We start from the raw sequence: 55722 nt of genomic DNA on the forward strand, positions 1-55722 counted from the left end.
AACGGGGATCGTTGCCTCGTTCAAGTTTGCCGCTTCGCCGATCACCACAACTCGAAAACGTGCCGCGGACTTCAGCGCTTCGAGCCAAAACAAGACTTTTTCAACACAATCCTTTAAAAGCGGATGTTAATCTGAGGTTGCGTCAACTGACTGCAATGGGTCGAACGGGGACGTTCAAAGTTGCTTTGACGCCTCCTCCTTCGCGTCGGCGATGGTTCAGGGGGTGGAATGACAGGCGTAAAGCCTGTCAGATATGGTTTGCTACCGCTGCTGTAGCAAACCTGTAGCACACAAAAATCTCGTCCTAGCATCTCAGCCGACTGTTCGCAGCCCCCGGCTCGGCGGGCCCGTCTGGCAATAACCGGGCCAGTTCCAGTCATTCGGCAGTTCCGCAAAGCCGTCACTCGGAAGGCCGCTCCCTATCCGAGACCAGTCGGGCACCCCACGACCGGTGATCGGCGTCATTACACGGCGCCTCAAGCGACGGCGCGATCGGTCAGCGATGTCCATTCGGCGCAATGATCGATGCTTGCGAGGAAGGTTTCAAATGCTTCTTTTGAAAGCGAAACGGTTGCGTTGTTCTCCAAGGGATGAAAAAGGAACTGTGGTTCTGCGTTCAAGTCGGCATCGACGATTATGTCCGGCAGGAACAGAATTCAGCGATCAGCGATCGCGCCGATGGATGAGATACGGGCAAGGTGCGTGGATTCTCACCGGAGCGTTCAGTCATGGAGTGCGTACGAATGGGCGACAGAGTAACGGGCGAATCGGACGGGCGCTGGACGGGGTCGGTCCGGTTCGTCGCTGACGCTGGTATCTCGGCACTGGTCTTCGCCGTACGCGCAGGGGTTCTCGCCACAGCCGACGAAGGCGTCCATGTTTAAAGGCGGAGCCGCTGCTCGCATTTTTCCCTAGAACCCAGAGGGCACTTATACTGGGACTGCGGTGTCGTGACTGGACAGGGGGAGCAAAGCGCATGGACCAGCCGAATACTAAGAATGCCCTGAGCGACCTCCAGACAGCTCTCGAAGAGACAGTTATCTTTACTATCCCTCCCCACTATGAGCGATGGCAAGATGGTTTCAAATCGCTGGACAAAGCGCGGACAAAAGTTGCCGAGATTAAGGTTAAGTTAGAGCACGCGGAAAGCGCGCCACTTTGGCTCATGAGCGATTTGGCTCGAGTCCAGGGCCGCTTGAACGATTTTGTGCGCCTTCGCGACGATTTCTACAACCAGTACCCGAACGGAGGCGACAGCGATAATTGGAGATCGTTGCATGAAGCAGAACGCAGTCTCACGGAATTGCAGAGGGATGTCGACAGGCTAAAGAACGACATACGCGCATACATGTCTGGCTCGCGAACAGCGCCTCCGACAAATCGTGAAAAACAAGACTCCAACAATATCGGGTTGCTCGACAGCTTGATCATCTTGTTCGCATCTACCGCTTGCACCTTACTTTTATTTTGGATGGCGGCAAACGTTGTTCACGTTCCCTTATTTGAAACGCTGCCGACTTGGGTTTCTGGTGGATTTACATCGATTTGGGCCACTGTTTCGGCGAGCGCTGCAGGCATCGGTGCCGCGGTGATAAGGGCATTCGACAAAACTGCCCCTCGGCCGAATTATCTTGTGTGGATACTTGGCACTACCATTTTGCTCGTGTTATTGATCGTCGGCCTAGGGAAACTAATACCTCCATCGCCGCCGACGAGCAAAACCGGCATTGATAGCCCACCCCCACTTACAGCACCGACTCCGACTCAATCCCTAGCTTCGACATCGAACGTTGGCGAATCGGTCGGAGTTTCACCTGCTTCCAGCAGCCCCGCGATTCCCGAGACGCATTCGTTCACCCAGACCGAATTGCGCGCTCCTGTCGGGAATGATTCTGCGCACCAAGCACAAATGGACATTTGTTTTCGGGCCAACCCGGACCGCCAGTCACTGCCTGACCATTGCGACGAAAGCGGCCAGCGACACGCTCAAAACACCTTTTGCAACGCAAAGGGCTATCGCGAATCGACGGGCGAAATCCTCACAATGTTCTTCGACGGTCCAACTATGACGATCGGTAGTGGCGACAGATGTGCTGCCGGCGGTTGCAAGACATTTCAGCAAATCACTTGCATAAAATAAGGGCAATCGGAACAAAACGCGAGGGCAAGCCCCCAATATCGGATAAGAATTTGGGGACATGGGTCCTGGTGACCTTTTCTACGATCCTGAAAAGTGCTAACGCAGGCGGCCTTGATCGCCTGCTGGACAGACCAGAGCGCGCTCCGTTATGACCGACGTCGCCGGCGGGGACTGCTGGTTGGCATCGGCGGATTCAGTCGTCGCGCGTTGACCTAGAGTTATTCCGACGCTTCGACGGCTGCGGCTTCGAGGCTCCGCCTCGAGGCTTTGACCTTTGCCCGTCGCTTCCACGTGCCTAGGCGGGGCGCAACGAGCCCCATTCCTGAACCTGTTCCAACGTTGAATTCACCGGTTTCTGAATAACGACGACGAACCCCAATCTCCCGTTCCGTCGATACCAGCATGCTATGTGAACATACATTAGTTAACAACAGAACGGAACACTAGGCGACCGGGATCATCGACGCCACCATGCCTATAATGAGCAGGACAGGTAAGGCGAGCAAGGCCACCGCCTGCATCACTCTATACCATCCGCGCACACCTGCCTTTTTACTGAGGCCAACAGCCCAAGTTAGCAATGTGAGCCCGCCGATGGCCCAGAGCAGATACGCTGCCTCCCCATCGGCCAAGGCGGCCGCATAGCCAAGGAACTGGGAATGCGCTATCAATTATTGAACTCCAAGAAGTTCCAACGGAAAAGCTCAAAATATCGCAGATAGTCCTCCGCCTCGTTTCCGCTGACGTCGTTTCTGTAGTTCCACCGACCGTCGCTCGTCCGCGTGAATTGCCCGGTTTCCGGCGTCGTGCCAGCGTAGGCATGCTGATCAGGATCCGCTGAGTTTCTGTTGAGAACCCTATTGATCCAGGTGATGGGCTTATGAATCGTCCAATCGGAATTGCCCTGAAAGATAGCAATGCGCGAGTCAGTTCGTTGCACGATCACCTGAATATGGTGAGCACGATTCCCGGATGCCCGCCCTTTAGCATCCAACGCGAGGGCCAACAGGTCGCCCGGTAACAAGTCTGCCGGACCACCGACCCGCACGGTGTTGGTGCCGTTTCGCTGTATGTCCGGAGCGCCGAAGCTGACCATTACCATGGAAACGAAGCCCATTGCCGTCTGTGGGTAGTTTTCGTGGTAGTCAGGATTATAAATGTCCATGTTGCGATATTCGCGGACGCCGTCCGTGAGCTTGACCGGGAGGCCGCGATCCGCCGCAAACTGGCAAAGCAGTTTCAGCGCGAAGTCCTCGCAGGTGAACCGTCGGCCGGAAACGCGAGCAGCTTCCGCCAATCCGTAAATTGAAGATCTATATTCCTGTATGTCGCCTGGCGCCCAATCCTTCGTCGTCTTCCAGTAGACTTTCAGCTTGCACGTGTGTGGCGATTCATCCGCACTACGAGTGAGGGGTGCCCAAACAACCTTACTCATTGCAACTGACCTCCTGAAATGCGCACGCCTATTCGTTGCCCGTCCCTTCCCGAGACCTTGGGCGTGCGACCGTTGCTGTCAGTCCTCACATAGCTGACTTTGCCAGTTGCGTCGATTAAATGAACACCAATTTCCGAAACTGGGTTGCCGTACTCGTCGACGAAACGAAAGTGACGATCAAAGCCAGTATTCGCGCCAGATATTGGTTGTTCTAGTTGCCGACCGACCGGTCCGCGCCCCATCGCGGCCAACTCCTCAGCGTCGAACGACATCGACGCGTTATTCTGTGACGGAATCAGCCGAGGTGGCGGACTGCATTTGCAGATGCAGATGTCGTTTTCGAGCGCGACCTGCTTGCCCATCAGCACCATCGGACGATAGGGTGGGATGTTGCAGATATAGCCGGTTGTCTTGCAGGCGTGGCAATACACCTGCGCGCCGTGGTAAGCCAATGGTTTTCCATGATTTGTGCAGGACTCTTCTCCCTGAATTACTACGCCACCGGCAGTTGTCTTGTCGCCCAGCACAATGAAATAGCGCTTCATGCGTCCTCCTTAAATGTCTACGAACGTCCACTCGCCCGACTCCGGGTCGTATACGGCGCATTGGTCCATCGATGTCTTGCCGACGTCATCGACGTGAACCGTCTTCGGCATCCTGGCCAGCGCCTGATCTTCGGCGTCAGCGATCTGTGCGGCCGACCAGTGATCCATTTCAGCGAGCGTCTCCGCGAAATTCGACAGGCCGGCTCTCAAATAGACATCCATGATCCGCTCGGGCACGTGTTCGGAAAACCGGATGCGGAAGTGGTCGCGCTGGTCCTCTGGCACCTCGAATGTGTCGCCGGTATAGACCATCATCGGATGACCGTGCCGGTCCACGAGCAGGCGTTTGCGGTCGGCCGCGTAAGCGTAGTTCACGGAGATCGACAGGCCACCGTTCTGTTCGATGAATTGACGGGTGTCGACGCACCGCAGATCAATCGGCCAGAAATGATCGTCGCCGCTCAGGCCCCGCGATCCCATGACCGCGTCAAGCGGGCTCAGGTAGGTGCAGATGAGTCGTTCGCCATCCGCCCGCTGGCAGAGCATCTGCATGTGGCCGCAGTAGGTCTCGCGGGCTGGCATTGCTGGTGCGTTGAGCGGCTTGTGCACCATCGCATGCAGGCGAAGCGACGAGTGAAGAAAGTACGGACAGTCGTCACGCGATCCGTGATGCATATCGGTTTGCCGGGATGTTAAAAAATGCATCGTAACGGCCCATTGGCAGCCCAGCGACGGCCTGACAAAATTTGACGATTCTGATTCTTCTCGACTTGCGCGACCAGCGTGGCGCGTGTAGCGGTCGACTAGAAAAGGCCGCCGGTCCGCCTACCAGGCCCCCAGTTCGTGATCACCAGCTCGCGGCTGGAGGGCGGGCCACCGTTCGTGTTGTTCACGCTGTACTTGACATTCAGCCGGAGCATGGGAAAGCCCTCGAATGCTCGCCGGATGTCCGGTGATCGCTGATGCTCACCATCATCTTTCCCTTGCAGGAATGCATCAACGACGGCATCCGTTCGTAGTTCTCAAACGGGAAGTCAACGCCGTAGCCTTCGGTCCGCCAGTACGGCGGATCGCAATAGAAGAAGCTGTGTGGGCGGTCGTACCGCTCGACGCAGGTGTGCCACGGCTGGTTTTCGATATGCACGCCTGCGAGCCGCAGATGCGCGGCCGACAGATTCTCCTCGATACGAAGGAGGTTCACCGAGGGTGCGGTCATCGCCGTGCGGAACGTCTGGCCGTCAACCTTGCCGCCGAAAGCACGCTGCTGCAGGTAGTAGAAGAAGCGCGCGGCGCGCTGGATATCGGTGAGGGTTTCGGGGAGCGTCTGCTGGTGCCGTTTGAATACCCTGCCGGCTCGAAATGGCGTACTTGAACTGACGCAGAAATTCTTCGAGATGGTTCTGCACGACACGGTACAGATTCACCAGCTCGCCGTTGATCTCGTTGATCACCTCGACGGGGGCTGACATTGGCCGCAGGAAGTACAGCGCAGCACTGCTGCAGAATACTTCCACATAGCACTCGTGCTGCGGAAATAGTGGATTGAGTTGATCGGCCGGACGGCGTCGATGAGTCGCAAATGGTGGAGAGTGTTCCGCGCCGCGCCGATGGCATCCGGCAACGTGAGGCCGAGCAGTGATGCCATGTGGCGCAGGACCGTCCCGAGCTTCGAAATATCCATGTCCACCGTGTAGCCGCCGGCGGGCGCCTTGCGACGGTCCTGTGCAAATTTCGCTATCTGCTACGTCGTGAGCTTCGATGCAAAGTGACTTTCGAACGCGTCCTCGAGGCGCTGGAGGATTTAGTGCTCATTCGATTTTGGCGCGACCGCACGTCCCGAGTCGGCCCGCGCGTCGCGGTACTTCCGGACGAGCTCGCCGACGGCCACAGTCGCCGCGTCGACGGCATTCAACCCCCGATCGATCTCGACCTCCTTCTCCCGTGCCCATGCCTCGGCACCGCCTTTCGTCCTGAACGTTTTTGCTATACTCTGCCCTCGCTGGCGTTCCTAGGCACGCCAGCGACTGCCTACTTGCAGGATTGAAGCCACGTTTTCCCCGTCTCAGAAACTGTAGCAGTGCCGGATCTTTTCGGTGCTACAGGGTCAATTTGTAGCAAAAGTGTAGAGGAGACAGGGATAAACTAGGGGCAGAGGCTGTCACGGCGCTTCATTTAGGGTGAAGCAGAAATGCCGGAAACACCCACGGGACAAGGCGAAAGCCAGTAGCAGCAAGGCTCGGGTCGTCCCATTGCAAAGGTCCATCTCCCTGTAGTTCAATGGATAGAACAAGTGCCTCCTAAGCGCTAGATACAGGTTCGATTCCTGTCAGGGGGACCAGATACCTTCCCAGCATCACCCAAGTTTCCCCAGAAAAGCCCCGCATGCCTTGCGCTGCGGGGCTTTTTGCTGCCATCATTACCCACGTTTGCCCAACTTGAACCAAACGTGGTGGGGGTATCGAAGGGATACATCCACTGTCCCCCAAAAATCGATACCCCCAACTCTCAAATGCCCAAGCAGATTGTCCCGCTGACCGACCTGCAAGTCAGACGAGCCAAGGGAAAAGACAAACCGTACAAGCTCTCCGATGGCAAAGGGCTCTATCTCCAGGTGATGCCCAACGGCTCGCGCTACTGGCGGATGAAGTATCGATTCGATGGCAAGGAGAAGGTCGCGTCGTTCGGCGTATATCCCGAAGTCACGCTTGCCGAGGCTCGCGACGCCTGTCTCGCGGCGCGAAAGCGGCTCAACACGGGCATCGATCCTTCTGCGCACAAGCACGAAGTCAAGCGCATACGCGCGCTCGAGGCAGCCTCAACATTCGAGATCGTCGCCCGCGAGTGGTTCGAGTCGCAGAAAGATGGCTGGACCGAAGTCTATGCCGGCAAGGTGATCAATTCGCTGGAGGTCGACGCGTTCCCGAAAATCGGCTCCAAGCCGATCGCAGACATCGAGGCGCCTCACATGCTGGAAATCCTCCGCGCGATCGAGGCCCGCGGCGTGCGGGAGACAGCCAAGCGGGTGATGCAACGCTCCAGAGCCGTTTTCCAGTACGGCATCATGACCGGTCGCTGTTCCCGCAACCCCGCCGCCGACATCGATGTCGAGACCGTCCTGAAGAAGGGGCCAGGTGTTCAGCACATGGCGCGAGTCAAGCCGGTGGAGATCCCGCAACTGATGCGTGACATTGCCGGATATCCGGGCGACGTCGTGACGCGGCTCGCATTGCGCTTCATGGCACTCACGTTCGTGCGGACGACGGAAATGATCAATGCTGAGTGGACCGAGTTCGACGAGAAAACAGCCGAGTGGCGCATCCCCGCTGAGCGGATGAAGATGCGCGACCCGCACATCGTGCCATTGTCAAAACAGGCTCTCGAAGTGCTCGGCGAGTTGAGGAAGCTGAACGGCGCCGAGAAGTTTGTGTTCTACAGCGTGCAGGGACGTAGTCGCGGGCCGATTTCGAACAACACAATGCTCTTTGCGCTCTACAGGATGGGCTATAAGTCCCGAATGACCGGCCACGGCTTCCGAGGGCTCGCCGCGACAGTATTGCGCGAGCTCGGCTATAGTCGTGACGTCGTAGACCGGCAACTCGCACACGCAGAGCGCAATCAGGTGACGGCGGCATATGTTCACGCGGAGTATCTCCCGGAGCGGTGTGCGATGATGCAGCGATGGGGAGACTATTTGGACGCTGCGGCTGCAGCAATACCGCGAGTCGCATTCACTGCCGCATAGGTTATTGCTCGCAAGAACAACGTTATCCGTGGTGGGCCGCGCGATGGCAATTCGGGCAAAGCGCGACGGCGTTGCTGATCGTGTCCTCACCGCCCATTGCAAGAGGAAGGCGATGATGCACTTCCAAATAGGGGGAGCCGTCCGCTCTGCGGATGAACGGCGCTACGCTGCCGCATCCTTCACATGTGCCAGCTGCCCTAAACAACGCCTCGGCAACTACATCAGGGTTCCTCCGGAATGCCGTCGTGGTCACAACCACTCTTTCCGGAAACCTTGGAGCAAGAGCCAGTCTGGCCAATCGTTGCTCTTGGGTGAGCTTCTACGACATCCGAATGTCCGATTCGAAAGCGGAAGATGCTTTGCGAACGGTCAGCACGTCGCCAAAATCGCTAACAAGCGCCCTAATGTCGATCTGCCGCGTCTCACACCAAGCTTCATGCCGTGGCACAAGCTGAAGCCATAGCGCCTTCTCGTCCAATGAAGGAACCGCCTTTACGCAATCGAATACGTGGTCAAGCGAGCAACGACCCGACTGAACGTCCTTCAGCACGCCGACAATAGGTACGTTGTGCTCCAGCGCCAGATCAAGGCGCCGGCAATGCGCGATCCAAGTGGTTCGTGTCGTATTGGGCTCTGGCCTCTCCGACCTGTACCACAACGTGCCGTCGACATGGTCCTCGCAGACGGCTACTACGGTCGGCTTCCGTTTGCCATGCTCATCTCGCACGCTGTGGAAATTCCAAATGGTTGTGACCAGAATTCCAGCATTGCCCTGACGAGCCTCTTCGAGAGTGACATCGAACGCCGACCATTGCTGTCCGGCCGCTCTCGCCCCAAGTTGCACGAACGCCTTATCGTGCGCCGTCTTAAATTCCACGGTCATGTTTCTCCGTTATGCAGCGCGCTCACGTACCTCCACCTTTTTATCGGCCGATTTCGGAGTTCCTTGAGCTTGAAACATCAATGGACCGCGAAGGTACGCATGAATCTCGCTGTTACTCCACACCGTGCAGCGTGGAGATAGCTGGATCGGCTGTCTGCCCGACCGTTGCGGCAGAGCTTACGCCACGTCTCACGGCAAACTCCGACGAACGGTTCGATTTGCTTTAGTCGCGCTGCCCCATCAAGGGCAGTGTGTCAGCATGCTTGTGCATGTCGCGCCCCCGCCGATGAAAGTTTCTCCGCCGTAGACTCGCTCGACCGGACGTACCGCGTCCGCGGGCATATCGGACCCATGCGGCACCACCGCGCCTTGCCGCCGTTGAAGCGGGGGGCCGGCACCGCCACTGTTCGCACGGCATATTCAGCGAGCTACACCCAGCGGTCGTAAGCCGATCAGGATTCTTGCATCGAGTTTCCCGATCTCGCCATATGAGGTCGTGATTGGAATGTGAGCGCTCTCGAACGCTGACTTGATCGCCGCCGACCTTGGATTGCCTTTCTGCAAAGTGAGCTGCACTCCGTAAGGCGGCGGCGACATGATCCCCGCCATCTCCGCGGCCACTTGCACTTTCGCAGCATTGAGCGTCCCCCAAATGGCTTTCTCATAACCACCTGCCTCCTCGTCGCCCAACAAAGTAATTTGCGCCGCGAGCGGTTGGGGAGCAGATTGAAGCGACGACACGAGGGACCAGCGTTGCTGTTCGGAAAGGCGACGGGGGGCAATGCTTGCCTCAAGTCGAAGTCGCTCCAACCGCTCCTTTTCCAACTGGCGCTGAACCTCCAGATTAGATTGCCGAAGCAGTTCTGTTCGCTCGTTTGCCTTAGCCACATTTTCACTGGCCTTGGCGGCGCTTTCGTTTGCAACTGCTGCGGTCTTTCGCGCCGAGGCCGTATCCGCTTCATTTTTGGAGATTCGCTCATCACTGTAACGGTCCCGAATGTTGCCCGTCCAGAATGAGCCATAGGCTCCAATTGCTGCCAAAACTGCCCCTACGATAGCCACGACATTCGACCACTTGAATAGTGCGTCTGCAGCAGATTGAGAGAGGTCAAACATACTCATGAAACTTCCCCGGATTCTAGTAATTTTTCTTCGGCCACCCAGCATGGCCAACCACTGCCACTCAACAAATGAGGCAGTTCAACGATGAGCGCTCAGCGCCTCAATCAACTCGAGCGCGAACTCCACCTCTCGTTTTAGATCGGTAGCGGAGTCGTCCGGAGGCACCCGCGCCATGCTTCGGCCACCATCTTTAACCCTCTGACCGCCTCGTCCGGTTGCAGAAGCGCCACGTCCCAACGACAGCGTAATACCCCACATCGTAACGCTTCCTGCCGCCGTCGAGCTCCCTGATCGCGGCGCGGACATTTTAGCCCCGACGGGGTTGCTCAGCTTCCACGGTAAATATCACCCTGCGCGCCAGGTGAGGGCACATAGTCTTGCTCGTCAGCCAGCGGGGCTGAGGTGATATTTTGCGGCACCGGTACAGCGCTCGACATGCCACTTGGTGAAATCGACAGCACTGGCGCAGCGGCGGCCGGACTCCATGGTGTGTTGTTGCCCACCGCAAGAGCCTGCGTCGACGTGCGCACACTGTCGGCGAGCGCCGCCGAGTTCTTCTCGTTGCCCATCGAACCGCCGAACAGGAAGTTGATCACGGTCTGAGCGTTCGCCGCGACATACCCCACGATCGATCCGACGAGGCCTGAGATAGCCGCAACGACTGACACGTCCTTGATCGTGATCCCGCCTTCGAGCAGCCTCCACGATCCGACGAGGACCGCCGTCATGATGATGGCGAAGGTCACCAGCACCAGTGCAGCAATCCACCAGAGCGCGCCGTTCGCGGCCAGCTTCGACCGGGCATCCTGTCGATCGCTGACTTCCGCCTGAAACTGTGCCGTCTGCGCATCCATCGTGATCCGCAGCATCGTCTCCTGATGCGTCAGTTCGAACTGTTTCGCCTGCGCGAGCGCCTGGGCGTTGCCGGTCAGCGTCGCGAGGATGTCTTCGGGCTGCGCCGACGGCGAGCCGATGGTCGACGCGAGCGCGGCGCCGAGTGCCATGCCGCCGGGGATCGGCAGCGCCGCGCCGAGCAGCGGAAGGCCGATCTTTGCGACTTCGGCACCGAGTGTTTTCAGATCCATGTCAGGCGGCTCCCTTTTGCATGTTGGATGCGATACGGTTGCTCCAACCGCGGCCGAAGATCGGCCACGTCTTCAGGCCGGCGAGATACTTCAGGCGCAGCGCGAGGAAAGTCAGGCAGAACGCGTGCGGGTCGGCCGCCTTGATCGCACCGATCGTGTTCGGACCTAGGACTCCGTCCACTACCGTGCCGGCAGCCTGCTGCGCCCAGCGAACCGTCTGCCCCCCGTTGAAATTGGCATCGACTAGCTGGAAGCCAACGCGGGGATCGTACTCATCGCAATGCAGCGGGTCCCAATAGACCGTCTTGGCGATAGCCTTAGCAGTCTCTTTCGGGAGCGTCTGCATCGGCCCTGTGTATCCATGGGCACGCGCGACACGCTCGGTGACACCCCAACAGGTCGCGCCTCCCGGATCCGCCGGATTGTTCACGTAACCGCCCTCGTTGCCGATGAGCGCGTCGAATGCCTCGTCAAAGCTCGACATCACTTGCTCCCCTTGCTGTCTACATTGTTGGCACGGAATTCGAGAACTGTGAGCCGGTTGTCGGTCTTCCGCATTTCCGCGCCGACATCAGCCTGATAGTGGCTCAGCGACTCGTCACGAACGGCCTTCGCACGGTTGATGTCGTCCATCCATGGGTGCCACTGCGAATAGACGCCACCGACCGCGGCGAATCCGACCATGCTGAGCCCACCCATCCACTTCCACGCCTTCTTCGTGCCGTTGACGTCCTCTCTGATCTTGGAAATGGCATCAGCAGCAGAATCGGTCTTTGACAAGGCCACTTCTGCCTTACGATCGACGCTCACCACATCACGCTCGACACCCGCGAGTCGGATGCTGACGACATGCATCGCATCGACCTTTCCCTTCATTTCCTTGATGTCATCGAGAACTGCTGTCACGCGCTCCGAGAGCACCTGGACGGATACGTCCGAGACCATGTTTTCACCCATCCTTCCCCCGGTTTCATTGGCAGCGCACATCGTGGCGCGCGGTCCATTTATGACGGTTGTCCGGCCTCAAACACATTGACGGCTCCAGCGAAATCCAGCAGCGTCTTCAGATAGGCATAGGCCTGACTGAACGGGTTTTCGCCGGCTATTGCATACGGCACGCCAGAGTAAAACTCCGCAAGCTCGCCCAGCGCGTTCTCCTGATCCATCGCGCCTGCTTCCGAGGAAAACACCCAGACACTGAAAGACATCGTTGTTTTGGAGGTGTCGATCTGCGGCAGCACGACGCGGTAATACGCGTCGGTGAGCTGAATAGATTTGAAGGTGGTTGCTTTCTTGAGGCCCATGTTCACTTCACTCCTTGACGACGGTGCACGATGCTTTGCAGATCCTCATACGACAGGTCGACACTGAGACCGTCGACCGTCAGCCGAAAAACTGTGAAATTCTTGATCCCTTGCGCCTCCACCTCTTTCGCTACAGTTTCGACGCCCTCGTGGTCTAAAGAGACGTGGATATGGGTGTAAGTGGCGGGCACTATATTGACCGGCGTAGCGTGCTGCTCTGTGGTCGACTGTTGCTTCATCTGGGGTTTCTCCGAGATGTTTTTAGTGAGTGATGGTTTCGACGCGCCAGCTACCATCCGGCACTGTGACGGCGCTGTTGGTGAGGTTGGCGAAACGGATGCGTACAGTATTTGTCGCGCTGGCCCATGCCTGCCACGTGATGCCGGTGGGCGGTACGGCACTTGACGGAGGATATGCATTGGCCGGCTGCCCGTTGACCGCACCCGTGACGGTAACAAGCACGTCCGCTGTGCTGTTGGCCGGGATCGAGCCAGGGCTGATCGCAAAGCTTCCAGCTACCCACTTCGACACTTCTGTGCCACCGGGGCCAATCTTGATACCGCCTCGTTTGCTAATCGAGAAGTTGACCGTTGCGCCGGTTGAATCGGTCAGGAACGCGGCCGCGGACAACGGATTCAGGTCATCCGATGGTTTCATGCGCAGAAGATTCGAGGACATCCCCTCGATCCGCGCGCCATACTGGGGTGCTGCGGAGGTGCTCGCATCAATCAAAAGGCCGGTGACGAAGTTTTGGATCAGCGCGCCTGTCGTCCAGTCAGAACCAGTGTTAGCGCGCCGAACAGAGATGCCGTTATTAGGGCTGAACTCGCCCACCCCTGTCACACGAAGACCGTCGCCCACGCCCGCCTGATAGTGGTTGTCCAGATCGATCTCGACACCTAGCGCGTTGTATACGCCAGTGCTTGGCCACATCTTGGCAAGGAAATTTGCACCCCAAAGAAAGCCCGTGAAGTTCGGATTGCCCAGTGGGCTCACGCTGCCGCCGTAGATCGGCACTGCGTTGCCGACGAACGTAGCATCGGGCAGGCTCTCGACCTGAAGCGTGGTGCTGCCGTACTTCACCGTTCCGCCGACAGGGACTCGAGTCAGATAGTCGCCGACGTTCAATTGGAACGAATTCGTCGAAGCGGGCGGCAACTTGCCCGCCCCGCTGAACGTGACACCTCCGTCGACAATGAAAGAAGCGGGCGGGGATGCCTGCGTAATATTCGAGTTCAGGAGATAAGGGTTTCCCGTATAAGGGAACAGAATTTTCTTTCCGGGATTGTCGGTTACCGCAGCCTGAATAGCACTGCTGTCATCCGTTGTTCCATCGCCCGCCGCCCCATAATCCTTGACGCTGACCGTGTCACGCAGACGGTCTTGAACCGTGCGCAGAACTGCTCCGGCCCCCGCTTGCAGGAAGCCGATCAGAGACGATCCAGTTGCCGAAGCGAGGAATGTATCGACATAGTTTTTCGTGACCGCATCGCTTGTACCTACCGGCGTACCGAGGTTGGTCAAGCGCCAGCCGCCCATCGTGAGATTGGCGATCGGTGTTTGCTGCCCGTCCTTGGTCAGGCAGAGCGACAGGCCGGCCGCCATATCATCATCCTGGCCTTGCATCCGCGATGAGCTAATATTCAGGCCAAGCGCGGCATCGTTCTGCCAGTTGTATTTCGGGGAAAACGAACCGCTTCCGTTAAATGGCAAGGTGACCTCCGATGCTAGTTCTCTTCATCTGGGACCATTGGGTCCTCGCTGTGGTGGTGGTTTCCATCTGCGGTCTCCTAGTTGGAATTTATGAGGCCGCTACGCGCCACCGCTCCGGCGGCGGCTGGGTAGATGTTCCTCAGCAAGGCTTGCCCGAGCGCCTGATTTCTGACCTGAGCGGGAAGGGTCGAACCAGCGTGCAGATACGGGAGCAGCGCGTGGGGATTAAGAAGCAACTCCCCTAGATGTCGGTTGAGACGCGAGTTCACCCGGGCGCCATTGAACAGCGAACCAATACCACTGCCGATCGCTGAACCCACACCCGCGCCGGTAGGCCCGAAGAGCGCGGCACCGCCAGCAGCGCCTCCAGCCTGGACCGCTGTCCCCAATAGCTTTCCGACTGTGCCGCCTTGAAAATCTGCGCCATACAGTTTCCTGGCGAGCCAGCCATTGGCCTGCAGGTTGTAGGCCGTGTCGCTGCCCGAGCCGGCGCGGATCGAGTTCGAAACCGTCGAGCGTTGCAGATCGCGGCCGATGTTCTCGAGCGTCTGCTGCGCACCTGACTCGATGCCGAACTCCTGATTGCGCAGCGCCTGACTGAGCGCCACCGCATAGCCCGGTGCGGTCATGAGCGGCGTGCCTGACGAGTTCAGCGGGCGGCCCGCGCCCCCCAGCCGACCCGCAATCTCCTGTCCGGCCTGCATCGAGTTGATCGGGGGCGACATGCCGGCATACGTCGCGCGCGCGACCGCATAGTCGGGCGATGCGTTGTCGAGCCAGTCGAGAAAATCGCCCTGCGCCTGGTTAATCGCGCGCCGCTCCTGAGGGCCGAGCCGCGTGTTTTCGCGCGCGCTCGCCTGCAGATCATCCATTCCGAGTTTCAGGTAATGGAGCACATCGCCAGTGATGCGCGCCGGCTGGCCCCGCGTGCCTGGACTCGTCCGGATCTGCTGCATGAGCGGTGCGCCGTTGAAGCCCACGCCGCCCGTTGGCACGTTGGCCGTCGTCGGCGCAATTGGCGTGATCGCGTTCAGGAAGCCGGCATTGCCTTCGTTCGAGGCGATGGACGTACCGCGCTGCAGCGCCTGCTGCATGGCCGGTCGCCGCATCAGCGCCTCCAGATCCGGATCGACGTCGTACATGCCGAAGCGTGCAGCGTCATAGAGCGGGCCGGCCGCCTGATCGCGTGCCTGCACCGCGGCGCGGAGTGCCTGCGGCGTCTGTGCAACACCGCCTAGCGCATCCCAGCGCGCCTGATTGTTCGCGTTCGCGCGCTCTTCCATCGCGATCTTGAAGCCCGGAACGCCATTCGCCGACGCCTTCTCAGTCGCAACGAGCGTGGGATTCGGCGCGGCCTGAGCAGTGGTCGGCATCGATCCGGGCAGATAGATCGGTGCGGTGCGGATCTGCGCCGCAACCGTGGCCGCATCATCACCCAATGAGGCCGCGAGTCCTTTGCCGACGTATGCAGCCGGATTGAATATCGGTCGTGCGGCGTCGTATAGATTGGTGCCGACGCTCTTCGTCCCGCTGAACACCGCCGGCAAAGCAGCGCCGACCACACCGCCCGCGAGCAGATTCCTGCCTATCTGCGACCAGTAAGGCTGATTCGCATCAACGTCTGCGCCTGCGGTCGATACTGCTCCGGTCGCGGCATTGCCTAATCCGGTTCCGACTACGCGGCCGACTGCGCCGCTCATCATTGGGAGCGCGGAAACACCGCCTTTGACCGCGCTCCCAACTTTGGCAACGCTGCCCATGGGCATTAATAGAGGCGCAACGATCGCGGACGCTTGTTCGCCCGGGGACGCGGTTTGCTTGAACCGTTGATCCGCAGCAGATTGCGCAGCAACGTCATCGTTCGCCGTATTCGTGAGCCAGTTACCGATCGCAGAGCCATTCATGCCCGGAATGAAATTCGCGCCGCCGGCGACACCTTTTTCGACGAGATTCGCGGCGTTGTTCACGAGACTGCTGACACCGTGCCATGCGCCAGAACCGATCTGCCTCATCTCGTCCCACGCGTAAGGCGATGCACCGCCAGCAGTCAAATCTTGGGCAAGCGCATCATCCGGCGACACTGCAACGGTGGCAATGGACGCGGCCGCTGGCGCGGTCACTTTCGGCGAAGCTGCGGCCTGGGAGGACAGAGCGGACACTGCATTCTGACGATGAGCATCGCGAGCAATGATCGCGTCGAGCTGTGAGAGTCCTTGGGGCGCCGAGTCGCGCGCGATGATGTCGTCGAGCGCGCTCATCGCAGAACTCCATGCTCCGCTGCCCACTCAAGACGCGCGCGTATCTGGGGATCTTTTGCAGCTTGCTGAAGAGCTTGCGCGCGCTGCTGCCCTGCGGGCATCGTGACGATATTTGCTATCGCCGGCGTAATGTTCTGATCGAACTGGTTATCTCGCTGGTTGTAAGTTTTCGCATCGCCGGCCGCATAGGCATCCGACAGATAGTCGGACTTCAGCAGTCGCGTCTGAATCTGTCCGCGCAGGGCAGCAAGGCCGTTTTGCACCGCCTGCTTGGGAGCGCCATACGACGGAATCGATCCATACACAAGATCACGCGCGGCGTCGGAATTGATGCCGAGCTGAGAGCCAAGATTCGTCACGAGGTTGTCGCGCGATTTCTCATATTCAGCAGCATTGGCGCTGAACAGACCCGCGAACTTGGCTGCGGCCGGCCCAATGGTCGCCGGCGAAGCACCCTGCGCCAACTTTGCCATGTTGTCGACGTCTTGCAGCGCGGCCGGCGCACCCGAACGCACCGTTTGCAGGTTCTGATACGACTTCTGCATCGTATCGATCTGGCCGCGCGCCTGCGCATCGGCTGCAGCGGTCGCACCCATCGGAGGCGCGGCATACATCGCACCACCACTAGGCAGCGGTCCGCCGGGCAACGGCACATTCGAACTGCCAGAAAGAGCTCCACTTTGTCCGGTGAGACCGGGAAGCGTCGGAATGGGGGGCTGCTGACTCGCATTGGCGGAACCCGTCGCAGCCGCAGTGCGGTTCGTAAGCGGCTGTGGATTTCCGCCTGCATCGACGGTTGCATAGGGCAACTGGCTACCTTCGCCACCAGCTTGCGCGGCCGCAGCCTGCCCGATCAGTTGCAGCGATCCATCGAGCTGCTTGACGCCGACGACCTGGCCGCCGGCATTGAAAACTGGCTCGCCGCCCTTTGGAATGTCGGGCGAGTAGTACAGCAGTTGGCCGGTGCGTGCATCACGTGCGATCGTGCCGGGCGCACCTTGATTGGGCGGGACATAATTCGCCTTGAACAGCGCGTCCCCGTTTGCCTGTGCCGGACTAATACCCGCTGCAATTGCCATCCGCGTGGCATCGGTCGGCGCACCCCACGAGGTCAGAAGTTTCGCGTAATTGTCGGGGCCGATCGTCGCGAAGATCTGCATCGATTCCTGAGGCGTCTTGCCGGGCAGCGTAAGCGGACCACCGCGCGCAACAGGAGCCGCTCCAGTGAGCTGCGCGCCGAGCTGCGCCGGGCTCGGCTGACCTTGCGCCGCCACAGGATAGGACTGCACGCCAGCACCCGAACCACCACCGACGATTCCACCAGCATCAGGCGTCTGCGCGGGATCGACCGGCGCGGCCGCCGCGGCCGCCGGCTGGTTCGTGCCGAAGGAGTTCCCATACATCTGCCCCATCAACTGCGCCTGCTGCCCCATCGACTGCGTGGCGAGCTTGTTGCCGACGGCAGCCTGTACGATCTTCGCCAGCCCTTCGAGCGGGCTCACGCGATAGCCAACACCGCCCACCTGACGATTGGAGGTGTCGACCGGCGTCAGCCCTTGACTAAGGAGCGCCTGGCCGATGGCCTGCTGTTGCTGCAGTTGCGCGAGCGACTGTTGCTGATCGGGAGACAGGTTTGCAATCAGCGGATTGCCGAGCATCCCTTGTGCGCTTGTTGGCATATCAGGCACCTCCCCACGAAGCCGCGGTGCGATTCATCAAAAGTTGTCCGAGCAGTTGCGAATTGGTCGTTGGCGAGGCCACTTTCGGGCTTAGCAGGATTGCCTGCGGATCGGCATAGCTGCCGGATTGCTGTTGCCGTCCATAGGCCTGATTTGCGTTCTGCTGATTCACCTGACTCTGCTGCTTAAGCGCCTGTTGGGCGAGATTCGTCCAATCGATGCCTCCGCCTAGGCCTCCCATCGAAGCGCCACCGATCCCCGAAGCGCCGGCCGTCTCGCCAGAGATGCCACCGCCGAGCGCGCCGCTCGCCGTGCCAGTCATTCCGCCGCCCGGCAACAGGCCGCTGAATAGCCCTGTGGGCGAAGCACCCAGGGAGCCGCCAAGATCGCCACCGAGCGCCGAGCCAAGGCCGGAGCCGCCCGCGGATACCGTTCCCGTCAGGCCGGCATCGCCGAACGCCGCGGGGCCGCTGAAGAAGCCAGTCAGGCCGCCAGCGCCAGCACCACCGCCGACATCTGCACCGAGCCCACCGCCGAGCCCGAAAAGGCTGGAGAGCCCACCGCCAGATGCGCCGGCGCCTGCGCCCGCACCGGCAGCTGCACCAGTCCCAGCGCCCGCTCCTCCACCCTCCCCCGCACCAAGTGCGCCCCCAAGTGCGCCACCGGTGAAGACGGAGCCAATGGCGAGGCCGATCGAGTCGCCGGGCTTCGCATAGCCGAGATTCGCCACGTTGTTGACCATGGGAATCTTGCGCAGCGGATTGACCGTCTGATCGAATTCGTTAACGGGCTTTGCGATCGGCTCAAGGATGCGATTCGTTGCGTTGGGAATGGTCTTCGACGTCAGGTCGGCCCACTTCCCGCCAGTGATCCACGACAGCGGATCGGTCCAGCGCTGAAACTTCTCGCCGGCATAGCCAATAGGCGAGTCCTGGTTGTCAGCGGAAAGCGTGTTACCGAATAGCCAGGACATGGCGCCCTCCGATCGCGTCGTAATCGACCTTGTCGAAGCCGCTCGAGTCGGTGTGCACCGCATGCGGGAACACATGTTTCACCTCGTCGGCCATGACGCCGGCGCGGCGCACGCCGGGCGCGTCCCATACATAGCGATATCGATAGATCGGAAGACCTGAATCGAGCCGCGCGTCCGTCGCTTCGACGTCGGTTTTCAGGCGACGATCGGAGAATGCGCCGATAGCCGAGCTACCCAGACCGAACAGGCCGCTCATTATCGAATTGGACGAACCCGTCGCCGCGTTGTATGCATTCAACTGGCCGTTGTACTGGTTCTGGAATGCCTGCGCGATGTTTGCCGGCTGTGCCGCGGATTGCGAGGTCCCTGTATTGCCAGGGATCAGACCGGCCAGCGATGAGAGTTGCGAATACGGCAGCTGCGACAGCGAAGCCTGCTGGCCGTAAAGATTCGCCTGCGTGCCGACACTCGCGAGCTGGTTGTTCAGCAATTGCGAGCCGATCTGTGAACCCGTCAGGACCGACTGATTCGCCGCATTGCTATAGGCCTGCTGCTTCGCATTGTTGAAGTTGGTCATCGCGTTCGTGTACGCCTGCGAACCGGGCGTGAGGCCCTGATTGGCAAGCTGCGATTCCATGCTCGACTGCCCCTGCGCGAACTGCGGATCGAGGTATTGAGTCTGTGCTGCGTAGGCCGCCTGCTGGCCTTGCTGATTGGCCTGTTGCGCAGCCTGAGGACTGATCTGCGACCCAAGCGAGCTCAATCCGAACAGCGAATTGTTGAGCGTGGTATTTGAATTGCCGGCCTGCGACAGCGAACCATTGATCAGGTTCTGAAGCGGCTGGCTGGCACTGATGCTCGTGTTATAGATGGGTGCGCCGGTCTTGGGATCGGTGCCGGTCTGCGTCGACTGCTGAGAGCCGAACGGATTCGAATAATTGTTGAGGTTCAGCGCCTTGTTATAGGCCGCCGTGTCGGTGTTCGTCTGCGTCGTCGCATTCGCTACCGTGTATGGATCGGGCGCGCTTGGCGCCGAGCCGCCGCCCTTGCCGCCGCCTTCCAGTGTCGAAGCACGATTTTTGCCGAACGCCTTGCGAAAGGCGAGCGCCGGCAGATCAGGCTGCTCGAAGCAATGCCGCATGATGTTTTCCTTCGAGAAAGCGGCATTCGCTTTGGAGCATGCCGTACAGGATGAGATCGACGCCGTCATTGGCGCCCTGGCGTATCAGGCCTTCACGTCTGAACCCAAGGTGTTCGTCAAAGCGTTGCGCCGCGGTGTTGTCGGCGCGCACGAGTCCCGTCACGCGGCGGCAATGCAGCATCAGAAATGGGTATTTGAAGCACGCGGCGAGATAGGCTGGCGTCATCCACTGACGCGAGCCGTCGGAGGCGACATGCATCATCAGCGAGCCATCGCGACCGGTGTACATGTTGAAAACGACGCCTGCGACGAGATCACCGCCGCGCTCAAGACCGATCGCGGTGTAATCGCGATAGCAATCCTCGCCGGTGCGCGCGGCGACGAATTGCATCACTCGTTCAGGTTGGTCCCAGACAATGCGTTTCATCAGGTCGTTTCCTGATGCGCAAAGCGGGAATGCACGAAGGGCGCAAGACCTGCTCTGCGCACCTTTTACCGGGCCCGAAGGCCGCGTGCATGAAGATGGAAAATCTAAGCGCTGATTCTAGGCAGCGGGAATTTCAGAAGGAAGGCGTCTGTTTCGCCTCGAACATGAAATCGACCGACTGGATGGAGAACTGGATGCCTGTCGTCTGCGCGCGCATCCTGAAGGTCGCGGCATAGCCGAGCCCGTCGATGCTCTCCCATGCCGTCTGGACAATCTGGGCATCTGCCCACGGCACCTGATCCCAGGGCGTCAGATCCCATGGATTCACATAGCCGCGCGAGAACGTCGGAGCAGAGGTCGGCAGGATCGTGTCGAAGTCGACGGACAGATCAATCAGCGGCTGGAAACCGGTACTGGTGATGAACACCGGCCGGATCATGCGGAAGTACTTTTCCTGGCCGCGTTGGCCGAAATAGTTGTATGCCGGCTTGATGTCGCTATTGATCGCGAGACCACCGTCGTCGCTTCCAATATCCGCCTGCGCAACGAAATTCTTTCCGCCCATATAGAGCGCGCCATTGAAATAGGCGAAACAGAAGGCGTTCCAGCCGGTAAAGCGGCACCATGCTTTCGTGATCGTGTTCATCACATACTGGTAGCTCGCCACATCCTCGGCAGTCGGCACATTAATGACCAGCTTATTGCCGTCTGGATAGAGCACAACTTGCCAGCCGAAATTCCTGCCGTATGTCGCAACGTCGACATTTACCGACGGACTGATCTTCTCAGTCAACGTAATGTCGCGCTGCGCGCGGTCGGTCAGCAAAGCCTTGCTCAGCGGTGTCAAGCCGTCTGCGCCGATGAAGACGATGTCAGAGCCGTACTTCTCGAAGAAGCGGCGCCCCACCGGCGCACCAATGCGGAACCGGGCCGAAATGCTGAAGCTTGTCGCTTGAGACGGGTCCGAGCCCTGATAGACGACCGCTTCGCCCTTCGAGGTGACGAAGATGATGTAGGGATTCAGGCCCGCTGAGTTATCGATGTTCCAGGTCGCAATACCCATCAGGAAGCCACCGAGAACCGTCTGCGGCCCAACATCGAAGAGAACGGCCGCGCCCGCCACCTGTCCGACTGGCAGATACCACGACTGCATGCTGATGTTTTGCGTGAACCACAGGCGTGACGCGAATACCTGCACGTGCACGAATTGCGTCGGGTCAGTGCCGGTGATGCTCCACATCACGATATAGGTACCGACGACCGTCGCGTTGCCGCCGGGTGCCGTCGCCATCGTGTAAGTGAAGGTGGTTGCGTCGACAACCGTCACGGTGAAAGTTCCGTTGAAAGCATCCGGCGTTGCACCGGTGATCGTGATCTGATCGCCGGTCGTCAAGCCATGCGGTGCAGCGGTGATGAGCGTCGCGGTCGTACCGCTCGCAGTGATCGACGTAATTGTCTTCGCTGTTGCAGTGCGTACCGTATGCCAATCCGTTCCGTCATAGATCAGTGGCGCATCAACGCCATTGACCATCACCAGAAACGTCTTGCCGGCGTTCGTAAAGTCAACCCACTGCCAGCGTGAATTCGTCAGGCCGCTTATCAGCGGCGCGCCTACGGCGGCGTTGGCCGAGACGTCATATAAAGCGCCCCCGTAGATCGCGAACAGCTTCTCTTCTGTGCCAGAACTGTAGACGGCGAGCGTTTCGACGTTCCCGGCGATTCCCGATCCCCAGTTCTGGTAGCCGTTGCGTAGCGGCACATCAGCCGTACTCGGGAAATAGTTGTCGAGGATGATGGCATCGGTCGGCGGCATGTTCGCCACCGCGTCGAGAGTATTGAGACCTCCAACGCTTGGCGGAATGGACTGAATCTGGACGCGCGCAGCGCGATTGACGGGAGCGCGCATGTCAGCTGCCAAAACCTGTGTCAGGCACGTTATTCGAGCCGAGCAGCACCGGCGGATTCATCCGCGCATTCAGCGGCAGCGAACGCGCGCCGGCATTGCGCGACAGCGCACGCTCAACTGCATCGTCATACTCGCGTTGCGCCGACGTCGAATCGAGGCCCTTCCGGTTCAAGAAGCGCGCGAGAATGCCAAGGATGAAAAGACGGTCCTGCAACACACAGGTGTCCGAGTCGGCGAGCCATGCCGCCTGCGGAGTGCCAGTGGACGATTGACACCAGCCCGTCGAATAATATTCGAGCACGAGATTATCCCGCGATGCCGGTACCGGGTTCACATAGATCTGGCTGTCCATGATCCGGTAACGCAGGCGCGGCCCGGTCGGGCTGATGCCGGACTTCAAGACCTGCCATTCCTGCGGATTCAGAGGGCCGACGAGCTGCCAGCGAAACGAGCGGTCCCAGCCAGTTTCGGTGATGAAGTGCGCGACGTCTGCCGGAATCGGGTAGCTCTCATTGCCGAAGGAAAACTGCTCACCGGTGAGCGTCGTCGGAGCGTCCGAATCGAGGGTCACGCTATCGGCACCGACAGCTGTCACCGTCGCACCATAGGGAATCGCCGTGCTTGTCGCGATCATGCCGACGGCGATATTCCCGACCGATGGCATGTTCGAGATGATGTTGGAACCGGCAGTCACATCGCCGGTATAGCCGCCAAAGCCGATCAGCGAGAACTTGTATTCCTTACGCAGCACCTGCCAGCCGTCATTCGGCGCGGCGCGCGATGCCAGATCCTCGCCCACTCGCGTGGCATGCACCAGCATCTGCTGGACAGTCTTGTCAGTGTTGCCGATGACTAGCTGCGGTTGCGGCAGACCGAGGTCGCCCATCACCTCCTGGACGACCTTCAGGAGCGTTTTCTGGTTCGATGAGGTGATGGGCTGTGTCATGACTTACTCGCCTGCGATTTTCTTCGGCGCCGCGGCCTTCTTGCCGCCGTCGGCCTGCGTCGTTGCGTCCATGCGCTCGGCCATCTCGCGCATCTGCTCGCGCAAGTTGGCGATATCGAGGTCACGTTTTTCGAGTTCGCCTTGCAGCCGCACCGCTTCCTTGCCGCCGTCGGCCTGCTTCAGCCACGCGACCGCCTTGTCGCGCAACTCACGCGCGCCGAGCCACGTCAGGTTGCTGTCAGCGATGCCGGCGAGTTGCTCGACCGTGTGGATATGCAGCCCCTTCAATTCCATCGCCTGGGACTTCGTCAGCGGACCCCACTCGAGCAGCGGCGTACCGGTCTGCACCTGTTCCTGCTGCGCCATGAATGCCGTCCATTGCCGTGAGAATCGAACCGGGTCGGCCGGGCCGGCATAATCGGCTTCCATCTTCACCGGGCGGAAGATCTGCTTCGTCCGATCGCCGGGGAAATGAATACGGATATGCGGGACGTCCTTGTAGATCGGTCGCCCTTCCTGCTCGGACAACGCAGGCTGATGCACTGCCTCCAACGTGAATTCGACATAGAGCTTGGCATCGTCGCCATGCACCACGTGGAGTTGATTGCCCTGCTCGACGACTCTGGCCTGTGCGAAATCCATGGCTGGGGAGACTCCTGAAAGATAGGAGGGGCACGAAGCCCCTCCCGGTTAAGACAACGCGATCAGGTGATCGCGCCTTGTGCGCTCGGACGGTTCACCAGCAGAACTGCCTGCGTCGCCGAGAGCGTGATGGCGTTGCTGCCCTGGCCGAGGGTCACGGCCGGCGCGGTGGCAAACTTCGCGCCCTCCAGTTGTTTGCCGGCGACAGCCGTCGGGCTGACGACGCCAGCGGCCTGCCAGTACACCGGATTGCCTGCCACCGGTGCGCCCTGGCACGTGACGATTGCATGGCCGCCGACCTGAAACCAGCCCCATTGACCGACGGTCAGCGCGGCCACGGCAACGCCGACCATGTCGCCACTGTTTGCAGTGCCGGCCCAAGCAGCCGCGGTGTCAACAATATTGCCGTTGACGATCGACTGATTGAACTGGCAGACCGTACCTGCAGCGATCGTGCCGCCGGCCTGAGCCAGCACGAATTCGCCACCGCCGAGCGCCGGGTCATAGCCGCGTAGCGATTCCATCGAGAACGACATGCGGCCAGAGCCGGTGCCATTCACGAGGTTGACAGGACCCGGGCCCGTCGGGTCGATGTCGGTCAGCTTGACAGCACCGAGAAGCGGGTCGTATGCGATGAAAGACATGTCGTTTCCCCTTAGCCCTTGAGCAGGCCTTGCAGACGGCGATTCGACACGGTCATGTTGCCGGCGAAACCCACCAGCTTGACCATCGCGTCCTGATTGACGGCAAACCGATCATCACCGATCGGGGCGAAATTGCGGTCGGTGTGGGGCCGGAAGTAGATGTAGTCCGTGTTCAGGAACTGCATCGTGTTCTGCGGCGCACCGCCGCCGTAACCACCGTCGAGCACCACGTCGGAACTCATGTACTTCAGCGAGTCGAAACCCGCTTCGCCCATTTCGTTCGAGGTGATGCGCTGGATGGCCTGGAGCGACTCCAGATACAGGCGGTAGTAGTTGTTGTCCGCGACGATCAGGTCGGGCTTGTCGGTACCGCGGATCAGTTGCAGATAGACGCGGTTCATGTACGACTGGATGTTCGCCGACGTCGCCGCTGCACCGCCGTCGGTGACGGACGAGAACGCGATGTTGCGCCAGAACGAACCGATGGTCGTCGACGCGTCGATACCGCCCACCACGCCCGTCGTCGGCGTCGCCGAGACCAGCAGCGCGAGGCCGCCGATCTGCCGGCCACCGTCGGCCGTGCCGTCGGAATAGCAGTCGAGCGCGATGTTGTTGACCAGCGTCTTTTCCGCGTTCTTGATGCGGCTTTCGAGCAGGTCGATGATCGCTTCCTCGCCGCTGTTCTGCAGCTGTTCGAGGCCCGAGATCGAGATCGCCACGGCAGCCTGTGCGTAGTTGAACTCCGCACCGGTGAACACATCGGACGGCGAGATGTTCAGCGCTTCATAACCGCTGTAGCGTTTGAACGTGCCGTTTTCGGCGTATTCGAGTTCCTGGACGATCGTCCGGCCGCCGCTGACGGTCTTGACGTTGCCGCGACGACGAAGGCGGTACAGAAGGGCGTTGTTTTTGGTCACGTTGTCAGCCAGCTTGCCTGTGCGATTGCGCAGGGTCGTGGTGACGATTTCCGTCAACGTGCTTGACGGGTTTTGCAGGCTCATGATGTTAGCTCCAGACGAGGGTTACGAAGCAGTCGCGGCGCGAAGATTCGCCCGCAGTTCATCTCGCAGAGAGAGATTCGGCGCAGCGGTGGTCGTCGAGACGGGAGCCCCGGGCGATCCGCTGATAGAACCTGCTGCCCTGCGCTTCGCATCAGCTTTGGCTTTCGCCTCGGCAGCTCGCTTCGCTTCCGCTTCCGCCGTCTGGCGGGACAGAATTGTGGAACGAACGTCAGGAATGGCATGGCACGCCATGTCGTACGCCTCCTGCATGTCCCGAGCCTGTCCATTCACAAGCAATGAGCCCATCAAGGGCTTTACCTGCTCATAGAATTCGTTCTTGGGATCCGCAGCGAAGGAGTCGATCACGGACTGCGCCTGCTCCTGAACTTGCTGATGTTGCTGTTGCTGGCCGTGCTGCAGGAAACCCCGGACCTGTGCAAGCTCCTGACGGAGTGATTGCACTTCAGGGTCGACCTGCGGAGCGCCGGCAGAAACAGCGTTCAAATCCACTCCAAACTGCTGCGCGAGCTGGCGGAAAAGTCCCGCCTTCTGCGTCGGATCGCCCGAACGCAGCACATACGCAGTTTGCAGAAGACTCTGGACCGCGCCCACCGGATCGCCGCCTTCGGAGCGGATCATTGGCAGGTACGGGGAAACGACTTCATTGATCTTTTTGCCGAACGCAGCATCCTGGCCGAGTTGCGTGATGCCCTTGTGGGCTTCTTCCTCGCGGCGCGCGATTACGGCCTGAACTTCGGAGGGGATCTTGTCCCAATGCGCGCGGTCGGCGGCCGGCCATGATTGCGGCGCCTTGGACTTCGGCACTTCGGTCGTGGTCGCAGTGGTTGCGGCGGGATCGGTAGCCGACGTAGTGGCAGCGGGCTGGGCTGCGTCAGTGGTTGCCGCAGGATCAGCAGCGGCGGCTGTCGTAGCGGTGGTCGCATCGACGGCATCATCGTTGCCCTTCAGGTCAGCGAGATTCCGGACGATTTCCTCACGCAGTGATAGCTCTGCGGTCTGACTAGTATCGATCTGCTGCGTATCGCCCTGCCCTTCACCATTGACTTGCATTTTTAATCCCCGCTGATTTGCATGATGGGGATGCTAGGCAGCGGGAATTTTCGTCGCAATGTCAGTGCTGGGGCGCACCCGGCATCGGGCTTTGCATCATCGGATGGGCGGCCATCGGTTGCGGTATCGTCGGCGGATGAGCGACCGGGCCGACGGATGCACCGGGGGGCGCCTGCATCATCTGCTGCATGCGCGCTTGTGCGGCTTGCGCCTCGGCCTGCTGAAGCAACGGCAGCAGGCGGGGAAGGAAGGCACCGATCATCGTTTGCTCCCGATCACTTCTCGGGTGGCCCGGGTCAGGTCACCGCGCAGATTGAAATCGCCGCGGACCTCGCCAGCCTTGCGGCCGACGCTCTCGTTTCCAACCTCGGTATAGCCGTTGCGCTTCAGGAAGTCGCGGTGCGCGCTGCGGCTGTTGATGACCGGCGCTTTACCGGTGGCAACGTCGACAGCGACGGCCTGATAGGGGCCGATGTCGGGCGCCACCATAGGCGCCACCACCTTACGCGCCATGACAGTGCCGCAGCACGACGGAAGATCACGGTCACGCTCGGCGATTGTGCGGTAAATGTCACGCTCCTGGCCGCAGCCGGCCGAGCATTGCAGCGCATAGATGGGCATCAGTTCACTCCTACGGTTGCGCTCGCCGCGGCGCTGGCCTGCGCTGCATCGAGCGTGGATTGGGCGCCGATTTCAGCAACTTCGATCTTCGCGGCGTTGTTGAGCTGCGCGATCATCAGAGAAAATGCCTGCTTCATGCGCTCTGTTTGTTGCTCCATTTCCATGCGCAGTCGATCGGCGACCATCTGACCGTGCTGCTCCATGGCATTGCGCTGAGCCTCAAGCCGCTGCTCCTGTGCATCCTGCTCAGCCTGCGCGCGCTGTTCCGTCTGTGCGACCCACGCGTCGAGCTGGGCCTTACGCTCGTCGTTCTGGGCCTGCTGCTGGAGTTTCGCCATTTCGATCTCGCCGCGCATCTGCTCGGCTTGCGCATCGCCCTGCTGCTTGCCGGCGGCGATCTGGAGGGCCGTATTGGCTTTGATCTGATCGGAATTCGGTTGAGGCGGCTGTTGCGCAGCCTGTTTCGCCTGCGCCTGGAGTTTGTCGATCGTCTCCTGGAAGCATGCTTCGAGCGTCTTGCCGATGGGGAACGCACGGACCGCAAACATGAGCATTTCGCCAAGCAGAGGCATCATGGCCGGCGGCGCACTGGATGCTGACTGTAGGAACTGGCCGACAGCTTCGAGGAACTGCGTGCGATCCGCTTTCTCCTGATTCTGGTCCATCTTCAGCGTCGAGTCGGTCTCAATGTCGAGACGGAAATGCCGCATGTTGGCATTGCGCAGGAGCGCGTCGACTTCTTCCCAGGTTGGCTCGATCGCAGGCTTCTTCATGTCGTCCGGCAATTCGCCGCCGAGCTTCTGGATCGCCGCCGCGATCTGCTTTTCCTGCGCGGTCATTAGCGGATATCCGGAGATCTCGGCGAGTGTCTTGATGTCGAACTGGTTGGCCAGCACCTCGGCCACCATCACGACGACGTCGCGCGCGAAGCGCTGCACCTCTGCCTGCATGTCTTCGAGGCGGATCGACGCGAAGTTGGCCTTGATCTGCTGCGCGCCATAGGTCTCGGCAGCATCTGTCGAGCCCCGGATGATGTCGGCCATGCTAGTGATTTCGTACAGGTCTTCCTTGACCTTGTCGCGCGCTTCGTACAGGTGGAGAAGCGTCTGCGCAAGATCCTGAATCGGCAGCAACTCGAATGCGCCTTTAAGACCACCCTTCTCCGCGAATGCCGCCCATGCATCGACAGGAACGAGCCGGTTTTCATAGCCGCCGGCGAGCAACTGCTGAAGGCCGGGCACGCTCGCATCATAGACACCCGTCGCGCGGATCGCGCGCGTGAGCAGCGAAATGCGGGCCGTCAGGTCGTCCAGCTCCTGCGCCTGATCCTGATACATCGCATAGTCCGGCACCGGGATGATGCTGTCATTCGCGAGGTTCGGGAAAATGGGCCGCGGGCATGGAAAGAAGTTTTGCAGCCCAAGCATGTCCGGGCGCTCGTCGAGCGTACGCGTGGCAAAACTCTTGGAAATCCAGATAACGCGCTTGGTTGCCTTGTCCCAGATCTCGTAAATCCGCGCCTTCTTCTGGTATTCAGTGACCTCCTGCCCCTTCAAATCTTCCGGCGAATAGTCGAGCGGAATCTGACGCCCGATTTCTTCGCCGAAGCGCGCGACGCATTCCTTGCGCGTGAGATAGCAGATGCGCCACACAGCCGGCACTTCCTGCCACGTGCGCGCGATCACATGCCCGAAGTCGCTCCAGTGCACATAGTCGATGTCGACCTCTTCATATTCGACATTCTCGATCGGCTCGCCCGACGAGGCTGTTTGAGGCACGTTCGGCCCTTCATTCGCCTGCGCGTCGTCGTCGATCTGAAGCCCCTCATTCGCGATCTCGGTCCCCAGCGCGACTGTCTCGGCCTCGGCAAAGTGCGGGACATACCGAATCCAGACCACGCCGCGGCCCGGCAACAGGCGGTCAGTCACGCACTGGCGCGCTGTCAGGAAGAAATCTTCCTTGTCGAGTGTGAACGATGTCGCGCGCTCGAGCACTTCGCAGGCAATACGGCCGACCGGGTCAGCATCGAGGAATCGCCGCTGGAAGTCGGGCTTCGGATTGCGCGAATAGAGCGCCGGCAGCAGTGTCTGGATGTTCGACCAGAGGATGTTGTATTTGGCGACCTGACCTTCGCTCTGGTTACGCTCGTCCTTGTAGCGCCGAAGGATTTTCTTCGACTTTGTCTCCCAAGTCGACGCCTTCTGCTCATACAACTCAATTTCCTTGACCCAGCGATCGACGACGTTCTCACCCGGCGATGCGACGTTTCCTGCGGCCTGACCATCCATGACGTTGCTCATCGTTTATCCCAGATATTCAAGACGTGCGCGCACCGCATACTGCATCGGTGTCGCACCCGACGACGCATAATTGCTCGTCTGATACTGGATGGTCGTACCGGCCTTCACATACATCATCTGAGAGCCAAGTCCGAACGCCCCGGGCGCGTTTGCTGTATTCGTTGGCGTCATTGTGATGGCTGACAGCGCAACGCCGGAGTCGTTATCGGTCCAAGTCACTCCGACATTGGGCAGTGCAGATGACGTCGTTGCAGCTTGGGTTACGACGGCCTGCACTGATACCCGATACCAACCTGCCCCACCCGCCGGAACGGTGTAAAGCGTTGTCGGCGAGACATTCGCCGCCTGCGTAAGTTGAGCGGCCGAAGCTATCTGAACCGGAACACCCTCTCCCACGAGCGTCAGGCCGCCGTATGAGGTGAGCGCATTGGTGATTTTCGCGAGCGTCGGGTTCGGGTATGTGCCGCCAAGGTCACCGCCGGCCGCTCCAGACGGTGGAAGACTGCTTGGCCCTTGGCCTTGAGCTACGGCGCGCAGTGTCATTGTCCGTCTCCCACAACGATGCGAAGCGTTGACCCCGCAGCGGCGCCTATGACGCTCAGCTGCGTTACGCCATCGGGCACCGTGAATGTCTCGATTGTGTTTGCGAGCATCGGCACCCCATTGGTCATCGAGAGCGACGCGGACACACCATACGACCATGCGATATTCGCCGACCCATCGACGACCATGCGCATGGTGCCCCCTTGCACCGGTACTGCGGGCAAATTGATCTGCTGCACGGAGGTCGTCACAGCGATCTGTGCCTGTGCGGCAGGCGTGGCGCCTTGTGCGCCACGCGGCTGGAACATTCCCAAAGGTTGAGTCATATACGCTCCCGAACGGGTGTTTGTGATGAGGTGGCCGGCCAGAACACTTCCTTGGCGGTGAGGTCATGCAGGAAGCGCGGCTTCTCGGCTGGCTTCTCGGATTCAGGGTTGCGCCATACCAGCGACAAATAGCGGAAGGCGTCAGAGGCGTGGCTCGTCCAGTCGTGCACCGGGTTGTCGGTGAAGATTTTCTTGTCCTCGTCCCACTCGCGGCGATAGTTCTTCAGCGACTCGATGCCGTGCGCGCAGCGCTTCTCGTCGAACCAGCAGTGCTTGAGGGTCGCGCGGGCAGACTGGATTCCATCCTGAAGGCTGAGACTCGGCGTGATGCGCGACTTGACGCCAAAGTCGCGAAGCTGCTCCAGACCGGAGCGTGGCGAGGCGAAAGTCTTCGGCTTCGCATCGTGCGGCAGCCAGTTCAGGCCATAGCGATACGCGATACGGTGAGAATGTTCGGGAATCGGTGCGCCGAGTGTCCATTTCACCGGCTTGCCGTTGACGCCGTATTCCGTGACCTCGATCTTCCGGCCGTGCAGCGCCTCAGCGTAGTGGATCGGATCTTTGCCGGATGCCGCGTAATGGTCGATCAGGCGGATCTCGCCCCATGCGACCTGATAGAACCAGATCGAGGTGTCGTCAGTGCGTCCAATATCCCATGCGGTGAAGACGGGCAACGAGGGATCATGCGGCACATTGCCTATGCGCCCTTCACGCTCGGCGTCGGCCATTTCGCCGCCGTAATAGGCGCCCAAGATCGCCGCGTCGAAGCTGCACATCAGCTCCTGCTCGAACATCGCGTTGCCCTGATCCTTGCCGTACATGCTGACGTATTCGGCGCGCTGTTCCTCAAGCTCAGCGAGCGAGAAGCGGCCGGTTTTCAGCACATTCGAGACCTCGGCGAACCATTTCGGGTTGCCCTTCGCCATCTGATACATGGAATGCGCGTGATTCTTGCCGCGCGGCGTCGTGATGAACATCGCCCAGCCGCCATTTTCGTCAAGGATCGGCTTCAGATACGCCCAGGCGGCCGGATTGCACAGTGCCCATTCGGACATGACGATCCCCGCCGGCGGTGAACCGACGAGGCTGTTGAAGTTGTCCGACCCGAGCACCTGCCACGTCGAACCGCATGTGAACTCGATGAACATGTCCTGCTCGCGCGTGCGCTTGCGCAGCTCGTGCGGGAATGCTTCGTCGATGCGGCGCTTGCCAGTGTGCGGGTTGATCGCATCCCAGATGGCCTTGCGTGCCTGTGACGCCTGCGGCAGCAGATGCCAGTAACTGGCGACACGGTCGTGCGCAGCGACGGCGGTCCAGTGCAGCGCGACCTCATCCTTGCCCCAGCGCCGATGCGCAATGTCGATCGCGCGCTTGCAGCCGCCGAGCATGCGGTTCCAGAGCCGTCCCTGGTAGATGCGCGGCGTCCAGTTGTGCGGGAGGTCGATAGTCGTGCTCACCGACGTCTCCGCGAGGCGCCAAGCCGTTCATCTAAGTGGTCGCGGTCGTCGTTCATTCCGGCAACTCCTCGACGGGCTGCATGTTCAGGCGCACGCGCTCGACCTGGAGCGGCCCACCATTCGGGCCACTGTGCTCGAGCTTGTCGCGCAGCATGCCGAGATGCCGCATCGCGTTGGTCAACGCGGTGTTCTTGTCCGACACCTTGTATTTCTTAGTGAGGCTGCGCAGCGCGCGCTTTTCGCCTTCTCCCGCGAATTCCTCGGTCACATCAAGACCAGCCAGAGCGGCCGCCGTGTCGTCATCGAGCTCGTTAATCGGCACCGGGTTACCGTCCGCATCGAACAGCCGTCGAGGGTCGAAGAAGGCGATCCGCCCAAGCTCCAGAAGCACGCGATCCTGCGTGATCTGGGTGCGCTTCTCGCGCTTTTTCATCGCCTCAGCAATAGCTTGCTGAATGTCAGGTTTGGAAAGGTTCTCGGATGCGATGGCACGCGCCGTCCCTTTGCTGTATCCGGCACGGATCGCAGCTTGGGTTGCGTTCAGGTCGACGAGATATTCTTCGACGAAACGCGCCTGCTTGGGCGTCAGATCAGGCATCCGAGAATCCCGATTACAGAAGCGAGACGAGCTTTTCGAGCTTGGCGACGAAATCACCTTCGGCGACGCTCATGCCGTTGCGGATGCTGTGCAGCATGCCGCTGGCGTGTTCCTTGATTTCGGAGAACAGCGACGGCTTTGTGGCAGACCCGGCATGATCGACCGCAGCGCGGTAGATCGCCTCCAGATGCGGCGCGATGGTCGCCGGCAGCGCCGAAGCATCAACGACCGTGGCGGCCGAATTTGCGGCGTTGCTCGATTCGCCAAGGTCCGATTTCACAATCTCCGCCGAGGTGGAACCGCTTGCGGGCATGCCGACCACAACCAGCGCATTGACGTTTCCCGCTTCACCTTCCGTCTGCACTGCGGTCGGCAGTTCGCTAACCGGGGTATCAGTCGTGGGCACGGTCGTATCTTCGGTCATCGGGTTTTCCATCACATGCTCCTAGGGTTGGACAATTGCCGCGCGCCAAACGCAGCGTTCTGGAAACCTCGGAGCCAGGTCGCGAATTGCGCCGACGTGATCGGATAAGGGCACGTCTCGCGGTCCATGCCGCATTCGAACGCTTCAGCCCCTTCCTGCATCAACTGGTCAATTTCGTCGCGCGACAGCATGCCCGGCTTCATCTGGTGATGCCGACGATGATAGGCAGCGGGAAAATCAGCGGCGCACCGCCATGCAGAGGCGAGGCAGGCGCATGAGGTCGTAGCCGACAAGTTCGCCGGGCATCTGTGCCGGATGGAGACGCCGGTCGGCGATGAGAGAGGGCTTGATGATCCAGTACATGCGCCGGCTCTCCAGTTGCCGCGGCTCGCGCTTGCTCTGAGCAACGCCCTCCGCGATGAGCGTTTCGAGCACCGCAGCGATAGCAGCTGGCGACGCATCGAAGATGCACGCGAGCATTCGTACGGAATACGGTTTGCCCGAGACCATGAATGCTCTCAAGTCTTCGATCGAGAGCGTGAGTTGGTTTTTTCGTGGCCGCATGAACTTCTCCCCGTTGGTTCTGATCGTGTGATCTGGCCTGACGACGCTGCTGGCACCCACGATTCGAATTCTTGGCGCGTGCATGTAGCGGTCGGTTTCACAGCTTCACAGTGAAATGCTTTCGATCCGGATGCTCTCTGAACGAAAACTCATGCGAACTCCTGCTGCGTGGATTGATTGAACGGCACGTGCACATATGGGCGGCGTTGGCTGCTGGTGCTGAACTGCATGCAGGCGCGGTTGAAGAACAGCGCCAGCTTTCGATGCTGCGTCTCACCGTTCCGGTTTTTGTGGAGCTCGAGGAACGCATCCGGTTCGTCGTCGGCGGGATCAAGGTCCTGCTTCTGTGCCGACCACACGGCAAAGACGTTGTCCGCGGCGTCGGTGATGATCCCGCTACCCGATACGTCCTGTTTGCCTGGCGTGCGGCGCTCGTCGACGGACTTGCGAGGATGCGCGACGAGGTGCACATGAACCCCGTTCTGGCGAGCGAATCCAGCCAGCTTGCGCATCACGTCCTTCTGCGATGTCATCGAGCCCGGCCCATCGGCCTGCACGTCGGTCATCATCAAGCTATCGATCACGACGTGGCGGATGCCGTATCGCTTGTAGCCATAGTTGAAAACCGTCAGCAGGCGATCAATCGATGCGGAACCGACGAGCGCGAACAGCCACATGCGATCGCGCAGCCATTCGGCCATGTGGTCGAGGTAGGCCGGTGCCGGCCGGTCAAGGCCGCCGAGCTGCTTCGCCATGCGTTTGCCTTGACGCTCAGGTGTCATTTCGCCGGAGAACACGCACACACGCTCGCCCTGCTCCATAACGCCAATCAGCACCTGATTCAGCAGCAGCGACTTGCCGTGGCCGTTGTAGCCCGTCCAAACCGTTACCTCGCCCGGTCGGAACTCGAACCAGAACTGCTTGGTGCCGCAGAACGTCAGAAACGGGTTGCCGATCTGGTCGTCGGCCGGATAGAACAGCGCCTTAACGCCAGACCAAAAATCGGAGATAGACCGCAGTTCCTCAGGATCAAAGGTTCGGGCCTCGGCCAGGCAGCGAAGAAAGTCCTCGGCAGCCGCGCCGGTGCGCAGATAGTCGTTGGCGTCCTTCGACGTGCCGAAAACGACCACCTTGCATCGGTCGAGGCCCAGCCGGTTGGCGACTTCTTTGGCGCCCTTCTGACCAGCCTCGTCGTTGTCGTAGCAGAGGTAGATTTCGCTGAAGCGCTCGAGCTTCGACCAGTCGTTGTCGATCCATTGATGATTGCCAGCGCCGGCATTGACCGACAGCGCCGGGATGCCGACCTGATGCAACGACATCGTGTCAATCTCGCCCTCTGCGATCGCAATCACACGCTGCGACGGATCGATCAGATGCCAGCCGAAAAGGCACGGCTCGGCGCCGCCTTCCTGCCTCATGTCCTTCTTGTCGGCGACGTTCCGATACTTGGCGTTGATGAATTCGCCGTCGCGCTTGTACGGAAAAACCGCATACGTCGCAGCGCCCCGCGTCTGCTCAGCGACCTGGAAGTCTGCAACCGTCTTTTCGGTCAGCCCGCGATCGGAGAGCCAGTCGCCCACGATGTTCGTCGGCCGATGACACTCCGGCTTTTTCGGGCGCTTGTACGTCGGCGCCTGGCGCACCGGCATCTCGTCACGCACGCCAAGGAAAGCCTTGGCGTCGCGCATAGCGTCAGCAACGGACACCATCCGGCACTGGCACCAGAGGTCGAGCAAATCGCCAGCATCGCCCGCGTTGAAGTCCTTCCAGACGCCGCGCTTGGCGCCGGAGAGGCAGACCGACAGGCTGCCGCCAGCTTCACCACCAACGCCGCCCACCTTCCATTCCTTGCCCGACTTCTTGCCCTGCGGCAGCAGGTGCTCGACGATCGTCGTCACGTTTTCGGCCATGTACGCGGCCAGTTCTTTCGCGTTCATGCCAGCGCTCCATCGATCACACGCTTGCCGTTGCGCCACAGGTGGGCGTATCGCTCGCTGCAGCCCTCGTTGGTCGCCTGCCATTCCTTTTCGAACCCGGCACGGCGCCACCAGCTCAGGCCGGCAGCTTCCGTCGGTGCGGATGCAAGGTCTGGCTCACCGTCGAAGTGATGGTCAGGGCCGAAGAACGTCGACGCCATCTTCACGAAGCGCGTGCCGACGTTGCCCGCGTCAACCACCTGCTTCGCGTAGCGCTTCACACCTTCGATCATCGAAGTGGCAGCGATGCCTTCACGACGCCGCGTATCCCATGCCTTGCGCGCTGCAGTTTTCGAGTTGCCGCCATCACGCTTCGGATACAGCCGCCACGCTTCTTCGAATTCTTCGTCCGCGACTTCCGCAGACTTTTTCGCACGAGAGTGTTTTATGTCTTTTGGAAGGTTGTCTTTTGTGTGTCCCGATTTGGGACTATCGACCTGTCCCGTTTTGGGACAGGTCCCGCTTTGGGACACCTGTCCCGATTCAGGACACCCATGTTCCAAAATCAACAACTTACCGTGGGGGTGTCCCATTTCGGGACTAGTCCCGTTTTGGGACAGGGGGTGTCCCGATTCGGGACTAGTCCAAGACGTGTAATCCTTGTTCAATTCGACGATCGAGCCGTACTCGCCGGCAACCTTAAAAATCACGTTGAGGGCAGCGAGTTCGTTAAGCGCGCTCGTCACGTGATTGCGCTGCACGCCACACAAAGCACTGATTTGCGACGCTGAAACGTCATCGCGCTTTTTGTTGAAGCCGTATGTTTTTCGCACGATTGCGAGAAGAACCTTGAGTTGGCGTGCGGTGAACGGGTAGCTCAAGACAGCGTCGTAGAGCTCGTTCGCGATCTTGATGTGGCCATCTTCGACCTGTGGAGACGCTGACATGTCGATGCCCTCAGTGACGCGCCAGATCGAACCAGCGGAAGGCGCTGCTGACCAGTGCGGCCGGCACAATGCCGCGACTGTAGCCGGCCATCAGCATCCGTTTGACGTATGTCTTCATGCTGTGAGCCCCAATGCACCTTCGAGCAGCCGCATCTGGGCTTCGCTACGCGCGTTGATCTCCTGCCGCATCAGATACCAGCAGCGGGCCCGCATGAGGCGAGTCTGCGCCGCGCACATAAGCTCGCCCAGGGCTCGGATGCGCAATTCGCGGGCATGATCGACGAGCGGGCTGCCAATCAGCGGCGCCTCGGCAAGCGACGTCCGGACTGACCATGAATGAAGACGGATTGAGCCGATATTGCGCTGCCGGAGTGCGGCGCGGCGCGAGCGAATCGCGCGCTCCTGAATGGTCGCCATGGCAGACCTTAAGCAGCGTCTTCGGCGTAATTCAGCGGATCAGCGATCCAGCGGAGGACCTGCTCGTTGCGATAGACAGCGCAGGTCTCCGAAAGCTTGATGGGCCGCGGCGCTTTGCCGGCAAGGCCCAGCTTGCGCCACGTCTCGCGGCCAATCGGGAGGAACGGCTGGATCTGCGGCCACTTGGACAGGCCAGTGGCCGGCAGGATGGGCGGTTGCGCCGGGGAGGTTTCAGCAAGGTTTGACATTCAGCCACCTAAATCGTGAGAGTTGGTGGACGAATGTTATTTAGAGGGTACCTGCAAACAGCTCAATTGAGGTAATTTTCGCCTCAATTGCGGTGAAACTTCACGTGGCCTTTCGTTTGCGATCGGCGGTTGCGGCCGCCTCTTTAAGGATATCGTTTACGGTGTTCACAGAAACGGATGCTCCTACCTGATCTGTGAGCACCGCTACTGCCTGAGCCCGCTTGTATCCTTCTGGAAGGCGGTCCTCAAGTGCGCCGACCAGCGCCGCAATTACTGACAGAAGGGAATTCCTCGCCCTCGTGTTCAAGGGGCCTTCGCGTTGTACACGATCGACATCACGCTTATTCTTAAGCGATTCGAGTTCAGCAACTACCTTCCGAAACATCTGGTCGCGTCGATCTTCCTCTGCTTCGAAATATTCCGTTAGCGCCGCCTGCCCGGTTTCGGTCGGCTCGACCTCTATGGGACTTGGCATACGGTGCGCAACAATGTCTTCGGCGACAGCAGTTGCAAACTCATGTTCATCGAGCTCGTAACGATCCCACCAGTCTCCCAAGCCAACATCATGCTCATCGCACCAAGCCTTAACGTCCACGGAGGAAAGCAACGTGTAGATAGGGTCGAGTCGGTCTTCAGAATTGCGAGCCGCGACGACGGGCTTAATCCTGCCCGAATCAAGAGCTTTCAAAATTCCCTTCTCAAACTGATCGCGAACTGACTTCAGTTTCCCTTTTGGCTCAAGGAGTGGAGACGTCCCGGGAGCCCAATCGCCATCATTCGGAAGTTCAGACTCAAGCTCGCTTTGATCTCGAGAGTCGTTATCAATCGCGATCAACAGCGAAGCTTCACGTACCGAGATTGCGAAGAACATATCGCCATCCAACGCGAGCGATTGGTACAGATTTTCGTATGGCATTCCGCGCCCCTTATCGCGCACCCTTATCTGAGATACCGCGCCAACAGGGTAAGGGAACCCTGCTTTCGCCCCGTCGAGCTAGGCGCGGTTGCAAACGATTATGCCACCGAGCGATGGCTGTCCAATCAACGTAATCGCGCAGTGATCACTCTGATTGTCAGCAAGAGATGATGGGCGAGCTCGTCGAACATGGCCTGTACTTCTTCGCGTGAGTTGGGCAGTTGGACCTGGCCACTGACTGCCGGCGAACGTCGCGCTTTCAGTTGGTAGACATCTGCACGGGGCAGTGCGGGTACCGGGCCGCGCCGACGGCGCCTTTTCTCGATCTGGAGATAATGAACGTTGTCATTCATGGCAGGTCCCCAGGCGGGATAGGCAGGCATACAGCACATCACGTGCGGCTTCTACCTCGCCTCGAAGAAACGGCAGCAGTTTGTCCAGAAACGTCTGCAAGGGCTCGAAGTCTTCATGGTTGTGCGCCGCGTCTCTGACCCAATCCAAAGCATTGAGAAGTAGCAATGCATCTTCTGCGGCGTTGACGCCGTCGCGAGGGATTGGTCTTACGCTGTCCGGTTGCGCGCACGTGGTCACACCGTCGATTGGCTCACGCATGACGGGCCTTGTGAACGAGATCCATCAGGTTCGTCGCGAGCTTCTCTACGTCAATGTCCAGGTCAGTCACGGTGCATTTGACAGGCAAACCGTCCGCCGGGTCTTCATCCAGCGCTGCACGCATGAAGGCAAGCACGTTATGTATCTTCCATGCGAAGCGAGATTCGTCGCAAAGAAACTCGTCTACGCGCGCCAGCGTGCGCGTATCTTCGGCGAAACGCTTCACGCCTTCGGTCAGCCCCTCGAAGAACTTATTTCCCATAACGTCGACCAACTCTCCGAACTCGTCGTCGGTCTGACCGACAGCGACAGGGACGTTAACGTTGACCCAGTTCATCCAGAGGGTGTCTGCGACTGCCTGGACGGCAGCACTGTCAGCGAGAATTTCTCGACCAGCATCGCGTGCACATTCGATCGCCTCTTCGCGAGGAAGGGACGCGATATTAATGAGTGACTGTTTGCTTTGCTCGGGACGAGCGAAAGGTTGGGATGTGTTTGAACCAGGCATCGTTGCCTCCTACGTTGAATAGAAAGCCTGCCATCTCATCGCCAAATGAGGGTGGGCAGGCACATGATGAGGTTGGCGAACCGGAACGTAGGCACCGGCATACCCGAGGGTATCCCCATCATGGCCCACCCATAGAAAATGGGTACACGATGATACAACGGACGAAAAAATACCGCCAGGTGGCGGTCGTCCGCCCACGTTACACAGGTCGCCAAACCCGATCGCTGTTGTCTCAGCGATGAGGGAAGATTAGTGGGCTAGCGCGCAGACGTCAAGAAGATTTTTTCCCGGTCTCAGATCGATTAGGCATGCCTAAGAGAAACAAAAGCAATGCTTCTACTCATCGATGAATAGAATGCTAGGCAGGAGCGTATAGCCCTCTCAAGCCGCATTAGCTCGCTGATACCTTTACGTACCGAACACTAAACGCATCAGCATTGAAGTTTAGTGTACTTACAACTTTCGGTTGAGTTCACTAAACATCGGGCCGCTCAGGCCACCCGCCACTCGCCTGCGGTTGTCGCAAATTGTTTTTAGCGATGGCATGTACGTCTATCGTCGTTCGATTTCATCACGCTGCGCTCGCCAAAAAAATATCCTAGAGCGGCTTCGAATCGTCGAGGCACAACAATGGAGATCGAAGATGCAAAGATCGGAGAGCCAGCTTCATCCTCCCCGAGGGTCACTCATTGCAGCCTGCGAAATGTGCGCTGGCATACGGTCGGCTGAGGCAATTGCGACGCTAAGCCAGAAAGACTTAGGGGGACCGAAAATGTGTATCTGGGACCAATGGGCCGGAGTTAAACCATGACATCCGCAATTGAGCGCGAAAATCAGTGCAAAAAAACGATTAAGGAAAGACTTTTAAAAATCATCGTTGAGCATCCCGGCTCAACAAGTGCAGAGCTTGTTTGCCTGTTCGGTGAAGCGATAAAGCCTAGGAAAGTCTTAGACTCGCATATAAAAAAAGGACTGGTACGGGCCGAGCAGGTGGCGGATGAAAGGCGTGGCTGGTTGAATATTTATATCGCTGCCGAAGAACTGGTCGAACGCATCGACGAGACAAATGCGTTTCGTGCTGATTTACGGTGGACGAAAGCACGACGAGATGAACTTACCAACCGCTTCCCACATGAGACATCGGAAGCGTTAGCTCGCGCTTTTTCCACGACTGTAAGAGCTATCAACACGATGGCTCACCGGCTCGGGCTTCCGCGAACTGGCCGACCAATGCGGGTCCGAAAAGATGCTCACTTGCGGAAGTCGTGGTCCGATGCAGAGACGATCGAACTCGTACGACGATATCCCAACGAACACAACGAAACATTGGCTCGGGCGTTTGGGGTCACTCGTAGAAATTTGGAACGCAGGGCAGCCGCGCTCAAGCTTCGGAAAGCTTTTGGGTTCACCTCATATCCGACTGAGTTGCAGGAAGTCATCAAACTGAACAACCGACTGAAGAGAGAAATACATGAGCGACATAAGAAAACTCCGTGAGCACCTTTTTTCGACGCTCGAAGGCCTGATGGACCGCGACAAACCTATGGAGATCGATCGCGCGAAAGCCGTGGCGGAAATCGCCCAGGTCATCATCAACTCGGCGAAGGCCGAGACGGAGCACGTCAAGGTGGTGGGAGGCAAAGCCACCGAATTTATCAGTGGTCCGGGCACTACGACACATCGCCTCGGCGGCTGATTTTCCATTCCGTCGATCATCGTCAGCTTGACATAGGGATCAAGAGCGATGTCGACGGTGGGGTCGCGAAATGCAAGCTCTATCTTTTGATGGGTCCAGTTCGGCGCGAATGTTCTATTCTCGCTTGACGAGGTATGCGAGCCTACAACGAGATCAGCACTGACAGCTTCTCGGTCCCGATGCAGAAACGCGCGGGAAAATGGGTGACTGACATCCGGGACGTGGCCGAACATTTAGACGCCGAGCGTGCTGCCACCGTCGCCGCGCATAACAATCGCTATCCGAATTCCATTACCAACAATTGGAGTGCGCGCAGTTGCACGCCGGTCTGACATTCAAGCGACGAGGCAAGGATGGGGAAAACGAAGGTTGGGCACTGGCTGCCGCTGGAAGAAGCCGCTACCATCATGAATCGCAGCCTTAGAATAATCAAAAGCCAGATGCGAAATGGTCGCATTCAGCGCGACCGGCATTTCCGTCGTGTCGGTGACGGACAGTTCGAACTGAATCTCACCGAGTATCTGGACTGGCTTAACGAGGAAAAGGAACGCCGCAAACTTCCCCTCCTCGAACGCGTACGCCTCAGCATTGAAGATGGCGACCGAAAAATCATACAGGCAGTCGCGGCAACACAAAAGAAGGTGGCCGCTCCGGCAGAGGCGCCGGAAGCAAGCGAAAGGCGCGGGCCTAAGCTGATACCGCTCAACGTGTGGGCAGAAGAAATGTTCGGCGGATACGCTCCGCCGGTGCGCACACTTCGAAGCTGGATCAGGGCGGGAAAGATTTATCCAATGCCTGTAAAAATCGGGCGCTCGTACTTTGTGAAGCCCGATGCAGAATACGTCGATCCTCTCGTGCAGAAGTTCAGACGCTCGATCGGCAGATACTGACCAATCGGGGAGATCGTGGAATTCGTCGCTCTGCGTGCCGTATCGCGTGGACCTATATGGACGGACGTCGGCGGTTCAGGGCCAAGGAATTCGACGCTGCGCCGAGTGAGGCTGAGAGCAATGACAGTGCTATCCTCACCGCGCGAATGCATCGCGGAGACACTTGAAGTGAAAAATTGGCGATCTGTACTCGGGATGCTTGGCGGCATTATCGCCGTCGTCATCGTTTCAGCGTATGGCGCGACTTCGCTCGGTAAAAAGCCATACGATCCCAGTCTTATGGCAAGCTGGGTCCAGGCCGTTGGTTCAATTGCGACGATTCTGGGGGCTATCTTCGTAGGCCGCACTCAATCCGAAGCACAACACAAGTCCGCCCTTGAGGTTCAGCATGCGGCCTTGCGTCGCCGATGGGCGACAGTAAAAGCGCTACTGGACCCCCTGTATCAGCAATGCATCGACATTGAGAATGCCTTTGACGGAGATCACGACTTCGGGAATCTTAGTTTTGCCTTGAGGTACGACTCCACGGCTTTCGAAGAAGCCCTCGATCGACTTCGATCTATCCCACTATTCGAGTTGGATTCAGACGTCCTTGTTACGTCGATCATCGGCGTGGGCGACTCAGCTCGCTCGCTCAAAATGTGGATCGTCGAGGGCCAGCGACGCGCACTCGGCAAACCCACGGGGCTAGATGCATCAGACGCCCAAGTAAAAGATGTTGCGCGCGATCAGTTAGCAAGGATCAAAAAGCACTATGCAGCGGCGGTGATGGTCGTGGGGGGCAAGCCGATTACGGCACCGCGGCCTCTCTGGCAATACGCCCCCTGATTAGATCGCATGAAGACCGGGCTCGAGAGCATAGGCGAGGCGGTAGGTATTCGCGTTTGAGCGGATGACCGTGGCTTATGCTCCCGTTACGGCTTGAATACGGGAGGTACTAGAGCACCTACTATCGACGCGGACCTTTCGCAGGTCTTCGTGACGTCGAGAAACTGCGTGTCGGCCGCCTGAGGATCACGCTCCATTTGAAGTGCTGCTTGCATTGCGTCGCGCTCACACCTCTGTTCGGCCGGCAAAACGACGCCAAGCATGAGCGCCGAATAACCGATAGTCGTTGCCTCGTAAACAAGAGCGGTGGCTGCTGCCGCTGCTCCGATTGCTTTGAACATGTTGCGCTCCGATTAAGGGGACCGGATGTCTTAACGACCACAGTGTTAGAAACTTGAGCGGCGGTGAAGTCGGGCGAATTCCCGTAACTGCGTCGGCGTCTTTGACCGGCTACTGCTCGATGTACGTCCGCCGCTCAGGAAACTGCTCGAAGAAGCTTTCGCTCACGTAAACCAGACACAGGATCGGCGAACTCACGTTGGTGGTCATTCCTCGCTAGTGGACGATCGTTAAGCACAGGTCGATGCCTGTGATGCCCGTCCATGCCGTAAAGTCATCAGCAAAGTCCGCAACGCTTCCGGGCGGGACACGAAAAAATTATCGGTTCCGTCGTTCAAGCCGCGAAGAAGACAGCCGGGCTCACGTGGAATCGCTTGGATAATTCACTGATCTGTCGCGTGTTGAGTTCCCGTTTGCCGTTCAGGATTTCCGACACTACACCCTGACTGCCGATCTCTGGCAGATCGGACTGGCGCACGTCGTTTGACTGCATCAGGTAACGCAGCACATCCGCCGCAGACGCTTCTGGCAAATGGTGATGCCCAGAATCGTATTCACTTACGAACTCGCCGAGCGCGTCGACGAGCGGAGCAAGCTTGTGATCTTCATCCGCAGCTCCCGCGTCGAGAAGCGCGTTGAGTGCCCGAACCGCGAAATCGTATTCGCGTTCAGTCGTGATGGGATGCAGCGGTACCTTCTGGGAAATGGCCTCGAAATGCGCGGCCAGTTCATCAATGTCCTCCCGCGAAAAATTCAAGGTTTCCATTTGTCATACTCCTTGTGCGTCAAAACATGCCGCACATATAGCTTTTGCGTATCAAAATGTACTGCAGCGATCAACCGATACTTGTTGCCAGCGATGTCGAACACATAAAATTTTCCTGCCTTATCCGTCGCATTGAATGCCTGTTTCAGATCGGCGTAACAGGCGAAAAAACCTGCCTCGATCGTCCTGCGCCACATCTGAAGCGGCGTCCCAGCGTCCGGGTATCTGGCAGCAAAGTCGACCAATGTCTTGTTTGAAATCACTCGCATGACCGGACGATATCTCAGTTTGAGATTTGACCAAAGGACTGTTACAAACTCTCAGTGGTGAGCCACACATAGCGCTCACAGGTGCCATCAGTCAGCCACGTTCACTCCGACCCCAAATCGCTACGAAGCTCTTCTGGACCCACTGGAACCGCACCCGTATTTCCTTAGGAGACGGATTTTAGGGGCATTGGTGGGGGCATAAAAAATCGGAAATTCCACGAAGTGCCACGCCAGTCTTGACGTATGAATTCTGTCAGGGGGACCAACTCGCTTTCCAGCGTTTCCCAAGTTTGCCTCGAAAGCCCCGTATGCCTTGTGCTGCGGGGTTTTTTGCTGCCGTTCTTTGCTGCCGTTGATTACCCACGCACACCCGCCGCTTCAGTCCAGCAGAACTGGATCGAAGCTCTGCAGACCGAGGACGGCGCTGCATACCTCCGGGCGTCCGGACGGCGCAGAACCGAAGGAAACTCATCTCGCGCTGCTCCACGAGTTCCCCCTCCAAGTCATCGACGCCCCCCCCGGAGGCAGTCATTCAGGACGCAGGCGCCGGATCCGGCGTACGCGAAAGCGCAGCGTTGAAGACAGGCGCCAACCCCGTACTGTCCAGCCCGCGCATGAACTCGGCGATCCGCTGGTGCAAATAAGCCTGCACGTCGACATTCCCGTACTCGTAAAATCCGCGGGAGTCGCGTAATCCATCGCGGCCGTCGCGCATGTTATCGACCACCCGCTGCGCCGGCAAAAAGCGCGGATCGATTTGCCGCGCCAGATAATCCGATGCGTAATACAGAATGTCGCAACCACCCCAGTCGATAAATTCGAGCAGGCCCAGAACCGAAAATCGCAGGCCGAAGCCGGTGCGAATCGCGGTGTCGATATCTTCCGCGCTCGCCACACCTTCTTCGACCATCCGCGCGGCCTCGTTCATCGCCAGCGCCTGAATGCGCGGCACGATATACCCTGGTGATGGCCCACACACCACCGGCACCTTGCCGACCCGCTTAAGCAGTGCGACGACACCTTGTACGGCGCTGTCCGCGGTCTGCGCGCTACGGCTGATCTCCACCAGCGGCATCAGGTGCGCGGGATTCAACCAGTGCGCATTGAGTACGCGCTCCGGATGCGCAACGATACGTTGCAACTCCGTAACCAGAAATGTCGACGTAGTCGACGCGATCAAAGTCGTGGCGTCGACATGCTCGCAAAGCCAGTCGAAGGCGGCCTGTTTCGCTTCGATGACTTCCGGCACCGCTTCGAATACGATCGCGCTTTGGCCAAGCGTTACCCGCGCGCCCTCGCGATCCACCACGACGATGCGAGCCAGCGCTTCTTCGGCTTGCGCATCGGTGATACGCGCGAGGCTCACCAGCGTGCGCATTTGACGCGCAATCTCGCCGCGTGCTGCGGCGGCAAATGCTGCACGCGCGTCGGCATGGCGCGTCTTGAAGTCGATCAGCGTGACACCCAGGCCGGCATAGGCGAAAGCCAGCGCCATACCTTGTCCCATGCGTCCGGCCCCGAGAATATGCACTTCCCGAATCGGATCGGAGCCGCGCATCACGCGATGCCTCGCTTCAGGAGGGTGGTCAGCGCATCGCGCGACAGGGACGCGATGCCCAGTTGCTCGAACGTGCGTCCCTCGCCATAAAGATCGCGCTCCGAGACCGCGGACGCGATATTCAGCAGGCCCTCGGCGAGCGGCGTCGCGACGCCCGCCCAACGCCCGGCCGACACCAGTAGCGACAAGCCGAGCCGCGTATCTTCGAGCATGTACCGATGCGTCTTCAGATCGATATCCTCGCGCCAGTCGCCGCTGTCGGTCAGCTTGCCGTGCGCACCGCGCCCGTACATCCACTCGTCGCCGTCCGGCGCGTAGTGATCGGCGAGCGGGAAATGCGGCGCGCCATAGCCGAAGGCTTCGCGCACCGCCATACGTTCCGCGTCGAGTGCGTTCGTCACGCGACGGATCGACGGTTGCGTGCCTTCATTGTGAATGTCCCATGCGTCGAAATGCTCCAGCGGGCCCGCATTCATCATGATGAGCGGCGGATGGATCACCGGTCCCGCGTTCATCAACGCACCGCTTAGCGCATCCTCGATCCGTTCGACGGAGGGATAAGCCGCCTCGAGCACCGCAAACGCCCAGTCCGAAAACGCGCCGGGAAACACGCCGGTCGGCAGGCGCGTGGCGTACGCACTGATCACGACGCGATCGTCGCCATGCTTGCGGGCCAGGTACGGCAGCGTCCCCGTTTCGGCGAACGCGGCTCGGGCGGTGTTGCCGCTCTCGTGCATCGCCTTCGCGAACACGTAGCTGCCAAAGGTGCCCGGCGGCAGGAATACCACCTGATCGTCGGCAAGGAGCGGCGCAAGCTGGACCGCGAGCGCCTCGTGCGTCGTCGAAGGCAACGGAATGACGATCAGGCTCGCGCCCCGCACGCCGTCGTCCAGCCGCTCGACGATCCGCACCGCGCCCTGCCCGTCACCCATCGGCACCTCGCGTTCGCCGCGAAAATCCTTCACACGCAGTGCGCCGCGCTCGCGCAACTGCGCGGCCGACGCCGTATCGCGCCGCCACCATGTCACACGATGCCCCTTCTCCAGCAAATCGACCACCGCCGCATAGCATCCGTGACCGCCGCCCAGTACGCAGACATTCATCGTCATTCCCCCTGTTTCGATAACTGTCAGATTACGTGGCCGGCGAATCCGCGGCGCTTCATCTCGCGCAATCCGCATTCAAATCCGGCAACTCACTGCACAACGAAACAATGTTGTCCGCGCGGCGCCATCCGGGTCGATCCGTTCTTGCACGATTAAATTGAACGACGCATCATCCCCGGGGCACCTGCCTGGCGCTATACGTTTCGAGGCCTCTGAATGGAAATCGCGATTTCACGCAAACACCGCAACCGTCTTGTCGCATCGCATGGCCGCGAGGATGTCGAACGCGAGGTGTCGCAGGTGCTTTGTCCGCACAGGATGGAAGTGGCCGGGCGCGGGCCGTTGAACGCTGAGTTGTACGGCGTGGCGCTGCATCAGACGAGCTTGCTGGAGTTGCATTACGGCAGCGAAACGCAAATCGACGCCGGCGATCTCGGCGATCATTATCTGTTCCGCACGACACTGAGCGGACAATGTTCGCTGCAGTCGAACGGCGAGCGAGTCGCATTGCGCGCGGGCGGCCTCAGCGTATCGTCCCCGCAACGCGCGAGCCGCATTGTCACCGATCGGGAATGCCGCAACCTGTTGTTGCGAATCGAGCGCCGCGCACTCGAAGTCAAACTCGCGGACATGCTGAACGACAGCATCAGGCAGCCGCTCATCTTTGACCTCGCGGTGCCGGCCGGGCACCCAGGCGCCGCCGTCTTTCTATCGACGCTGCGTTATTTGTGCACGCTCTGCGATCATTTCGACGAACCCGCGCAGGAGCGCATGTTCGGCAACGACTTCAGCCAGTGGCTCGCCTCCGTGCTGCTGAGCCAATTGCCCCATTCGTACAGCGCCGCGCTCGCAAGGGCGACCTCGGCACCGTTACCGGTGCATGTGCGCCGCGCGCGCGATTACATTCACTCGCATCTGGACGAGCCGCTGCGGCTCGACACGCTGGCGCGCGAAGCGGGCGTATCGCCTCGCACGCTGCAGAACGGCTTCACGCAATTTCTACAGATCTCGCCGGGCGGCTATATCCGCGAACGCAGGCTGGAAGCCGTGCATCGCGCGCTGCAGGCGGCGCCGGATCGTTCGGTGACGGATATCTTCATCGAGCACGGCGTGCACAGCTTTGGGCATTTCGCCAAGGCCTATACGCGGCGCTTCGGGTGTTTGCCGTCGGCCACCGCACGGCAGCGCAAGCGCAATTGATCCCCCGTCAGCTTCACATTGCCCGCCATGTCAGCGCAGAGTGAGCCGTCCGGGCGGCTGCTTCATGCCGGCGAACTGTTGCCTCTGAGCGCAACGGACTCCAGCGACACACTGCGCGTACAGGATCTCGATCTGAATCTGCTGAAGGCATTTCACGCCGTTCACGTCGAAAAGAACGTGGGCCGGGCGGCGCTGCGACTCGGCATCACGCAGCCTTCGGTCAGTCATGCACTCAGCCGATTGCGCCTGGTATTTCGCGACGCGCTCTTCGTGCGCACGCCGGGCGGCGTCGAGGCGACGCCGCGTGCGCAACGACTCGCCGGTTCGATCGACCGCGTGCTGCGGATTCTGCAAGAGATGCTCGATGAGAGTGCGCAATTCAGTGCGTCCACGTCGCGGCGCGTTTTCCGTCTGCATATGAGCGATTTCGCCGAAAGCGCATTCCTGCCGACGCTGATGCGCGAACTCGATACGCGCGCGCCAGGCGTCGTCATCGAAACCCATCATATCGACGACAGCCAGTTCAACGTCGCGCTCGAATCCGGCCGCATCGATTTCGCACTCGGCTATTTTCCGCATGCGTCGAGTCACTTTCATCACAGCGAGCTGCTGCACGAACGCTATGTGCTGCTGACGCCGCGCCGCGTCGCCGAGCGGCTCGCTCTCGACGAGCACTTCACGCTGAGCGCGAATGCGCCTGCCGGCCTGCGCTTCATCGCGGTCACGTCGCATTCGCAGGCCACCGAACTGCTCGAACGCAACGGCCTCGCGTCGCGCGTGCGAATCGCGGTGCCGAATTTCATGGTCGTCCCGGCGATACTCAGCCGCTGCGACTACGCGCTGATTCTGCCGCACACGGTGGCGCGCGCGTTTTCGACGCTCGGCGATTACGCCGTGTTCGAAATCGACGACGCCGGCATGTGGCCCGTCAATGCGTACTGGCATCGCCGTTTTGACGCAGACCCCGGCCATCGCTGGCTACGCGGCCTATTGATGGAACTGTTCCGCATCGGCGCACGCGAGCCTTTCGACAGTTGGCTCGGCACACCAACCGAGGTTCCGGGCGAGACACCGCCCGACGCGTCATAACGCTGCACGGCGGCCTGCTCAGAACGACGTGAGGATGCCGGCAACCACCGAACTCGCGGTCGCTCCGGGCTTGGCGACGGGCATGCCGCCGCCTGCCGCCCCGTTGACGGTGAACGATGCGTGCTCGCCGTTGCGAACCATCGCGGCGCCCGTATAGAGCACCGTGCGTTTGGACAGCGGGTAATCGACTCGCACACCGAACGAGTCGGCATTGCCTTCGCTGTCCGCGACCTTGCGATAATGGCCGTAGCTCAGCAACACGAGCGCGCGTCCGAGCGGAACCGTCGCGTCGAGTTCGAACAGGTCGTTGTGGGGATTCGAATACGCCGCGGTGCCGGCCGTCGCGACATCCGGGCCGCCGCGATGCCGCATATAGATAAACGCCGGCTTGATGAAGCCAAAGTCGTACGAGATGCCACCCAGCGCGTAATTCCCCGCTGCCGTCTGACTGCTCGCATTCAACGCTGCGGCACTCGCAGGGCTGAAAGTCTGTTGCATGTAGTCGAGATCGACGGACAAAGCGCCGTGAACATAATTGAGCGACGCGCCATAGGTATCGCCGAGCGTCGATGGCAAATTGGATGCACCGTTCGCGCCACGCGCGGCAATCGCCTTCAGCACCAGGCCGCCGATACGCGGCGACACATAGCGTATCGAGTTGTTCACGCGCAGAAATGCGGGTCCGACGAAGTTATTCGCGGCATTGCCCCACGCAAGACCCGCGCCGTTGCCGGGCAAGCTGTACGTGATGAACGACGTATGCAGCACCGTGTAATTCACGCCGGCTTGCATCGTGCCAAACGGCCCCGTCAAACCGACCCACGCTTCCCGGCCGAACAGGGCGCCGTTGTTGCCGAGTGCCCCGTTGGCCGAATTAAAGCCGTTTTCGAGCTTGAAGATCGCGCGATAGCCGCCCCCGAGATCTTCCGTCCCCTTCAGGCCGAACTGGGTGGCGAAGATATCGCCGCTACCCATCCGCACCGCATGCGAGGGACCGAAGTTCGTCAATTCGATCGACGTATCGACCCGTCCGTACAAGGTCACGCTCGATTGCGCTAGCACGGGTGCCGCTGCCACGCAAAGCAGCGACGCGCTCCACTTCCAGTTGGTCATTCCTGTGATCCCGGCGAGAAATTGTTTTTTTGTGCCGTGCATTCCTGTAGACACGGCGCGACTGCTCTCCGTGATTCATCGTGTGTTTCGATGAATCAGAAAAACGAGGCGAGTCTAGAAAGACCAATTTCGACCGTCGATCAATTCACCGATATAACACTTATAGATAGCGCGCATAACTCGTCGCGCGCACCGCGCTCCATGGGTTCGAGCCTTGTGGGGCGCGGGCCGGAGACCTGTCTCCTGGGGAAAGCTTTAGCCGGTTAGGGAGAAGCGGCAATGTCGCTGAAGGCATTGCGCATATGTTCCGGAAATTTGTTTACGTACGCTGCATTTCCGGACCGCCCGGTGGTGGCCCTTCACGCTGCGTGACAGCGCACGTCGCCGTCCCGCACGGCTGAACCCCGAATACTGGAGAAACCGAATGGCCGCATCAACGAGCAGCACGCCCGCGAGCAGGCGCTACACGTATGAATGGTACGTGGTGCTGATTTGCATGCTTGCGTATGTATTTTCCTTTGTCGACCGCCAGGTGCTCGCGCTGATGATCGAGCCGATCAAGAAGGACCTGCATCTGAGCGACACGCAGTTCAGTCTTCTGCAAGGCTTTGCGTTTTCGCTCTTCTACGCGGTGATGGGCATGCCGCTCGCGTATCTCGCGGACCGCTTCGCACGGCCGCGCATCATTGCGACGGGGATTGCGCTATGGAGTCTCGCGACGGCCGCGTGCGGCATCAGCCAGAACTTCGCGCAGATGTTCCTGGCTCGGTTGAGCGTCGGGGTCGGCGAAGCGGCGTTGTCTCCCGGCACCTATTCGATGCTGAGCGACTACTTTCCCAAAGAGAAACTCGGACGCGCGGTGGGCATCTATTCGCTCGGCTCGTTTATCGGCGGAGGAATGGCGTTTCTGATCGGCGGCTATGTGATCAACCTGCTCAAGCAGGTGACGACCACGACCGTTCCGCTGCTCGGCGACGTACGCTCATGGCAACTGACGTTCCTGATCGTCGGCCTGCCCGGCTTTCTGGTGGCGCTGCTTTTCATTCTGACGGTGCGCGATCCGCAACGCAAAGGCCTCGTGCGAGACAGCGCAGGCGAGGCGAAGCGCGTGTCGATGATCGATTCGCTGCGATTCATCCGCGAGCACGGCAAAACCTTCGCATGCCACTACCTGGGTTTCTCGTTCTACGCGATGACGCTGTTCTGCCTGATGAGCTGGACGCCCGCATTCTATATTCGCCACTTCGGACTGTCGCCGGTCGAAGCCGGCTACACGCTCGGCGCGATCCTGCTGATCGCGAATACGACCGGCGTGTTCTGCGGCGGCTGGCTCAACGACTGGCTGATGACCAAGGGCCGTACCGACGGCCCGATGCTGGCGGGCACGATCGGCGCAATCGGTATGCTGGTGCCCGCTGTCGTGTTCACGCAGGTGAGCAGTCTGACGGTGTCGCTAGGCTTGCTCGTGATCGCGATGTTCTTCGCATCCTTCCCGATGCCGACATCCACCGCCGCCATGCAGACTCTCGCGCCCAATCAGATGCGCGCGCAGATTTCAGCGGTGTTCCTGCTGATTTCAAATCTGATCGCACTGGGAATCGGCACGACGCTGGTGGCCTTGCTGACCGATAAGGTATTCGGCTCGCCCAAAATGGTGGGCATGTCGATGTCGGTCGTCAACCTGCTTGCAACGTTGCTCGCGATCGGACTGCTATGGTTGGGCTGCAAGCAGTTCCGCTTGAGCGTCGCGCGCGAAGCCAATGGAACGGCGCGGGCACATGTCGCGGAAGTTTTCGGCGACGAAGATCGGACCGGTGCGAGCGCAGCGTTCAAAACGACCGGGGTTTAGAACCCGCAGAAGTGGACATGCGCGCGCTTTGCCGCGCTGTCCCGTGGCTCAAGGGGCTTTTCCCAACCTCATGCCATGTGATGACCGGTTTGCTCCGGCCTGTGATCGCGCTGATGATGGGTGAATTCCGTCAGAGGGCCAACCCATCGCCCGCTTCGTCGCTCGGCGAGGCGCTTACGCCTCACCGCTTCACTCCCGCCACCCCACGCCCGGCCTGCTGCATGGCCATCCATCTCGCGACAGCGCGGCTCGCAGGCCGCTCGATCCATCGATACGAAGCGAGACCAATCACGACCGACACCACCACAACAATCCCACACATCAGATCACCCGGTACGCGATGCTGCGCATCCACCGCCTGCAAGACCCTGACGACGACCGGTATCGAGAAAAGATGCGTCAGGTACAGCGAATAAGACGAATCGCCGATCCGTTCAAGCCACGTGCTCCAGCGCAGCTTGTTCTCGAACGAAAGCCCGGCCACCACCACGGCCAGCGCCGGCAAACCGAAAACCAGAAAGCGGTTCGCATCCGTGAGGGTCGGCGCGAATGCGGCGCCAGCGGCGGCTGTCGCAAGCAGCAGAACAACGGCTGCGGCCGCCGGCACCGTGCGCCCCGACGCGTACAGCGTGCCGACGCAACAGCCGAACACAAACTCGAGCACCAGCGGGTTGGTGTAGAACGCAAACGCGACACCTTCGCGAGGCAGCAGATGCAACGCCGACGTGAGCATCAGCAACGCACCGACAGCGAGCAGGCGGTGACGCGTCGCGCACATCGCCACGCCGAACACGACGTAAAACCACATCTCGTAGTTCAAGGTCCAGCCGACGCCAAGCACGGGCGCGGCGATGCCCGTCGAGCTCATCGACGGCAGAAATACAAACGAGGAGAAGGCGTGCCACGCCGTGACATGCGCATGGTCGAATGCATCGGAAGCGCCCGGCACAATGGCGACGAGCGCAATGAAAAACGCCGTGAGAAGCCAATAAAGCGGAACGACTCGCGCGATGCGCGCAAACATGAACGACCTCGCCGACGCCAGGCCGGGCGGCACGCCGTGAGTCACGAGCGCCATCACGAATCCGGAGATCACGAAAAAGACGTCGACGCCGATTTCGCCATAGCGCGACACATGTGGGAAGACATGCGCCGGCCAGCCGTGCGAGACCACGATGCCGTTGGTATGAAAAGCGACAACGCCGAGCGCGGCGAGCGCGCGCAAAGCCTGGATCGATCGATACTTCCTGAAACTTGCCATTCCCTTGCGCTCGACGTATTGAGTAGGGCGTCATCGTAGCCCAGACAATCGCAGCACGTGTCGACGAGCGGTTCAGCTGGTTCAGCCTGGCGCGTTCGACACTCGCGCAAGAAGGCGCCCCTCCGATCGAGAGCGAGCCGGTGGCGGCCCGCTCGATCGTCACCCGCCGCATCACCTCACTACGACGGCCGCTTCGGAATGTTCAATCCCTTCGCCACCGCCGGCCGCGCAACGAACGCCGCCAACACACGCGTCACATTCGGAAAATCCTGAATGCCGACAAGTTCGCCCGCTTCGTAAAAACCGGCCAGGTTGCGCACCCACGGAAAAGTGGCGATATCCGCGATCGAGTACTGGTCGCCCAGAATCCAGTCGCGTCCTTCGAGCCGCTGGTCCAACACGCCGAGCAAGCGCCTAGACTCGCCGACGTACCGGTCGCGCGGACGCTTGTCCTCGTACTCCTTGCCAGCGAACTTGTGGAAGAAGCCGAGCTGCCCGAACATCGGTCCGATGCCGCCCATCTGGAACATCACCCACTGCATCGCTTCATAACGGCCGGCGGCGTCTTGCGGGATCAGCTGGCCGCTCTTGTCCGCGAGATAAATCAGAATCGCGCCGGATTCGAAAAGCGGCAGCGGCTTGCCGTCGGGCCCCTTGGGATCGAGGATCGCCGGAATCTTGTTGTTCGGATTGAGCGACAAAAACTCCGGCGTCATCTGATCGTCCGTATCGAAACGCACCAGATGCGCTTCATACGGCAAGCCGGTCTCTTCGAGCATGATCGAAATTTTCACGCCGTTCGGCGTGGGCAGCGAATAGAGCTGAATCCGGTCCGGGTGCTCGGCGGGCCATTTCTTCGTGATCGGGAAAGCGGATAAATCGGTCATGTGACGGTGTCAACCTTGTACGAAAGTCGTGCGATTGGGAGGCCCGTCGGGCGCGCGACAAGCGGCATCGATAAACGGCCGGCTTCGATGACGCTCACGCGCGTGCCGCGATCGCGGGACCGCCAAATATAAACCGACGCGACGCAACGCGTGCGAGAGCGCCTCGGTGAGCCGAAGCGTGAATCGGAACGCGCTACGCTTTTCTCAAACTCACAACGCGGACCTGCAGCCGGAATCGCCGCCGCGACTCACGAACAAGCCCGAGCGCAAGAAGCCAGCTTCGCACGCCGCCGCCCGTTCACCACAAATCCTTGGTCGCCGTGCCCGCGCGAAGGTTGAACCCCTCACGCCACAACGCCGCGCCAACCGTCAGCAGCAGCGTCTTCTGCTCGCCGTCGAGCAATGCCCATGCCGTCGACAACCACGTGGCGAAACTCGCGCAGGTGGATTCGAGGTCAACGGGCACTTTGCCCTCCAGGTACTGCCGTTCGAACATCGAAAGTACTTTTTCGGGTGTCATTGGCGATGCCTCCGTGTAGGATGCGCCAAGTCTAAAGGCGCCACCCCGCGCCCGGAATGCTCCGCGCCACCGATTGCGGGTTACTCCCAGGCAGTTGCGTTCGAACATCCGGGCAAGCGCAATTGACAGGCCGCCCTGCTCCAGGCGCGAGAAAGCAGCCACGCGAAATCAAAACGCGAAGAGGCGCCGAAGCGCCTCTCCCGCCGCAATGATGCCGGCGGTCATTCAGAAACACCCGCAAGCCGCATTACGGCATGTTGCGCTTCGCATCGTCCTTGCTGTCTTCTTTCGCATCGCCATAGGCTTTCTGCGCCTTGCCCGCACCTTGTTGCAAGTCGCCCTTCACTTCCTTGGCCGGATCGTTCGTGACCTTGCCGACGGCTTCGTTGACCTTGCCCTTGACCTGTTCTCCCGCACCCTTTACCTGGTCCTTGTTCATGTTCGGCTCCACTGTCTGGAATGCCGGCGCGACGTTACGCCAGTGCCGATATTGAGCAACGGATGTGCCCACGCTGCGCGCCGAAGCGACGGGTCGGCCGGCACGGCCGAAAAATATTTAAAGAAATGCCTAAAGTTCCGCCGCGGCGTGCCGTAAAAGGGCCATGGAGGAGCTATGGATCACACACCCAATACGCTTTCAGGATCATCCCAGTCCACGCTGATCGATGGAGACATCGCGCACATTGGGCGCGTGATGCGGACGTCTTTACACGGCGACCTGGCCGGTCCGATCCTGCCCCCCACCTATTGGCGCAAGCGTCTGCACGCGTTGCTCGACACCGGCCATCTTTCCCACGCGCAACTGTGCACGGTCGACAGCCTCCTGCTGCAACTCGACCAGTTCGAAGCTCAACCGGCGTGGGACACGCTCGCTCCCGCCACCGCCGCGCTATACGCGCCGCCGTATCCCGACAGCGCCAGCGGTCATCACTAACATCCAGTCGAACCGGCCCGCCTGCGCCTGACACGCGGGGCCGCCGACTGCCCCGCGCGATCAAAACCCGCGAGCGCGCGATCCGGGTCGCAGCGTCGACATACGCCGCAATATCGGACTCCGCATCCGGCTCCCAGCCTGCCCGTACCACGACGGCACCCCGCTCCAGCCGCCGACGCTCTCCGCATCCGCGAAAATTCCGCCCCGGAATCCCTAAAATAGCGAAAACGGGACGACCTTAGGTCATAATGTCCGCAAAAATTCCCAGCAAGGACACCTGTGACCCTCGCCGCACCGCTCAACCTGCTCCGGCAGGCGCGCGCCCGCTTCACTCAACGAGAAATCGCCGCGCACGTCGGCAAG

At 59.9% G+C, this 55722-nt stretch carries 64 protein-coding genes, 1 tRNA gene and 2 pseudogenes (1 of these 67 only partly in view); 13 read left to right on the plus strand and 54 right to left on the minus strand.

Annotation, left to right across the window (positions count from 1 at the left end):
- Window positions 1–476: 476 nt before the first annotated feature.
- Window positions 477–620, minus strand: coding sequence for a YbaK/EbsC family protein (locus tag HV770_RS05625; RefSeq protein WP_175158483.1), 144 nt, complete (start codon window positions 618–620; stop codon window positions 477–479).
- A gap of 356 nt (window positions 621–976) precedes the next feature.
- Here HV770_RS05625 and HV770_RS05630 point away from each other — a divergent pair, with 356 nt between their 5' ends.
- The gene (locus HV770_RS05630; RefSeq protein WP_175158484.1) at window positions 977–2140 is read left to right on the plus strand and encodes a hypothetical protein; all 1164 of its coding nucleotides are present in this window, start codon (window positions 977–979) and stop codon (window positions 2138–2140) included.
- 667 nt (window positions 2141–2807) lie between these two features.
- Here the strand turns inward: HV770_RS05630 and HV770_RS05635 are convergent.
- The 5 genes and pseudogenes from HV770_RS05635 to HV770_RS39645 form a co-directional block, all read right to left on the minus strand.
- Window positions 2808–3575 carry a hypothetical protein gene (locus HV770_RS05635; RefSeq protein ID WP_175158485.1) on the minus strand — a complete coding sequence of 256 codons (768 nt, stop codon included), beginning with the start codon at window positions 3573–3575 and terminating at the stop codon, window positions 2808–2810.
- The gene (locus HV770_RS05640; protein WP_175158486.1) at window positions 3572–4120 is read right to left on the minus strand and encodes a PAAR domain-containing protein; all 549 of its coding nucleotides are present in this window, start codon (window positions 4118–4120) and stop codon (window positions 3572–3574) included. Before HV770_RS05640 ends, HV770_RS05635 begins: the two co-directional genes overlap by 4 nt.
- 9 nt (window positions 4121–4129) lie before the next feature.
- Entirely contained in the window at window positions 4130–4732 is a 603-nt protein-coding gene (locus HV770_RS05645; protein ID WP_246290726.1) for a hypothetical protein, read from the minus strand.
- A gap of 191 nt (window positions 4733–4923) precedes the next feature.
- Window positions 4924–5760: pseudogene (locus HV770_RS05650) on the minus strand (DNA adenine methylase).
- A pseudogene (locus HV770_RS39645) lies at window positions 5688–6170 on the minus strand (site-specific integrase); the annotation flags it as partial. The pseudogenes HV770_RS05650 and HV770_RS39645, both read right to left, overlap by 73 nt.
- Window positions 6171–6383: 213 nt before the next feature.
- Here HV770_RS39645 and HV770_RS05655 point away from each other — a divergent pair.
- Window positions 6384–6458, plus strand: a tRNA-Arg gene (locus tag HV770_RS05655).
- A gap of 171 nt (window positions 6459–6629) precedes the next feature.
- The gene (locus tag HV770_RS05660; protein WP_175158488.1) at window positions 6630–7862 is read left to right on the plus strand and encodes a tyrosine-type recombinase/integrase; all 1233 of its coding nucleotides are present in this window, start codon (window positions 6630–6632) and stop codon (window positions 7860–7862) included.
- A 22-nt stretch (window positions 7863–7884) separates the two neighbouring features.
- Here HV770_RS05660 and HV770_RS05665 read toward each other — a convergent pair whose 3' ends face one another.
- The 38 genes from HV770_RS05665 to HV770_RS05850 all read right to left on the minus strand — a co-directional run bounded on the left by HV770_RS05665 (window position 7885) and on the right by HV770_RS05850 (window position 39054).
- On the minus strand, window positions 7885–8121 hold the full coding sequence (locus HV770_RS05665; RefSeq protein WP_343048098.1) for an HNH endonuclease: 237 nt from the start codon (window positions 8119–8121) through the stop codon (window positions 7885–7887).
- A 60-nt stretch (window positions 8122–8181) separates the two neighbouring features.
- Complete coding sequence (locus HV770_RS05670; RefSeq protein WP_175158490.1) at window positions 8182–8745, minus strand: hypothetical protein; 564 nt, start codon at window positions 8743–8745, stop codon at window positions 8182–8184.
- 420 nt (window positions 8746–9165) lie between these two features.
- Window positions 9166–9867 (minus strand): hypothetical protein, encoded by a 702-nt coding sequence (locus HV770_RS05675; protein ID WP_175158491.1) that lies wholly within the window; start codon window positions 9865–9867, stop codon window positions 9166–9168.
- A gap of 326 nt (window positions 9868–10193) precedes the next feature.
- Entirely contained in the window at window positions 10194–10952 is a 759-nt protein-coding gene (locus HV770_RS05680) for a hypothetical protein (protein WP_175158492.1), read from the minus strand.
- A gap of 1 nt (window position 10953) precedes the next feature.
- Window positions 10954–11436, minus strand: coding sequence for a glycoside hydrolase family 108 protein (locus HV770_RS05685; RefSeq protein ID WP_175158493.1), 483 nt, complete (start codon window positions 11434–11436; stop codon window positions 10954–10956).
- Window positions 11436–11909 (minus strand): hypothetical protein, encoded by a 474-nt coding sequence (locus HV770_RS05690; protein ID WP_175158494.1) that lies wholly within the window; start codon window positions 11907–11909, stop codon window positions 11436–11438. Before HV770_RS05690 ends, HV770_RS05685 begins: the two co-directional genes overlap by 1 nt.
- A gap of 47 nt (window positions 11910–11956) precedes the next feature.
- Complete coding sequence (locus tag HV770_RS05695) at window positions 11957–12256, minus strand: hypothetical protein (protein ID WP_175158495.1); 300 nt, start codon at window positions 12254–12256, stop codon at window positions 11957–11959.
- A 2-nt stretch (window positions 12257–12258) separates the two neighbouring features.
- Window positions 12259–12495, minus strand: coding sequence for a hypothetical protein (locus HV770_RS05700; protein WP_175158496.1), 237 nt, complete (start codon window positions 12493–12495; stop codon window positions 12259–12261).
- Window positions 12496–12517: 22 nt separating this feature from the next.
- On the minus strand, window positions 12518–13969 hold the full coding sequence (locus HV770_RS05705; RefSeq protein WP_175158497.1) for a glycosyl hydrolase family 28-related protein: 1452 nt from the start codon (window positions 13967–13969) through the stop codon (window positions 12518–12520).
- A gap of 77 nt (window positions 13970–14046) precedes the next feature.
- Window positions 14047–16227 carry a hypothetical protein gene (locus HV770_RS05710; RefSeq protein ID WP_175158498.1) on the minus strand — a complete coding sequence of 727 codons (2181 nt, stop codon included), beginning with the start codon at window positions 16225–16227 and terminating at the stop codon, window positions 14047–14049.
- Window positions 16224–17906, minus strand: coding sequence for a hypothetical protein (locus HV770_RS05715; protein ID WP_175158499.1), 1683 nt, complete (start codon window positions 17904–17906; stop codon window positions 16224–16226). Before HV770_RS05715 ends, HV770_RS05710 begins: the two co-directional genes overlap by 4 nt.
- 1 nt (window position 17907) lies before the next feature.
- A complete protein-coding gene (locus HV770_RS05720) occupies window positions 17908–18879 on the minus strand; it encodes a hypothetical protein (protein WP_175158500.1) in 972 nt (323 codons plus the stop codon).
- Window positions 18860–20020, minus strand: a complete 1161-nt coding sequence (locus HV770_RS05725) for a tail fiber domain-containing protein (protein WP_175158501.1) — start codon at window positions 20018–20020, stop codon at window positions 18860–18862. The genes HV770_RS05720 and HV770_RS05725 overlap by 20 nt, the downstream gene beginning before the upstream one ends.
- Entirely contained in the window at window positions 19995–20447 is a 453-nt protein-coding gene (locus HV770_RS38430; protein ID WP_246290728.1) for a GNAT family N-acetyltransferase, read from the minus strand. Before HV770_RS38430 ends, HV770_RS05725 begins: the two co-directional genes overlap by 26 nt.
- A 133-nt stretch (window positions 20448–20580) precedes the next feature.
- A complete protein-coding gene (locus HV770_RS05735; protein ID WP_175158503.1) occupies window positions 20581–22353 on the minus strand; it encodes a hypothetical protein in 1773 nt (590 codons plus the stop codon).
- 1 nt (window position 22354) lies between these two features.
- Window positions 22355–23299 carry a phage adaptor protein gene (locus HV770_RS05740; RefSeq protein WP_175158504.1) on the minus strand — a complete coding sequence of 315 codons (945 nt, stop codon included), beginning with the start codon at window positions 23297–23299 and terminating at the stop codon, window positions 22355–22357.
- Window positions 23300–23302: 3 nt separating this feature from the next.
- A complete protein-coding gene (locus HV770_RS05745) occupies window positions 23303–23941 on the minus strand; it encodes a chromosome partitioning protein ParA (protein WP_175158505.1) in 639 nt (212 codons plus the stop codon).
- A 62-nt stretch (window positions 23942–24003) separates the two neighbouring features.
- Window positions 24004–24585 carry a hypothetical protein gene (locus HV770_RS05750; RefSeq protein ID WP_175158506.1) on the minus strand — a complete coding sequence of 194 codons (582 nt, stop codon included), beginning with the start codon at window positions 24583–24585 and terminating at the stop codon, window positions 24004–24006.
- Window positions 24586–24596: 11 nt separating this feature from the next.
- Window positions 24597–25586 (minus strand): phage major capsid protein, encoded by a 990-nt coding sequence (locus tag HV770_RS05755; protein ID WP_175158507.1) that lies wholly within the window; start codon window positions 25584–25586, stop codon window positions 24597–24599.
- Window positions 25587–25607: 21 nt separating this feature from the next.
- Complete coding sequence (locus HV770_RS05760; RefSeq protein ID WP_175158508.1) at window positions 25608–26657, minus strand: hypothetical protein; 1050 nt, start codon at window positions 26655–26657, stop codon at window positions 25608–25610.
- 61 nt (window positions 26658–26718) lie between these two features.
- Window positions 26719–26919, minus strand: a complete 201-nt coding sequence (locus tag HV770_RS05765; protein WP_175158509.1) for a hypothetical protein — start codon at window positions 26917–26919, stop codon at window positions 26719–26721.
- On the minus strand, window positions 26916–27278 hold the full coding sequence (locus tag HV770_RS05770; RefSeq protein WP_246290729.1) for an FmdB family zinc ribbon protein: 363 nt from the start codon (window positions 27276–27278) through the stop codon (window positions 26916–26918). The genes HV770_RS05765 and HV770_RS05770 overlap by 4 nt, the downstream gene beginning before the upstream one ends.
- Complete coding sequence (locus HV770_RS05775; RefSeq protein ID WP_175158510.1) at window positions 27278–29578, minus strand: molecular chaperone; 2301 nt, start codon at window positions 29576–29578, stop codon at window positions 27278–27280. Before HV770_RS05775 ends, HV770_RS05770 begins: the two co-directional genes overlap by 1 nt.
- A gap of 3 nt (window positions 29579–29581) precedes the next feature.
- Window positions 29582–30121, minus strand: coding sequence for a hypothetical protein (locus tag HV770_RS05780; protein WP_175158511.1), 540 nt, complete (start codon window positions 30119–30121; stop codon window positions 29582–29584).
- On the minus strand, window positions 30118–30447 hold the full coding sequence (locus tag HV770_RS05785) for a hypothetical protein (RefSeq protein WP_175158512.1): 330 nt from the start codon (window positions 30445–30447) through the stop codon (window positions 30118–30120). Before HV770_RS05785 ends, HV770_RS05780 begins: the two co-directional genes overlap by 4 nt.
- Window positions 30444–31904 carry a hypothetical protein gene (locus HV770_RS05790; RefSeq protein WP_175158513.1) on the minus strand — a complete coding sequence of 487 codons (1461 nt, stop codon included), beginning with the start codon at window positions 31902–31904 and terminating at the stop codon, window positions 30444–30446. Before HV770_RS05790 ends, HV770_RS05785 begins: the two co-directional genes overlap by 4 nt.
- Window positions 31905–31956: 52 nt before the next feature.
- On the minus strand, window positions 31957–32502 hold the full coding sequence (locus HV770_RS05795) for a terminase small subunit (protein WP_175158514.1): 546 nt from the start codon (window positions 32500–32502) through the stop codon (window positions 31957–31959).
- 13 nt (window positions 32503–32515) lie between these two features.
- Entirely contained in the window at window positions 32516–32938 is a 423-nt protein-coding gene (locus tag HV770_RS05800) for a hypothetical protein (RefSeq protein ID WP_175158515.1), read from the minus strand.
- Window positions 32938–33129, minus strand: coding sequence for a ribosome modulation factor (locus HV770_RS05805; protein ID WP_175158516.1), 192 nt, complete (start codon window positions 33127–33129; stop codon window positions 32938–32940). The genes HV770_RS05800 and HV770_RS05805 overlap by 1 nt, the downstream gene beginning before the upstream one ends.
- Before the next feature lie 34 nt (window positions 33130–33163).
- Window positions 33164–33550: a FeoC-like transcriptional regulator gene (locus HV770_RS05810; protein WP_175158517.1), complete on the minus strand. Its 387-nt coding sequence runs from the start codon at window positions 33548–33550 to the stop codon at window positions 33164–33166.
- A gap of 89 nt (window positions 33551–33639) precedes the next feature.
- Window positions 33640–35400, minus strand: coding sequence for a toprim domain-containing protein (locus HV770_RS05815; protein ID WP_246290730.1), 1761 nt, complete (start codon window positions 35398–35400; stop codon window positions 33640–33642).
- Window positions 35401–35423: 23 nt separating this feature from the next.
- Window positions 35424–36353, minus strand: a complete 930-nt coding sequence (locus tag HV770_RS05820; RefSeq protein ID WP_175158519.1) for a replication protein — start codon at window positions 36351–36353, stop codon at window positions 35424–35426.
- A 114-nt stretch (window positions 36354–36467) separates the two neighbouring features.
- Window positions 36468–36770, minus strand: coding sequence for a hypothetical protein (locus HV770_RS05825; RefSeq protein ID WP_175158520.1), 303 nt, complete (start codon window positions 36768–36770; stop codon window positions 36468–36470).
- Window positions 36771–36778: 8 nt separating this feature from the next.
- Entirely contained in the window at window positions 36779–37018 is a 240-nt protein-coding gene (locus tag HV770_RS05830) for a helix-turn-helix transcriptional regulator (protein ID WP_175158521.1), read from the minus strand.
- A 100-nt stretch (window positions 37019–37118) separates the two neighbouring features.
- Complete coding sequence (locus tag HV770_RS05835) at window positions 37119–37934, minus strand: hypothetical protein (protein ID WP_175158522.1); 816 nt, start codon at window positions 37932–37934, stop codon at window positions 37119–37121.
- Between the two features lie 125 nt (window positions 37935–38059).
- A complete protein-coding gene (locus tag HV770_RS05840; RefSeq protein WP_175158523.1) occupies window positions 38060–38287 on the minus strand; it encodes a hypothetical protein in 228 nt (75 codons plus the stop codon).
- Window positions 38280–38546 carry a hypothetical protein gene (locus HV770_RS05845; protein ID WP_175158524.1) on the minus strand — a complete coding sequence of 89 codons (267 nt, stop codon included), beginning with the start codon at window positions 38544–38546 and terminating at the stop codon, window positions 38280–38282. Before HV770_RS05845 ends, HV770_RS05840 begins: the two co-directional genes overlap by 8 nt.
- On the minus strand, window positions 38539–39054 hold the full coding sequence (locus HV770_RS05850) for a hypothetical protein (protein WP_175158525.1): 516 nt from the start codon (window positions 39052–39054) through the stop codon (window positions 38539–38541). The genes HV770_RS05845 and HV770_RS05850 overlap by 8 nt, the downstream gene beginning before the upstream one ends.
- 807 nt (window positions 39055–39861) lie before the next feature.
- On the opposite strand from HV770_RS05850, the gene HV770_RS05855 reads away from it, so the two are divergent.
- From HV770_RS05855 to HV770_RS05875, 5 genes are all read left to right on the plus strand, one after another.
- Window positions 39862–40551 (plus strand): hypothetical protein, encoded by a 690-nt coding sequence (locus HV770_RS05855; RefSeq protein ID WP_175158526.1) that lies wholly within the window; start codon window positions 39862–39864, stop codon window positions 40549–40551.
- Between the two features lie 28 nt (window positions 40552–40579).
- Window positions 40580–40750, plus strand: coding sequence for a hypothetical protein (locus tag HV770_RS05860; protein WP_246290731.1), 171 nt, complete (start codon window positions 40580–40582; stop codon window positions 40748–40750).
- A 134-nt stretch (window positions 40751–40884) separates the two neighbouring features.
- Window positions 40885–41082 (plus strand): hypothetical protein, encoded by a 198-nt coding sequence (locus HV770_RS05865; RefSeq protein WP_175158528.1) that lies wholly within the window; start codon window positions 40885–40887, stop codon window positions 41080–41082.
- A 21-nt stretch (window positions 41083–41103) separates the two neighbouring features.
- Window positions 41104–41640, plus strand: coding sequence for an excisionase (locus HV770_RS05870; protein ID WP_246290732.1), 537 nt, complete (start codon window positions 41104–41106; stop codon window positions 41638–41640).
- Window positions 41641–41760: 120 nt separating this feature from the next.
- Window positions 41761–42468 carry a hypothetical protein gene (locus HV770_RS05875; protein WP_175158529.1) on the plus strand — a complete coding sequence of 236 codons (708 nt, stop codon included), beginning with the start codon at window positions 41761–41763 and terminating at the stop codon, window positions 42466–42468.
- 86 nt (window positions 42469–42554) lie between these two features.
- Here the strand turns inward: HV770_RS05875 and HV770_RS05880 are convergent, their stop codons facing one another.
- The 5 genes from HV770_RS05880 to HV770_RS05900 form a co-directional block, all read right to left on the minus strand.
- A complete protein-coding gene (locus HV770_RS05880) occupies window positions 42555–42809 on the minus strand; it encodes a hypothetical protein (protein WP_175158530.1) in 255 nt (84 codons plus the stop codon).
- 332 nt (window positions 42810–43141) lie between these two features.
- On the minus strand, window positions 43142–43573 hold the full coding sequence (locus HV770_RS05885; protein WP_046566361.1) for a helix-turn-helix domain-containing protein: 432 nt from the start codon (window positions 43571–43573) through the stop codon (window positions 43142–43144).
- A complete protein-coding gene (locus HV770_RS05890) occupies window positions 43561–43842 on the minus strand; it encodes a type II toxin-antitoxin system HigB family toxin (protein WP_175158531.1) in 282 nt (93 codons plus the stop codon). The genes HV770_RS05885 and HV770_RS05890 overlap by 13 nt, the downstream gene beginning before the upstream one ends.
- A gap of 532 nt (window positions 43843–44374) precedes the next feature.
- Window positions 44375–45400, minus strand: a complete 1026-nt coding sequence (locus HV770_RS05895) for a 3-hydroxybutyryl-CoA dehydrogenase (RefSeq protein WP_175158532.1) — start codon at window positions 45398–45400, stop codon at window positions 44375–44377.
- Window positions 45400–46503, minus strand: a complete 1104-nt coding sequence (locus HV770_RS05900) for an NAD/NADP octopine/nopaline dehydrogenase family protein (protein ID WP_175158836.1) — start codon at window positions 46501–46503, stop codon at window positions 45400–45402. Before HV770_RS05900 ends, HV770_RS05895 begins: the two co-directional genes overlap by 1 nt.
- Before the next feature lie 219 nt (window positions 46504–46722).
- Between HV770_RS05900 and HV770_RS05905 the strand changes: the two genes are divergently transcribed.
- Both HV770_RS05905 and HV770_RS05910 read left to right on the plus strand, forming a co-directional pair.
- The gene (locus HV770_RS05905; RefSeq protein ID WP_175158533.1) at window positions 46723–47706 is read left to right on the plus strand and encodes an AraC family transcriptional regulator; all 984 of its coding nucleotides are present in this window, start codon (window positions 46723–46725) and stop codon (window positions 47704–47706) included.
- Window positions 47707–47733: 27 nt separating this feature from the next.
- Window positions 47734–48795 carry a LysR family transcriptional regulator gene (locus tag HV770_RS05910; RefSeq protein ID WP_175158534.1) on the plus strand — a complete coding sequence of 354 codons (1062 nt, stop codon included), beginning with the start codon at window positions 47734–47736 and terminating at the stop codon, window positions 48793–48795.
- Window positions 48796–48813: 18 nt separating this feature from the next.
- Here the strand turns inward: HV770_RS05910 and HV770_RS05915 are convergent, their stop codons facing one another.
- The gene (locus HV770_RS05915) at window positions 48814–49908 is read right to left on the minus strand and encodes a porin (protein WP_175158535.1); all 1095 of its coding nucleotides are present in this window, start codon (window positions 49906–49908) and stop codon (window positions 48814–48816) included.
- Between the two features lie 424 nt (window positions 49909–50332).
- On the opposite strand from HV770_RS05915, the gene HV770_RS05920 reads away from it, so the two are divergent.
- Window positions 50333–51757, plus strand: coding sequence for a spinster family MFS transporter (locus HV770_RS05920; protein ID WP_175158536.1), 1425 nt, complete (start codon window positions 50333–50335; stop codon window positions 51755–51757).
- A gap of 181 nt (window positions 51758–51938) precedes the next feature.
- Here the strand turns inward: HV770_RS05920 and HV770_RS05925 are convergent, their stop codons facing one another.
- The 4 genes from HV770_RS05925 to HV770_RS05940 form a co-directional block, all read right to left on the minus strand.
- A complete protein-coding gene (locus tag HV770_RS05925) occupies window positions 51939–53018 on the minus strand; it encodes an acyltransferase family protein (RefSeq protein ID WP_175158537.1) in 1080 nt (359 codons plus the stop codon).
- Between the two features lie 179 nt (window positions 53019–53197).
- Window positions 53198–53905: a glutathione binding-like protein gene (locus tag HV770_RS05930; protein ID WP_175158538.1), complete on the minus strand. Its 708-nt coding sequence runs from the start codon at window positions 53903–53905 to the stop codon at window positions 53198–53200.
- A gap of 298 nt (window positions 53906–54203) precedes the next feature.
- Window positions 54204–54425 carry a hypothetical protein gene (locus tag HV770_RS05935; RefSeq protein ID WP_175158539.1) on the minus strand — a complete coding sequence of 74 codons (222 nt, stop codon included), beginning with the start codon at window positions 54423–54425 and terminating at the stop codon, window positions 54204–54206.
- Window positions 54426–54672: 247 nt separating this feature from the next.
- The gene (locus tag HV770_RS05940; protein ID WP_175158540.1) at window positions 54673–54864 is read right to left on the minus strand and encodes a CsbD family protein; all 192 of its coding nucleotides are present in this window, start codon (window positions 54862–54864) and stop codon (window positions 54673–54675) included.
- 174 nt (window positions 54865–55038) lie between these two features.
- Here HV770_RS05940 and HV770_RS05945 point away from each other — a divergent pair, with 174 nt between their 5' ends.
- Both HV770_RS05945 and dcm read left to right on the plus strand, forming a co-directional pair.
- Entirely contained in the window at window positions 55039–55359 is a 321-nt protein-coding gene (locus HV770_RS05945) for a hypothetical protein (RefSeq protein ID WP_175158541.1), read from the plus strand.
- 279 nt (window positions 55360–55638) lie between these two features.
- Window positions 55639–55722, plus strand: the beginning of a protein-coding gene (gene dcm / locus HV770_RS05950) for a DNA (cytosine-5-)-methyltransferase (protein ID WP_175158542.1). 1197 nt of this gene lie beyond the right edge of the window; 84 of the gene's 1281 nt are visible here — the first part of the coding sequence; the start codon lies at window positions 55639–55641; its stop codon lies off the right edge, out of view.

This window comes from Paraburkholderia fynbosensis (assembly GCF_902859935.1).
In the GTDB taxonomy this organism is placed as follows: domain Bacteria; phylum Pseudomonadota; class Gammaproteobacteria; order Burkholderiales; family Burkholderiaceae; genus Paraburkholderia; species Paraburkholderia fynbosensis.

Coding starts and splice junctions, on each gene's coding strand:
- HV770_RS05695 (WP_175158495.1), bottom strand. CDS start 12,256: ATGGGCCTCAAGAAAGCAACCACCTTCAAATCTATTCAGCTCACCGAC.
- HV770_RS05750 (WP_175158506.1), bottom strand. CDS start 24,585: ATGTCTTTCATCGCATACGACCCGCTTCTCGGTGCTGTCAAGCTGACC.
- HV770_RS05860 (WP_246290731.1), top strand. CDS start 40,580: ATGGACCGCGACAAACCTATGGAGATCGATCGCGCGAAAGCCGTGGCG.
- HV770_RS05865 (WP_175158528.1), top strand. CDS start 40,885: ATGCGAGCCTACAACGAGATCAGCACTGACAGCTTCTCGGTCCCGATG.
- HV770_RS05905 (WP_175158533.1), top strand. CDS start 46,723: ATGGAAATCGCGATTTCACGCAAACACCGCAACCGTCTTGTCGCATCG.
- HV770_RS05745 (WP_175158505.1), bottom strand. CDS start 23,941: ATGGATTTCGCACAGGCCAGAGTCGTCGAGCAGGGCAATCAACTCCAC.
- HV770_RS05815 (WP_246290730.1), bottom strand. CDS start 35,400: ATGGCCGAAAACGTGACGACGATCGTCGAGCACCTGCTGCCGCAGGGC.
- HV770_RS05755 (WP_175158507.1), bottom strand. CDS start 25,586: ATGAGCCTGCAAAACCCGTCAAGCACGTTGACGGAAATCGTCACCACG.
- HV770_RS05785 (WP_175158512.1), bottom strand. CDS start 30,447: ATGACTCAACCTTTGGGAATGTTCCAGCCGCGTGGCGCACAAGGCGCC.
- HV770_RS05875 (WP_175158529.1), top strand. CDS start 41,761: ATGACAGTGCTATCCTCACCGCGCGAATGCATCGCGGAGACACTTGAA.
- HV770_RS05920 (WP_175158536.1), top strand. CDS start 50,333: ATGGCCGCATCAACGAGCAGCACGCCCGCGAGCAGGCGCTACACGTAT.
- HV770_RS05835 (WP_175158522.1), bottom strand. CDS start 37,934: ATGCCATACGAAAATCTGTACCAATCGCTCGCGTTGGATGGCGATATG.
- HV770_RS05770 (WP_246290729.1), bottom strand. CDS start 27,278: ATGCCCATCTATGCGCTGCAATGCTCGGCCGGCTGCGGCCAGGAGCGT.
- HV770_RS05685 (WP_175158493.1), bottom strand. CDS start 11,436: ATGTCGAGCTTTGACGAGGCATTCGACGCGCTCATCGGCAACGAGGGC.
- HV770_RS05715 (WP_175158499.1), bottom strand. CDS start 17,906: ATGCCAACAAGCGCACAAGGGATGCTCGGCAATCCGCTGATTGCAAAC.
- HV770_RS05840 (WP_175158523.1), bottom strand. CDS start 38,287: ATGAATGACAACGTTCATTATCTCCAGATCGAGAAAAGGCGCCGTCGG.
- HV770_RS05735 (WP_175158503.1), bottom strand. CDS start 22,353: ATGCGCGCTCCCGTCAATCGCGCTGCGCGCGTCCAGATTCAGTCCATT.
- HV770_RS05880 (WP_175158530.1), bottom strand. CDS start 42,809: ATGTTCAAAGCAATCGGAGCAGCGGCAGCAGCCACCGCTCTTGTTTAC.
- HV770_RS05830 (WP_175158521.1), bottom strand. CDS start 37,018: ATGTCAAACCTTGCTGAAACCTCCCCGGCGCAACCGCCCATCCTGCCG.
- HV770_RS05925 (WP_175158537.1), bottom strand. CDS start 53,018: ATGGCAAGTTTCAGGAAGTATCGATCGATCCAGGCTTTGCGCGCGCTC.
- HV770_RS05720 (WP_175158500.1), bottom strand. CDS start 18,879: ATGTCCTGGCTATTCGGTAACACGCTTTCCGCTGACAACCAGGACTCG.
- HV770_RS05945 (WP_175158541.1), top strand. CDS start 55,039: ATGGATCACACACCCAATACGCTTTCAGGATCATCCCAGTCCACGCTG.
- HV770_RS05845 (WP_175158524.1), bottom strand. CDS start 38,546: ATGCGTGAGCCAATCGACGGTGTGACCACGTGCGCGCAACCGGACAGC.
- HV770_RS05710 (WP_175158498.1), bottom strand. CDS start 16,227: ATGAGCGCGCTCGACGACATCATCGCGCGCGACTCGGCGCCCCAAGGA.
- HV770_RS05805 (WP_175158516.1), bottom strand. CDS start 33,129: ATGAAGCCGGGCATGCTGTCGCGCGACGAAATTGACCAGTTGATGCAG.
- HV770_RS05940 (WP_175158540.1), bottom strand. CDS start 54,864: ATGAACAAGGACCAGGTAAAGGGTGCGGGAGAACAGGTCAAGGGCAAG.
- HV770_RS05850 (WP_175158525.1), bottom strand. CDS start 39,054: ATGCCTGGTTCAAACACATCCCAACCTTTCGCTCGTCCCGAGCAAAGC.
- HV770_RS05825 (WP_175158520.1), bottom strand. CDS start 36,770: ATGGCGACCATTCAGGAGCGCGCGATTCGCTCGCGCCGCGCCGCACTC.
- HV770_RS05640 (WP_175158486.1), bottom strand. CDS start 4,120: ATGAAGCGCTATTTCATTGTGCTGGGCGACAAGACAACTGCCGGTGGC.
- HV770_RS05630 (WP_175158484.1), top strand. CDS start 977: ATGGACCAGCCGAATACTAAGAATGCCCTGAGCGACCTCCAGACAGCT.
- HV770_RS05910 (WP_175158534.1), top strand. CDS start 47,734: ATGTCAGCGCAGAGTGAGCCGTCCGGGCGGCTGCTTCATGCCGGCGAA.
- HV770_RS05670 (WP_175158490.1), bottom strand. CDS start 8,745: ATGACCGTGGAATTTAAGACGGCGCACGATAAGGCGTTCGTGCAACTT.
- HV770_RS05820 (WP_175158519.1), bottom strand. CDS start 36,353: ATGTCAGCGTCTCCACAGGTCGAAGATGGCCACATCAAGATCGCGAAC.
- HV770_RS05775 (WP_175158510.1), bottom strand. CDS start 29,578: ATGAGCAACGTCATGGATGGTCAGGCCGCAGGAAACGTCGCATCGCCG.
- HV770_RS05680 (WP_175158492.1), bottom strand. CDS start 10,952: ATGGATCTGAAAACACTCGGTGCCGAAGTCGCAAAGATCGGCCTTCCG.
- HV770_RS05760 (WP_175158508.1), bottom strand. CDS start 26,657: ATGCAAGTCAATGGTGAAGGGCAGGGCGATACGCAGCAGATCGATACT.
- HV770_RS05855 (WP_175158526.1), top strand. CDS start 39,862: ATGACATCCGCAATTGAGCGCGAAAATCAGTGCAAAAAAACGATTAAG.
- HV770_RS38430 (WP_246290728.1), bottom strand. CDS start 20,447: ATGAAACGCATTGTCTGGGACCAACCTGAACGAGTGATGCAATTCGTC.
- HV770_RS05700 (WP_175158496.1), bottom strand. CDS start 12,495: ATGAAGCAACAGTCGACCACAGAGCAGCACGCTACGCCGGTCAATATA.
- HV770_RS05690 (WP_175158494.1), bottom strand. CDS start 11,909: ATGGGTGAAAACATGGTCTCGGACGTATCCGTCCAGGTGCTCTCGGAG.
- HV770_RS05800 (WP_175158515.1), bottom strand. CDS start 32,938: ATGGAAAACCCGATGACCGAAGATACGACCGTGCCCACGACTGATACC.
- HV770_RS05870 (WP_246290732.1), top strand. CDS start 41,104: ATGGGGAAAACGAAGGTTGGGCACTGGCTGCCGCTGGAAGAAGCCGCT.
- HV770_RS05740 (WP_175158504.1), bottom strand. CDS start 23,299: ATGACACAGCCCATCACCTCATCGAACCAGAAAACGCTCCTGAAGGTC.
- HV770_RS05890 (WP_175158531.1), bottom strand. CDS start 43,842: ATGCGAGTGATTTCAAACAAGACATTGGTCGACTTTGCTGCCAGATAC.
- HV770_RS05930 (WP_175158538.1), bottom strand. CDS start 53,905: ATGACCGATTTATCCGCTTTCCCGATCACGAAGAAATGGCCCGCCGAG.
- HV770_RS05915 (WP_175158535.1), bottom strand. CDS start 49,908: ATGACCAACTGGAAGTGGAGCGCGTCGCTGCTTTGCGTGGCAGCGGCA.
- HV770_RS05725 (WP_175158501.1), bottom strand. CDS start 20,020: ATGCGGCATTGCTTCGAGCAGCCTGATCTGCCGGCGCTCGCCTTTCGC.
- HV770_RS05660 (WP_175158488.1), top strand. CDS start 6,630: ATGCCCAAGCAGATTGTCCCGCTGACCGACCTGCAAGTCAGACGAGCC.
- HV770_RS05795 (WP_175158514.1), bottom strand. CDS start 32,502: ATGCCTGATCTGACGCCCAAGCAGGCGCGTTTCGTCGAAGAATATCTC.
- HV770_RS05645 (WP_246290726.1), bottom strand. CDS start 4,732: ATGGTGCACAAGCCGCTCAACGCACCAGCAATGCCAGCCCGCGAGACC.
- HV770_RS05635 (WP_175158485.1), bottom strand. CDS start 3,575: ATGAGTAAGGTTGTTTGGGCACCCCTCACTCGTAGTGCGGATGAATCG.
- HV770_RS05885 (WP_046566361.1), bottom strand. CDS start 43,573: ATGGAAACCTTGAATTTTTCGCGGGAGGACATTGATGAACTGGCCGCG.
- HV770_RS05935 (WP_175158539.1), bottom strand. CDS start 54,425: ATGACACCCGAAAAAGTACTTTCGATGTTCGAACGGCAGTACCTGGAG.
- HV770_RS05765 (WP_175158509.1), bottom strand. CDS start 26,919: ATGATCGGTGCCTTCCTTCCCCGCCTGCTGCCGTTGCTTCAGCAGGCC.
- HV770_RS05675 (WP_175158491.1), bottom strand. CDS start 9,867: ATGAGTATGTTTGACCTCTCTCAATCTGCTGCAGACGCACTATTCAAG.
- HV770_RS05900 (WP_175158836.1), bottom strand. CDS start 46,503: ATGAATGTCTGCGTACTGGGCGGCGGTCACGGATGCTATGCGGCGGTG.
- HV770_RS05780 (WP_175158511.1), bottom strand. CDS start 30,121: ATGACACTGCGCGCCGTAGCTCAAGGCCAAGGGCCAAGCAGTCTTCCA.
- HV770_RS05895 (WP_175158532.1), bottom strand. CDS start 45,400: ATGCGCGGCTCCGATCCGATTCGGGAAGTGCATATTCTCGGGGCCGGA.